This window comes from Arthrobacter sp. NPDC097144, from assembly GCF_044762205.1.
In the GTDB taxonomy this organism is placed as follows: Bacteria; Actinomycetota; Actinomycetes; order Actinomycetales; family Micrococcaceae; genus Arthrobacter_B.
Genome location: NZ_JBIWDW010000010.1, coordinates 1 through 52,156, shown reverse-complemented (window position 1 = coordinate 52,156; position 52,156 = coordinate 1). Strand labels below are relative to the sequence as shown.

Annotated in this window: 49 protein-coding genes and 2 pseudogenes; 27 read left to right on the top strand and 24 right to left on the bottom strand. The window is 59.3% G+C overall.

Annotation, left to right across the window (positions count from 1 at the left end; genetic code table 11):
- The first annotated feature begins 1,894 nt into the window (after positions 1-1,894).
- Complete coding sequence (locus ACIQXM_RS18045; protein WP_400934129.1) at positions 1,895-3,133, top strand: ScyD/ScyE family protein; 1,239 nt, start codon at positions 1,895-1,897, stop codon at positions 3,131-3,133.
- Here ACIQXM_RS18045 and ACIQXM_RS18040 read toward each other — a convergent pair.
- Positions 3,130-3,336 (bottom strand): annotated as a pseudogene (locus tag ACIQXM_RS18040) (DUF192 domain-containing protein); the annotation flags it as partial. The gene ACIQXM_RS18045 and the pseudogene ACIQXM_RS18040 sit on opposite strands and share 4 nt — an antisense overlap.
- Positions 3,337-3,773: 437 nt before the next feature.
- Between ACIQXM_RS18040 and ACIQXM_RS18035 the strand changes: the two are divergent.
- On the top strand, positions 3,774-5,156 hold the full coding sequence (locus tag ACIQXM_RS18035) for a ParB/RepB/Spo0J family partition protein (RefSeq protein WP_400934126.1): 1,383 nt from the start codon (positions 3,774-3,776) through the stop codon (positions 5,154-5,156).
- 785 nt (positions 5,157-5,941) lie between these two features.
- Here the strand turns inward: ACIQXM_RS18035 and ACIQXM_RS18030 are convergent.
- Entirely contained in the window at positions 5,942-9,205 is a 3,264-nt protein-coding gene (locus ACIQXM_RS18030) for an RHS repeat domain-containing protein (protein ID WP_400934123.1), read from the bottom strand.
- 1,401 nt (positions 9,206-10,606) lie between these two features.
- Between ACIQXM_RS18030 and ACIQXM_RS18025 the strand changes: the two genes are divergently transcribed.
- Both ACIQXM_RS18025 and ACIQXM_RS18020 read left to right on the top strand, forming a co-directional pair.
- Positions 10,607-11,662, top strand: coding sequence for a DUF4192 domain-containing protein (locus ACIQXM_RS18025; RefSeq protein ID WP_400934120.1), 1,056 nt, complete (start codon positions 10,607-10,609; stop codon positions 11,660-11,662).
- A gap of 215 nt (positions 11,663-11,877) precedes the next feature.
- The gene (locus ACIQXM_RS18020) at positions 11,878-12,066 is read left to right on the top strand and encodes a hypothetical protein (RefSeq protein ID WP_400934115.1); all 189 of its coding nucleotides are present in this window, start codon (positions 11,878-11,880) and stop codon (positions 12,064-12,066) included.
- A gap of 72 nt (positions 12,067-12,138) precedes the next feature.
- Here ACIQXM_RS18020 and ACIQXM_RS18015 read toward each other — a convergent pair whose 3' ends face one another.
- Positions 12,139-12,543, bottom strand: coding sequence for a hypothetical protein (locus tag ACIQXM_RS18015; RefSeq protein WP_400934112.1), 405 nt, complete (start codon positions 12,541-12,543; stop codon positions 12,139-12,141).
- A 503-nt stretch (positions 12,544-13,046) separates the two neighbouring features.
- Between ACIQXM_RS18015 and ACIQXM_RS18010 the strand changes: the two genes are divergently transcribed.
- The 7 genes from ACIQXM_RS18010 (at position 13,047) to ACIQXM_RS17980 (ending at position 16,981) form a co-directional block, all read left to right on the top strand.
- Complete coding sequence (locus ACIQXM_RS18010; protein ID WP_400934109.1) at positions 13,047-13,481, top strand: hypothetical protein; 435 nt, start codon at positions 13,047-13,049, stop codon at positions 13,479-13,481.
- Positions 13,482-13,942: 461 nt separating this feature from the next.
- Positions 13,943-14,206, top strand: coding sequence for a glutaredoxin family protein (locus ACIQXM_RS18005; protein WP_400934107.1), 264 nt, complete (start codon positions 13,943-13,945; stop codon positions 14,204-14,206).
- A 44-nt stretch (positions 14,207-14,250) separates the two neighbouring features.
- Positions 14,251-14,718 (top strand): single-stranded DNA-binding protein, encoded by a 468-nt coding sequence (locus tag ACIQXM_RS18000; protein WP_400934104.1) that lies wholly within the window; start codon positions 14,251-14,253, stop codon positions 14,716-14,718.
- 1 nt (position 14,719) lies between these two features.
- The gene (locus tag ACIQXM_RS17995; RefSeq protein WP_400934102.1) at positions 14,720-14,908 is read left to right on the top strand and encodes a hypothetical protein; all 189 of its coding nucleotides are present in this window, start codon (positions 14,720-14,722) and stop codon (positions 14,906-14,908) included.
- Positions 14,909-14,969: 61 nt separating this feature from the next.
- Complete coding sequence (locus ACIQXM_RS17990; RefSeq protein WP_400934097.1) at positions 14,970-15,227, top strand: hypothetical protein; 258 nt, start codon at positions 14,970-14,972, stop codon at positions 15,225-15,227.
- Between the two features lie 232 nt (positions 15,228-15,459).
- Positions 15,460-16,062, top strand: a complete 603-nt coding sequence (locus ACIQXM_RS17985) for a helicase associated domain-containing protein (protein ID WP_400934094.1) — start codon at positions 15,460-15,462, stop codon at positions 16,060-16,062.
- 88 nt (positions 16,063-16,150) lie between these two features.
- Positions 16,151-16,981: a hypothetical protein gene (locus ACIQXM_RS17980; protein ID WP_400934092.1), complete on the top strand. Its 831-nt coding sequence runs from the start codon at positions 16,151-16,153 to the stop codon at positions 16,979-16,981.
- Positions 16,982-17,433: 452 nt separating this feature from the next.
- Here ACIQXM_RS17980 and ACIQXM_RS17975 read toward each other — a convergent pair whose 3' ends face one another.
- From ACIQXM_RS17975 to ACIQXM_RS17965, 3 genes are all read right to left on the bottom strand, one after another.
- The gene (locus ACIQXM_RS17975; RefSeq protein ID WP_400934090.1) at positions 17,434-18,066 is read right to left on the bottom strand and encodes a Type 1 glutamine amidotransferase-like domain-containing protein; all 633 of its coding nucleotides are present in this window, start codon (positions 18,064-18,066) and stop codon (positions 17,434-17,436) included.
- A 76-nt stretch (positions 18,067-18,142) separates the two neighbouring features.
- Entirely contained in the window at positions 18,143-18,988 is an 846-nt protein-coding gene (locus ACIQXM_RS17970) for a DUF4062 domain-containing protein (protein WP_400934089.1), read from the bottom strand.
- A gap of 362 nt (positions 18,989-19,350) precedes the next feature.
- Entirely contained in the window at positions 19,351-19,614 is a 264-nt protein-coding gene (locus ACIQXM_RS17965) for a hypothetical protein (protein WP_400934086.1), read from the bottom strand.
- A gap of 456 nt (positions 19,615-20,070) precedes the next feature.
- On the opposite strand from ACIQXM_RS17965, the gene ACIQXM_RS17960 reads away from it, so the two are divergent.
- Positions 20,071-20,397: an Lsr2 family protein gene (locus ACIQXM_RS17960; protein WP_400934084.1), complete on the top strand. Its 327-nt coding sequence runs from the start codon at positions 20,071-20,073 to the stop codon at positions 20,395-20,397.
- 276 nt (positions 20,398-20,673) lie between these two features.
- Here the strand turns inward: ACIQXM_RS17960 and ACIQXM_RS17955 are convergent, their stop codons facing one another.
- The 3 genes and pseudogenes from ACIQXM_RS17955 to ACIQXM_RS17945 form a co-directional block, all read right to left on the bottom strand.
- Positions 20,674-21,384 carry an RES domain-containing protein gene (locus ACIQXM_RS17955; protein WP_400934081.1) on the bottom strand — a complete coding sequence of 237 codons (711 nt, stop codon included), beginning with the start codon at positions 21,382-21,384 and terminating at the stop codon, positions 20,674-20,676.
- On the bottom strand, positions 21,381-21,767 hold the full coding sequence (locus tag ACIQXM_RS17950; protein WP_290168972.1) for a hypothetical protein: 387 nt from the start codon (positions 21,765-21,767) through the stop codon (positions 21,381-21,383). The genes ACIQXM_RS17955 and ACIQXM_RS17950 overlap by 4 nt, the downstream gene beginning before the upstream one ends.
- A gap of 253 nt (positions 21,768-22,020) precedes the next feature.
- Positions 22,021-22,190, bottom strand: a pseudogene (locus ACIQXM_RS17945) (S-layer protein); the annotation flags it as partial.
- On the opposite strand from ACIQXM_RS17945, the gene ACIQXM_RS17940 reads away from it, so the two are divergent.
- A complete protein-coding gene (locus ACIQXM_RS17940; protein ID WP_400934078.1) occupies positions 22,168-22,593 on the top strand; it encodes a hypothetical protein in 426 nt (141 codons plus the stop codon). The pseudogene ACIQXM_RS17945 and the gene ACIQXM_RS17940 sit on opposite strands and share 23 nt — an antisense overlap.
- Before the next feature lie 76 nt (positions 22,594-22,669).
- On the opposite strand, the gene ACIQXM_RS17935 is transcribed toward ACIQXM_RS17940, so the two are convergent.
- Entirely contained in the window at positions 22,670-24,013 is a 1,344-nt protein-coding gene (locus ACIQXM_RS17935; RefSeq protein ID WP_400934075.1) for a hypothetical protein, read from the bottom strand.
- Positions 24,010-24,585: a hypothetical protein gene (locus tag ACIQXM_RS17930; RefSeq protein WP_400934073.1), complete on the bottom strand. Its 576-nt coding sequence runs from the start codon at positions 24,583-24,585 to the stop codon at positions 24,010-24,012. The genes ACIQXM_RS17935 and ACIQXM_RS17930 overlap by 4 nt, the downstream gene beginning before the upstream one ends.
- Positions 24,586-25,085: 500 nt before the next feature.
- Here ACIQXM_RS17930 and ACIQXM_RS17925 point away from each other — a divergent pair, with 500 nt between their 5' ends.
- The 4 genes from ACIQXM_RS17925 (at position 25,086) to ACIQXM_RS17910 (ending at position 27,883) form a co-directional block, all read left to right on the top strand.
- The gene (locus ACIQXM_RS17925) at positions 25,086-25,688 is read left to right on the top strand and encodes a recombinase family protein (protein ID WP_400934071.1); all 603 of its coding nucleotides are present in this window, start codon (positions 25,086-25,088) and stop codon (positions 25,686-25,688) included.
- A 494-nt stretch (positions 25,689-26,182) separates the two neighbouring features.
- Positions 26,183-26,797, top strand: coding sequence for a DUF2975 domain-containing protein (locus ACIQXM_RS17920; protein ID WP_400934069.1), 615 nt, complete (start codon positions 26,183-26,185; stop codon positions 26,795-26,797).
- Entirely contained in the window at positions 26,784-27,023 is a 240-nt protein-coding gene (locus tag ACIQXM_RS17915; protein ID WP_400934068.1) for a helix-turn-helix domain-containing protein, read from the top strand. Before ACIQXM_RS17920 ends, ACIQXM_RS17915 begins: the two co-directional genes overlap by 14 nt.
- 164 nt (positions 27,024-27,187) lie before the next feature.
- Entirely contained in the window at positions 27,188-27,883 is a 696-nt protein-coding gene (locus ACIQXM_RS17910; RefSeq protein WP_400934067.1) for a hypothetical protein, read from the top strand.
- A 549-nt stretch (positions 27,884-28,432) separates the two neighbouring features.
- On the opposite strand, the gene ACIQXM_RS17905 is transcribed toward ACIQXM_RS17910, so the two are convergent.
- The 3 genes from ACIQXM_RS17905 to ACIQXM_RS17895 all read right to left on the bottom strand — a co-directional run bounded on the left by ACIQXM_RS17905 (position 28,433) and on the right by ACIQXM_RS17895 (position 31,524).
- Positions 28,433-29,644, bottom strand: a complete 1,212-nt coding sequence (locus ACIQXM_RS17905) for an IS110 family transposase (protein ID WP_400934065.1) — start codon at positions 29,642-29,644, stop codon at positions 28,433-28,435.
- 771 nt (positions 29,645-30,415) lie between these two features.
- On the bottom strand, positions 30,416-31,099 hold the full coding sequence (locus tag ACIQXM_RS17900; protein ID WP_400934064.1) for a hypothetical protein: 684 nt from the start codon (positions 31,097-31,099) through the stop codon (positions 30,416-30,418).
- Between the two features lie 113 nt (positions 31,100-31,212).
- Positions 31,213-31,524 (bottom strand): hypothetical protein, encoded by a 312-nt coding sequence (locus tag ACIQXM_RS17895; protein ID WP_400934063.1) that lies wholly within the window; start codon positions 31,522-31,524, stop codon positions 31,213-31,215.
- Between the two features lie 690 nt (positions 31,525-32,214).
- Here ACIQXM_RS17895 and mobC point away from each other — a divergent pair.
- From mobC to ACIQXM_RS17875, 4 genes are read left to right on the top strand one after another with little or no spacing between them, the layout of a single operon-like run.
- Complete coding sequence (gene mobC, locus ACIQXM_RS17890; protein WP_400934060.1) at positions 32,215-32,610, top strand: plasmid mobilization relaxosome protein MobC; 396 nt, start codon at positions 32,215-32,217, stop codon at positions 32,608-32,610.
- 4 nt (positions 32,611-32,614) lie between these two features.
- Entirely contained in the window at positions 32,615-34,210 is a 1,596-nt protein-coding gene (locus ACIQXM_RS17885; protein WP_400934056.1) for a relaxase/mobilization nuclease domain-containing protein, read from the top strand.
- Between the two features lie 10 nt (positions 34,211-34,220).
- Positions 34,221-35,000 (top strand): hypothetical protein, encoded by a 780-nt coding sequence (locus tag ACIQXM_RS17880; RefSeq protein ID WP_400934051.1) that lies wholly within the window; start codon positions 34,221-34,223, stop codon positions 34,998-35,000.
- A gap of 11 nt (positions 35,001-35,011) precedes the next feature.
- On the top strand, positions 35,012-35,767 hold the full coding sequence (locus tag ACIQXM_RS17875; protein WP_400934047.1) for a hypothetical protein: 756 nt from the start codon (positions 35,012-35,014) through the stop codon (positions 35,765-35,767).
- Positions 35,768-35,838: 71 nt separating this feature from the next.
- Here ACIQXM_RS17875 and ACIQXM_RS17870 read toward each other — a convergent pair whose 3' ends face one another.
- The 8 genes from ACIQXM_RS17870 to ACIQXM_RS17835 form a co-directional block, all read right to left on the bottom strand.
- Complete coding sequence (locus ACIQXM_RS17870; RefSeq protein WP_400934043.1) at positions 35,839-36,300, bottom strand: DUF4913 domain-containing protein; 462 nt, start codon at positions 36,298-36,300, stop codon at positions 35,839-35,841.
- A gap of 6 nt (positions 36,301-36,306) precedes the next feature.
- Positions 36,307-38,055 carry a type IV secretory system conjugative DNA transfer family protein gene (locus ACIQXM_RS17865; protein WP_400934039.1) on the bottom strand — a complete coding sequence of 583 codons (1,749 nt, stop codon included), beginning with the start codon at positions 38,053-38,055 and terminating at the stop codon, positions 36,307-36,309.
- Positions 38,052-39,644: an ATP/GTP-binding protein gene (locus ACIQXM_RS17860; protein WP_400934037.1), complete on the bottom strand. Its 1,593-nt coding sequence runs from the start codon at positions 39,642-39,644 to the stop codon at positions 38,052-38,054. Before ACIQXM_RS17860 ends, ACIQXM_RS17865 begins: the two co-directional genes overlap by 4 nt.
- On the bottom strand, positions 39,645-41,162 hold the full coding sequence (locus ACIQXM_RS17855; RefSeq protein WP_400934033.1) for an SCO6880 family protein: 1,518 nt from the start codon (positions 41,160-41,162) through the stop codon (positions 39,645-39,647). It lies immediately after the preceding gene.
- The gene (locus ACIQXM_RS17850) at positions 41,137-42,336 is read right to left on the bottom strand and encodes a hypothetical protein (protein WP_400934030.1); all 1,200 of its coding nucleotides are present in this window, start codon (positions 42,334-42,336) and stop codon (positions 41,137-41,139) included. The genes ACIQXM_RS17855 and ACIQXM_RS17850 overlap by 26 nt, the downstream gene beginning before the upstream one ends.
- A gap of 130 nt (positions 42,337-42,466) precedes the next feature.
- Positions 42,467-43,204, bottom strand: coding sequence for a hypothetical protein (locus tag ACIQXM_RS17845; protein ID WP_400934027.1), 738 nt, complete (start codon positions 43,202-43,204; stop codon positions 42,467-42,469).
- 16 nt (positions 43,205-43,220) lie between these two features.
- Positions 43,221-43,517 (bottom strand): hypothetical protein, encoded by a 297-nt coding sequence (locus ACIQXM_RS17840; RefSeq protein ID WP_400934024.1) that lies wholly within the window; start codon positions 43,515-43,517, stop codon positions 43,221-43,223.
- Positions 43,518-43,547: 30 nt separating this feature from the next.
- Complete coding sequence (locus ACIQXM_RS17835; protein ID WP_400934135.1) at positions 43,548-44,153, bottom strand: DUF6668 family protein; 606 nt, start codon at positions 44,151-44,153, stop codon at positions 43,548-43,550.
- A 161-nt stretch (positions 44,154-44,314) separates the two neighbouring features.
- Between ACIQXM_RS17835 and ACIQXM_RS17830 the strand changes: the two genes are divergently transcribed.
- The 6 genes from ACIQXM_RS17830 (at position 44,315) to ACIQXM_RS17805 (ending at position 50,527) form a co-directional block, all read left to right on the top strand.
- Positions 44,315-44,524 carry a helix-turn-helix domain-containing protein gene (locus ACIQXM_RS17830; RefSeq protein ID WP_400934021.1) on the top strand — a complete coding sequence of 70 codons (210 nt, stop codon included), beginning with the start codon at positions 44,315-44,317 and terminating at the stop codon, positions 44,522-44,524.
- A 4-nt stretch (positions 44,525-44,528) separates the two neighbouring features.
- Positions 44,529-45,617 carry a CHAP domain-containing protein gene (locus tag ACIQXM_RS17825; RefSeq protein WP_400934018.1) on the top strand — a complete coding sequence of 363 codons (1,089 nt, stop codon included), beginning with the start codon at positions 44,529-44,531 and terminating at the stop codon, positions 45,615-45,617.
- Positions 45,618-45,628: 11 nt separating this feature from the next.
- Entirely contained in the window at positions 45,629-46,198 is a 570-nt protein-coding gene (locus ACIQXM_RS17820) for a hypothetical protein (protein WP_400934015.1), read from the top strand.
- A 65-nt stretch (positions 46,199-46,263) separates the two neighbouring features.
- Positions 46,264-47,673, top strand: coding sequence for a chromosome partitioning protein ParA (locus tag ACIQXM_RS17815; RefSeq protein ID WP_400934013.1), 1,410 nt, complete (start codon positions 46,264-46,266; stop codon positions 47,671-47,673).
- A gap of 575 nt (positions 47,674-48,248) precedes the next feature.
- Positions 48,249-48,482: a hypothetical protein gene (locus ACIQXM_RS17810; RefSeq protein WP_400934011.1), complete on the top strand. Its 234-nt coding sequence runs from the start codon at positions 48,249-48,251 to the stop codon at positions 48,480-48,482.
- Positions 48,483-48,694: 212 nt separating this feature from the next.
- Complete coding sequence (locus tag ACIQXM_RS17805; protein ID WP_400934131.1) at positions 48,695-50,527, top strand: MarR family transcriptional regulator; 1,833 nt, start codon at positions 48,695-48,697, stop codon at positions 50,525-50,527.
- 69 nt (positions 50,528-50,596) lie between these two features.
- Here the strand turns inward: ACIQXM_RS17805 and ACIQXM_RS17800 are convergent, their stop codons facing one another.
- Positions 50,597-50,851 carry a hypothetical protein gene (locus ACIQXM_RS17800; protein WP_400934008.1) on the bottom strand — a complete coding sequence of 85 codons (255 nt, stop codon included), beginning with the start codon at positions 50,849-50,851 and terminating at the stop codon, positions 50,597-50,599.
- Between the two features lie 239 nt (positions 50,852-51,090).
- A complete protein-coding gene (locus tag ACIQXM_RS17795; protein WP_400934005.1) occupies positions 51,091-51,750 on the bottom strand; it encodes a ParA family protein in 660 nt (219 codons plus the stop codon).
- Between the last annotated feature and the right edge of the window lie 406 nt (positions 51,751-52,156).

The window sequence follows — 52,156 nt, the reverse complement described above, 5'->3', positions numbered from 1 at the left end:
AAGAACTCACTGAGTCAGGAACTCACAGAGTCCGAGACTCTGGGAGCCGGGGATCAACAGATATGGCGCCGAATCACGGGCAGACTCCGAACTCCCCCCAGGGGTGCATTGGTGCACCCAGATGTACGGCGAATGTCACGTCACCACCGCGTCCGGGTCGGCGCTGACAGCGTGTGATGGGGTTGAGTCCTGACCTGGGGAGGGTGAATTGCGGACCATTCGATGCGGTAGGTCGGAATGGCCCGTCCAGATGAATGCCCCATGCCGGTTCGGCCGATAAGTACAGACTCAAAGAACTCACTGAGTCAGGAACTCACAGAGTCCGAGACTCTGGGAGCCGGGGATCAACAGATATGGCGCCGAATCACGGGCAGACTCCGAACTCCCCCCAGGGGTGCATTGGTACACCCAGATGTACGGCGAATGTCACGTCACCACCGCGTCCGGGTCGGCGCTGACAGCGTGTGATGGGGTTGAGTCCTGACCTGGGGAGGGTGAATTGCGGACCATTCGATGCGGTAGGTCGGAATGGCCCGTTCAGATGAATGCCCCATGCCGGTTCGGCCGATAAGTACAGACTCAAAGAACTCACTGAGTCAGGAACTCACAGAGTCCGAGACTCTGGGAGCCGGGGATCAACAGATATGGCGCCGAATCACGGGCAGACTCCGAACTCAGACTCTGTAAGTTTGGGACTCTGTGAGTCAGGGGTCGCCGCCAGCTATTCTGAAAACGTTGCTTCAGAGTCGCGGAGTGCCAGAGTCTATCGGTCAAGATCGCCGTTTGATTCCCACCCTCAGGGGTGCATTGGTGCACCCAGATTTACGGCGAATGTCACGTCACCACCGCGTCCGGGTCGGCGCTGACAGCGTGTGATGGGGTTGAGTCCTGACCTGGGGAGGGTGAATTGCGGACCATTCGATGCGGTAGGTCGGAATGGCCCGTTCAGATGAATGCCCCATGCCGGTTCGGCCGATAGGTACAGACTCAAGAACTCACTGAGTCTGTGATTCCGTGGCCAGCGGACACGCCAGACCAGGCCAACCCCGTGCTCACGATGGGGATGCCCGAGGCTAAGACGAATATGGCTGGCAGACTCCGAAGCCAGACTCCGTGAGTATGGGACTCAGTGAGTGACAGAGTGGACGGCTGTGTGTAGCTGGCGTCCGGAGTAAGGCATACCACTTCGAAGACGCCAGGCCACTGCCAGTCAGCTGCAAACTGCCCGCTCCGCCATAATCAACAGCGGAGCTCAGGATACGGCGTCCGCGGGGAACCCTAGGGCCAGGTTCGAGGGCGGGCAGAGCTGCTGCTGCCACCTGTTCCGCTTCCGCGGCCAGCTCGGCGGGTTCTGTTCCGCGTGACGTTTGGCAACGGCGGTTGCATATGATCGCAGTCCGCGAATTCGGCATGCTCCTACGCTCGCCCTGTCCCTCACTCTAGAGATTGTTCTGGTTTCCGCCCGGGGGCTCCAACCAGGAATCGGGCGTCCGCTGCGCGGCCGGCTCTTTGGCCCGGGGCGCGCCGTCGCAGAGCTCCGGACCCCCCGGGCCTGATGTGTCTACGACGTTTTTTTGCCGTAGCCTCCCCACCGAAGCCACCCCGGCGGACGTTCCGCAAATCTGGCACTGCTCGCTGGTACCTCCGGCGCCATGGTATTCCCCCCATTGGTTACGTGCGGTGTCCCGGACGTCTATCCGCAGAATACCTAGTTTCAGGTCCCGCCGACTACGTGGTTTTTCTGGACGATGAACCGGGCCACCTTCGGGAACTATGTGTCCGCGAAACGGTGCCACCCCTAGGCTTTCACTGCCTCGGCGGGGGCGTGGAGGGGAAACCACTGGAGGCCCGAGGCAAGTCTCGTATTGCACACCCCAATGCTGAGGAGAACACCGTGAAGAAATCATCACCTGCACTCGCCGCCCTCGCCGCAGCCGCAGTTCTGGGGCTCGCGGCCTCACCTGCGTCCGCCGGAGGCCGGCAACACCCACCGGCACCGCCGCCCGCTCCCGTTGCCGGAGAAATAACCACCGTCGCCGGCGGGCTGGCCGGCCCCCTGAGCTTCGCCGTTGGCCGGGGTGGCACCATCGACATAGCTCAATCGTTCGTCGGGATCGTGAGCCGTGTCAGCAACGGCGGCGCAACAACTGAGCTCCTTGCTGCGGCACCACAGGAAACGCCGGGTCAGTATGGCACCTCCTCCATCTCCCGCGCACGCGGCACCACCTACTTCTCGGTGAGTACCGGGCAGGGCTCGCGGGATTCGGCAACAAACATCGGGCTGCTGCAGTCGGTTGACCGCAACGGCAACGTGCGGACCGTCGCCGATATTGCCGGCTATGAATATGCTGCAAACCCGGACGGCATCAATACCTACGGGTTTGAAGAAGCACTGCCCGCCGACTGTGCCGCCCAGCTGCCGCCAGGCGTTGCACCAGCGCCTTACACCGGCCTGAAGGAGTCCAGCCCGGTTGCCTCCCTGCCCGGCCGGAACGGAATAGTCGTGGCTGACGCCGGGATGAATGCCCTGGTGCTGGCCGGTTACGACGGCAGTGTCTCCACGGTTGCCGTGCTGCCGCCGATCACGTTCACCCTCCCTGCCACCTTCCCTCCCGGCTTCGGGTACCCGGAGTGCATAGCGGGCCTCACCTACCGGGCGGAACCCGTCCCGACCGACGTCGAACGCGGCCCCGACGGTGCCCTGTATGTGACCTCGCTGCCGGCGTTTTTTGATGCCGGGGCTCCCGGATCGGTCTTCCGAATCAATCCGGTTACGGGCGTGCCGGAGCTGGTGGCCTTAGGCTCCATCAGGGCAACCGAACTGGCGGTGAACGACAACGGGGACATCTTCGTGGCAGAACTGGACGAAAACCGGATTTCCGTGGTGCCCGCCGGATCTGACACCCCCGAACTGTTCCTGGAAGTCAACCAGCCGTATGCCCTGGAACTGCGCGGAGACGGCCTGTACGCGTCCGTGGATGTACTGGTCGAAGGCCCTCCGCAGGAGCAGGCCAGCGGCAGAATCATCCGGGTTGAACTGGATGACACCTGCCGCGGCCAACACCATCACCACGGCGGCGGACATCACGGGCACGCTGACAGCGGTGTCTTCAGCGACGGGTCGGAGGACTAGCTATGCCGGTAGAGGAAAGTTCTTTCCTCTACCGGCCTGCCCGTGTCGATGCGCAACACTTTGTTGTCGCGAATCCACACCACGTCCAGAGGGATGAGGACGTTGCTCATCCAGAACTCTGTTTGTTTGGGTTCCCCCAGATCAAAAACCATTCCTTGTCCGCCGAGCAGATAAACCCGGCCGCTGAGGCCCTTCTGCTGCCTTTCTGCGCTGTGACCGGCCCACGCTGCACCGTTGCGGCTCTATTGCTCCTGTTTTCCGCTGGCGCTCCAACCAGGAATCGGGCGTCCGCTACGCGGCCGGCTCTTTGGCCCGGGGTGCACCGTCGCAGAGCTCCGGACCCCCCCCGGACCTGATGTGTCTACGACGTTTTTTGCTGCTGTCCTTCGGATCATACGTGCCGGCTCCGGCCTGTCTAGCCCCTCCTTCGTCGGGGCCTGCAGCCCGCAAATTTTCATCCGGCGCTCCTTCGTCGCTGATTCCCTCCGGAAATTTTCCGACCCTTGCCCTGCGGGTAGACAGGCCTGCGTCGGGCACAGCTCGCAAGCTTCGCCAGCAGGCAAAAAACAACGGGGGAGGGGCCAACTGCTGGACCACCACAGGCCGCGAACCCCGCCCGCAACCACAGGAGCACAAGACCATGACTGTTCTGGAACAGATAGACCCGGCCCAGCTGACCATCGACGCGAATGTCCGCGCCGATGTCCAGCTCGACAAGGCTTTTCTTGCCTCAATCAAGGAGCATGGAGTTATTCAGCCTGTCGTCGCCCACCGCACCGAGGACGGCACCGTGCACGTGCTCTACGGCCAGCGCCGCACCCTCGCCGCCGTGGAGAACAAACTGACCGAAATGCCCGTCTACATCGTGGACAGCCTCACCGAAGCCGACCGGCTGGCCAAGCAGGTAGTGGAGAACGACCACAGGCAGGCACTGACTGAGGTGGACCGGGCCGATGCCTTCCACCAGCTCTCACTGCTGGGAGTCTCCGCTACCCAGATCGCCCGCAAAACCGGAGCCAGGAAAACCGTGGTGGACGCGGCCCTGAAAGTCCGCTCCAATGACACGGCCACCGCCGCCCTTGCAGGCGGGATGACGCTGGAAATGGCGGCAGTCATCGAGGAATTCAGCGACGATGCCGCCGCCGTGGAACAGCTCGAACACACCGCAGCGAAGGACCCGCAGTGGTTCAACCACGCCGCCCAGCGGATCAGGGATGACCGCAAACGTGCCGCCGAATTCGCCAGCATGAGCGCCGAACTTGAAGCGCAGAATCTGACCGTCGTCACGGAAAACGTCCTGTACTACGACTACAAGGGACCGATGGCCCCGATTGGTGACCTGCGTACCGCTGACGGGGAACCGCTCACCATTGCAGACGCCAACGCCGCCTACATCGTGCACAAGTACAACGGGGAGATGAACGTGGTTTTCCTGCACACCGATTGGAAAGCCGCGGGATTCATCAAGCCCGGAGCGCCACGGACCGGTGCCATGACAGAGGAAGAGAAAGCCGAACGGCGGACCGTGATCGAGAACAACCGGGCATGGGACGCCGCTCAAAGCGTGCGGGTCGAGTTCATCAAGACCCTGCTTCAGTCCAAGAAGACACCCAAGGATGCTCTGCGGTTCATCTCCGATTCCATGGGAGGGCACTCCTACAGCGTCGCGGACGGCCTGGCCAAGCACCACGGGTTCGCCGCTGAACTGCTCGGAGGAAGCGACAACTACGGCGAGCTGGCACGCATCACGGCAAAGCCCTCCACCCGGCCCGAAACGAACATGCTGGCCATGGTCCTGTCCGGATTCGAGAAAGGCCTTTCCCGCCAGTCATGGCGCAACCCCTCACCCACAGCCAAGCACTACCTGACCCGGCTCGAAACGTGGGGATATACCCTCAGCGACGTCGAGCGGATCATTACCGACCACGGCCAGGAGATCGAGGAAACAGCGCCCGGCCACCGCCTGGCTGAGGTACAGGCCGAGGAAGAGGGAATGATCGCAGAAGAAGCTACCACCGAATAAACAGGACGGGGGAGCGGGGCCGGAACCCAGAGCCGAGGATTCCGGCCCCGGCCCCGGGTTCCCGGAAATCCCTGAGTGCGCGTGCGGCGGCCTCCGCCGCACGCTCCCCCGGCCGCCGCCATGACACGCTCCGCGTTCACTCCACCCAGCACCGACCAAGCCCGGCACGGGCCGGCCTTCGCCCGGGCCAGCGTACCCAGGGCCGCCAGGCACCATAGATTTACTTCATTGGGTGCGGAGGACAATAAGCGAAGCGGGAGCCGTATGGTACGGCTCCCGCTTTCATCTTTTTTGGCGGGCCCAATCCAGCAGGCCCGATAGTTGCATAAGTCCAAGCCCAGAATGAATCCGGTCTGGCTCTTTCCCGCGCTAGTTTTCGTTCTGGCGGGGGGATCTGTTGGGCGATTCCCGCTTAACCAGCAGCTGGATCACTAGTCCGGTCAGCATAAGGAATAGACCGAACGGGCCCCAGAAATCGGATATGGCGACCATCGTAACAGTGCAGACGACCGCCCCGGCGAAGAGTAGCGCGGTGCTCACAGCCATCTGACCCTTGGTTATTCGGACGACCCTGATTATCTCTTTGTTCCGCGTAGCTCTCCGCCCATTCATGATCATGCCCAGCAGCGATAGAGCCCCTAGGAATATTGGGCCCCTGCCTCCGAAGGGAAGTGCACTAGGCGCCAACGCGATGCCAAGAGCCGCGAACGCGAGTACCCCGGCGCTCACGTCGCACTGACGCACTGTAGGCCTGCGATTCAGCAGCCTTTCACCAGTAACTTTGCTCACCACCAATCAAACCCGCAGTCAGTGGACATCGATACAGGCCCATAAACGAAAGCAGCGAAGGTCAGGACCGTTTGTGTCGAAGGACCCGCGTATATGGTCAGGGGGCCCATTGCCCAGCTCAGCGTTTGTAAGCGGCACAGGAAGGAGTCGTTTGAATCATCAACCGATGGTACAGACACGCCTCCGCCCAAACACCCTGGCGAGTTCATGGGAGCGCACCCTGTCATCAGTCCGAGGGGATCTGCGTTGTTGATGGGGTCGTTGGCGGCATAAGCGTAGCGGTTGGCGTTGGCGGGGTCTAGCGGTGCGTCGAGGGTGTCCATTTGCGTCCAGCGGCCAATACCCGGGCTGTACCAGCGCTGCCCGTACTTGACCCACCCGGTAGCCCGGTCCTGCAACCCGACCTTGAACGTGTATGGATTCTGCGGGACGCCTGCTCCTCCTGAGTTTTCGGTGAGGGTGGGCTGGCCGTAAGGGTCGTAGGTGTAGGCGAAGGCCACATATTCCCCGCTGGTGAGCAGGGCAGCCGGGTTACCGGTCCCGTCATACACATACAGGGACTGCATTCCGGTGTTGGTGCGCAGCATCAACGGTTCCCCGGTGACCGGGTCGTGCTCAATATAGGCGGTGAGATTGTCCTTCTTCAGCTGCTCGATGATCGGCATTCCCAAGGCATCGGTGCGCCCGTAGGTGAGCTGATAGGTGCCCTGAGGTGTGGTCTGGGACAGCAGCTCATTCTGGGCTGCACCGGCGTACTTATAGGTGTAGGTCTTCCCGCCGAGGGTGGCGGTGGTCATCTGCTGGGCGCCGTTGTAGGTGTAGGCGCCGGACGGATCGGCGGTGAGGTTGCCCGTGCCGTCGAAGGTGTAGCCGGCGGTGGTGATCTGGTTTGCGGCGTTCACGGCCAGAGTCTGGGTTCCGGAGGGTCCGCCGGAGGTGAGTCGGTTGCCGCGGGCATCGTAGGTGTAGGTGTAGGTCGCCGGTGAGGGACCCCCGGTCACGACGGCTTTCGTGAGCCGGCCTGCCTTGTCGTAGGTGTAAGCCGATACGGCGCCGGAGAGGTTGTCCTTGATCCACTGGACCTTAGACCTGTCCGAGGCGGCATTTGCTGTGCAATTCGGTGCGGCAGTGCCGGCTGTGTAGCAGTAGGACAGGTCCATCACCGGAGTGTTGTCGGTACTGTTTGGTCCGGTTTGCGCGGTGACGCGGACGACCTTGCCGGACGTGTCATATTCAGTGCTTGAATGAGCGGCCCATACCGTGTGGTCTTTGTTGGACTGCATCCAGGAATCGGTTCGCCGTCCCTTGTCGTCAACGCCGAAGGCCAGAGTCTTCAGCACACCATTGAGCGTGTATTTCAGGGCCGTGGGAACACCGGCATCGTCGAATTCATAACCGGTGGTACCGCGGCTGTCAGTCTTGGAGACCAGGTTGGACGCTTTGTCGTAGCCGTAGCTGATGGTTCCGCCACCCGCTGTGTTGGTGCGGGAGGTCAGCCGCCCGAGCTGGTCATACCCGTAGGTGGTGGTCCCTGATCCGTCCACCCGCGCGGTGGTGCGTCCGTCGGCGTCGTAGGTGTAGGAAACAGCGGCGGTACCGTCTGAGAAGGCCTGGGTGAGGACCCGCCCGGCGGTGTCATAAGTGTAGGTAGTGGTGTTCCCGCGGCCGTCCGTGGTGGTTTTGGTGCGGCCCCACTCGTCGTAGGTGAAGTCCTTGGCGGCAAGGGAGGAACCTGTAACGGGGGTCGTTCGGGTCAGCTGCTTGTCCGTGTTGTAGGTGTACTTGGTGGTATTGGTGCCATTACCCGGTGCCTGCGCGGTGGCTACGGTGCCGTCAGCGTTGTAGGTCAGAGCAGCGGTTGCGGCCAAGGCATCGGAGGAGGAAAGCATGTTCCCGGAACCGTTGAAGGTGTACGTGCTTTTGTTGCCCGCATCATCCGTACCGGAGGTAGCCAGGTATTTGGTGTTGGCGGCCGTGTTGGCATACTCAGCCTGGCCGGTCGCCCCGGTGGAGGACTGCGAGGCGGTCATCGACTGTCCCGTGTTGGCGCCGTAGGTGTTCGACGTTGTTCCCGCGGTGGTACCGGTGCCTTGGGTCGCGGTGAGCGTATCGAAGTCAGCGGTGTACGTCTTGGCCTGGGTACGGCCGGCGGCGTCCACGACGGTAGTCACCCGCCCGGTGCCGTCCAGAGTGTAGGTGGTGCGGGGGACTGTGTTCACCGCAGCAGCCTGGTCCGTGTTCGGTCCGGCAAGCAGGACCTGCGTGGCCGACACATAGGACAGCCGCGTCGCGGAGTTGCCGGGGGAACCAGCGGCGTCAGCCACCTTCTCAATCTTGGTGACGCGTGCCTGGTTGTCATAGCTGAACCTGACGGTCGAGCCGGCAGCTGAGGTAATGCGAATGAGCAGGGATCCGCTGTACTCGAAGCGGGTGGATTTTCCGTTCACGTCCTTGTAGCTGACCATGTTGTTGCTGTACTGGTCCTTGGTGAAAGAGGCAGCGCGGGTGCTGGTGCCCGCGGTCTGGCTGATCTTCTCCACCAGGCCTGTCTCGGCACCGTAACTGACCGTGGCGGTGCGGGCCGCCTCACTCGCCCTGGTGCCCACGATCTTCGTTGGCTTATTCCCGGTATAAGTGAGGGCGGTCTTATTGCCGTTGCGGTCCGCAATGGACACGGCTTTGCCGTCCGCGTCGAAGGTCTGCACCTCGGCGGTGGTACGGGATGTCAGCGTGTAGCCGGTGCTGGTTTTGACCAGGTCGGCCTTCACCCCGGCCGGAGGGACGAAAGCAGTGGTGGATCCGGTGACCGGAGTGAAGAGGGCGGAGTATCCGTCTCCGGAGGTGAACAGAACGCCCTTGGAAGTGGTGGACAAGGTTCCGGCGGCAGCAAGGGCCATGCTCCAGCGGGGGGCTGTGTACGAGGAGGCCGCATCAGTGGAACGCGAGTTATAGACCATGCCCAGGCTGGCATCTGAGTTGACGCCCGGCAGGCTGAGAGCGCCAATGGACACGGAGAGGTTGCCGGTCCCAACATCGACCGAGGCACTAACGGAGTCGCTGACCGGGACAGGGAGTCTGGTCGCACCGGGGCGGGACCCCAGAAGGCCAACGGTGTTCTGAGCACCTGCTGAGGCCCCGGGAACTGCTAGGGGAACGGTGGCCTGGACTGGGGTGGCTAACCCCAGCACCAGGGCTGCTGCCGTGGCGGCGGCAGCGAGAGAGCCGGCTTTTTGGGCACGGCGGGATGGCATTAGCAGCATGAAAACCCCCGGAGAATACGAGACTATGCGGGAGTCTGATTGCTCCAGCTGCTCGAACCCTAGGTCTCGCCCAGAGACGGTGTCACCGGACCCGCATACCCGTCTTTGAAACGGAACCACCTGGTTGACAAACCCACCAAAACTGCAGGCAGCCACAACACAACAGGGGCTAGCCGATATGGCGGGGTCTTCGGAATGAGAGCCGAATGCTGACCTTCTAGAACAGGACCACCAGTCAGGGGTCCGAGCCAACCGAAAGGGCAGTCACTCAGGCATCCAACGATCTAGAGCGGCCCTGCGCTGCGCTCCGGACTGAAAGCCTCTTTTTGCCTTGTGCGTGGCTGGGTATCTCCGTCATACAAGGCCATCGATCGTAGCCGTCCGGGGGCCCGTCCAGTCAATCCACGCGCCCAAACGCCGGCACGCGGTCGCTGGCGCTCCCTATTTCGCGCCGTCGTCCGGCCACTCTTCGGGATTGACAGTCCACCCTCGACCGGCTGAATCGGTGGGGGCCTCGCATGGCGGGGCAGAAAGGAGGTGTGGCTAATGAGCATCGACCAGGCGCTGCAGATCACTACCGCGGTAGTGAATCTGGCAACCGCAGTCGTGGCTCTACTCACCGCACGACGCGTGCTCTTAACGAGCAAACGCTCCCGAGGGGCAACTCGGAAGCGTAAGCGACGTGCAAGGAGGTAGTCACACAACCCCCGGTGGTCGTGACCGCAAAGGTTGCGGCCACCGGGCTCCTTTCTCACTCTAATCAGCTCACTACCGAAAGGAAACAGTCATGGTCCTGGTCAATCTGCTGCTCTCGCTCCTGGCACTGGGCGCCGTCACGACAGCCTGGACAGCCATCCGAAAGCACCACAGCTAAGCCGTCAGGACCGGGTGGTGCGCACTAACAGGCTCACCGCCCGGTCCGGCTGTCCGGCTCACCCACTCGGACATTGCAGTGGCGGCCGGCCCGCGATGCCGTGGCGCGGTTTTACGGCCCTGGTTTCCGCCGGGGGGGCTCCAACCAGGAATCGGGCGTCCGCTGCGCGGCCGGCTCTTTGGCCCGGGGGCGCCGTCGCAGAGCTCCGGACCCCCCGGGCCTGATGTGTCTACGACGTTTTTTGCTGCTGTCCTTCGGATCATACGTGCCCGCTCCGGCCTGTCTAGCCCCTCGTTCCTCGGGGCCTGCGGCCCAGGAATTTTTCGGCGGAATGAGCCGGGAATACACCGTCAGAAGGCGCTCATTCCGCCGAAAATTCCCTGTTCCTTGCCCTGCGGGTAGACAGGCCTGCGTCGGGCACAGCTCGCAAGCTTCGCCAGCAGGCAAAAAACAACGGGGGAGGGGCAACCAACTGCCGGCATCACCACAGGCCCCGAACCCCACCCGCAACCACAGGAGCAAAAACCATGAGCAAGCACATCACCGCCACGACCGCCGCCGATATTCTGGCGTTCTTCCCGCACTCACTGGGTTTTGACCCCCGCGAATCGTTCGGCTTTATCACCCTGAACGGCACCCGCACCGGGGCATCCCTTCGGATGGATATCCCCGACGAGTCGGTTAGCCCGTCCGATTTCGCCCAGATGATCGCTCACCACCTGCTGTCGGACACCAACGCAGACGGGACCCTGTTCCTCGTTTACACCAACGAACCGGCCGCAGACCCCTTCGACTTCGACGCCAAACCCTACAAGGACTACGCCCAAGCAATTGAGATCGAGCTTGAAAGCGCAGGCATCCCCATCCGTGACGGCTGGCTCATCACTGACCACGGATGGACAACCTACTTTTGCGAGGATGCAGACTGCTGCACCATGAACCCGCTCAGCGACATTGAAGACAGCGTCCTGAGTGCACACATGGTCTTCGCTGGATCCGCCAAGTGCACCGAACTGGCGGAGAACCCGGCATTTATCGGACGCGAGGACACAGGCCGGAGAATCCACGAGGCAGCGGCCCGGCTTGAAGTCCGCAACCCGGTGGATTTCACCGAACCGGCCATGTGCGAGGCCCGCTCCGCTTGGTACGAGGCTGTAGGCACCCAGCCGGACGAAGAAGCAACAATCCAGCTGGTTTCCTACCTGCAGGTTAAAGCGCTTCGGGACCGCATCATGGCCGACATGATCAATCCCGCCGAGGACGAAGGCATCTACCGGGCTGTTTTCATGGGACAGCATCCCGAACGCCCGGACTGGTCACGGGTGGACGCGTGCGAGGTCCTGCTGGTCCAGCTGCTGGCCTGCACGCCCACCGCGGACCGCGCCCCGCTCTTTAGCGCTCTTGGCTGGCTGGCTTGGTACAAGGGACAAGGGTCCTTGGCCGCGGACTATCTGGCTAAGGCCATGGAATCCGAACCGGGTTACAGGCTTGCGGAACTGCTGGACGAAATGCTTCGAACAGGCCTGCTGGCCAAAACGTCCACCAACCCCAACACCGCCTACAAGAGAGGAACCCACAGCTAGGAGACAGAAGAGGGGCCGGAATCCCATGAACGGGGTTCCGACCCTATTTCTATGCAGGCCGGTCCGCCCAGGTGCGCGGGCGGCGTCCTCCGCCGCACGCTCCCCCGGCCGCCGCCATGACACGCTGCGCGTCCACACCACCCAGCCCAGGAACAACCCCACGGATCCCGGTACAGTGGGCCGCACCAAAACCACTACCTCCAGGACTACAGTCAATGCGCACACCGGACTTCATTCATGCCAACGGCCTGAGCATCCCAAAGGCACCGGCAACGCGGCGCCCCTCTGACACCGCCGCCGAGGCCGGCATCGCCCACATCCTGGACGTCCAGAGGAATGCAGCTCCAGGTCCAACGGATCTGTCATGGATACCGGAGGGCGACAGCCGGCTCTTGGAAGGCTGACATTACGGAAGACGGAAGGACCGCCCAGCCGGGCGATCCTTAAAATGCGACGTTCTCCGCTATTGGTCCCTCTTAGGTGGGCTCTCCCCATGCTTCACGTATCTGGTCTCCGATGATTTTGTTCTGATCAGGATCGACCAGAGGCATGGTGGTTGATCCTGAACCTTGCCCTGTGCCGATGTTGCCGAGCCTGCGAGAAATTCGCCCCACGTCGGTCTTGGGGATACCTGTGCGGTCGGCAATGGCTCGCACGCTGAGCCCCTCAACAAGCAAGGCATAAACAGCCTGTTCCTTGACCTGGGCGAGTACCTGGTCGGCTAATTCTGACCGCTGCCGAGCTGAAGCTACTGCAGCAGCGGCCCTCTCACCACGACCGACCCCGAAGAAAGACTGAAAAGGCCCGCGTTCAATACGGTCTTTCCTGGAGAGAGACTTATCCCAGTTGTCTACGTAAAGGTAATCCTCATGTTGTCCCATGCTGGGACAGTAACAGGTGTCCCAGCATGGGACAAGGGTTCTCTGCCACTGTTCTGCCGGATGCCCAGATGAGCCTTTCTGGCGTAGACACATTACGGCCCTGGTTTCCGCCTGGGGGCTCCAACCAGGAATCGGGCGTCCGCTGCGCGGCCGGCTCTTTGGCCCGGGGCGTGCCGTCGCAGAGCTCCGGACCCCCCGGGCCTGATGTGTCTACGACGTTTTTTGCTGCTGTCCTTCGGATCATACGTGCCCGCTCCGGCCTGTCTAGCCCCTCGTTCCTCGGGGCCTGCGGCCCAGGAATTTTTCGGCGGAATGAGCCGGGAATACACCGTCAGAAGGCGCTCATTCCGCCGAAAATTTCCTGAACCTTGCCCAAGGGTAGACAGGCCTGCGTCGGGCACAGCTCGCAAGCTTCGCCAGCAGGCAAAAACAACGGGGGAGGGGCCAACTGCCGGCATCACCACAGGCCCCGAACCCCACCCGCAACCACAGGAGCAAAAACCATGAACCACCAATTCACCACGCAGGACACCTGCGAGACCGTGCAGGCCCCGCAGCTGCCCGCCGACGACCGCACCGGCGACGGCTACGACTGGATGGACACCCTCACGGGAACTCCGTGGGCTGTCCTGCCCAACTGGGGCAGTGAAGGATGGGACGCCGGAGCATGGCCCTACATCATCTTCGCGGCCGCCAAGCACACCGATGCAGAAGGGCCCCTGTACGGGTACGGCCTCTACATCGAAGGCGACACCCACACCCACTGGTTCCGCACCCAGAGCGCCTACCACGACGCGATCACGGCGGCAGTGTTCGACTTCTGGAAGCTCGGCCACTCATCCGGGCCGGAGGACCTGCCCGGCACCGCCGCCGAACTGCCCAGCCGCTACCGCAAGCCCTACCTTGGCTGGATTCCCGGACGGGAAACCGCAGATTAACTGATCGGCCGGGCCGCGCACCTTCCCCAGATGCGCGGCCCGGCCCTCGCAGAGCTCGGGCCGGGCGCCGGGTCCGCTGCTTCCTGGACCCAGCCCCGCCCGTCAACCGACACTGCCGACGGGATCAAGCAGAAACGACAGGGGAGGGGCCGGCTGCCGGTCCCGCTGCCTGCCGACCCGGCTCCCAGGGGAATCGAACCTCCCAGCACAGCAAGCTCGGAGAAAAGGCATTCTTTGGACGAATCCGGGAACGGCGCGGAAGGGCTTCGTTCTAAGCCGGCGGTTTCCGCTTGAAAGGCTGAGCGACGCCATCAAAATCGGCCTTTGACGAGTACAGAATAAGGCCGGAAAACCCCTAGAATAAGCGGCAAAACCCTTGTTTATTCATCTGAATAAAAGGATAATAGAAGTAGCAGCAAAGCCAAGGAATCTTTATCCAGCCGGACCACGAAACCTGAGGAATGAGTGCCATGACCATCACCGTCTACACCAAACCCGGTTGCGGACCCTGCAAGCTCACCGTCCGTAAGTTTGAATCTGCCGGCCTCAATCCTCAGATCGTGGACATCACCACCAATTCGGAAGCCCTGGACTACATCAGCGACGAACTCGGATACGCCCAGGCACCGGTCGTCGTGTACGAAAAAGACGGATCCGAAGACCACTGGTCAGGGCTGCAGCCCGACAAGATCAACAAAGTCATCGAGCTGGAAAAAACGCACTAACCCATAAAAAGCAGCACCACCCTATCCAAAGGAAGCTGATCACCATGGCAGGCGAAACCACCATCACCGTTATCGGAAACCTCACCACCGACCCCGAACTGCGCTTCACCCCCAACGGCGCAGCAGTCGCAAACTTCACCATTGCCTCCACCCCCAGCACCTTTGACCGGAAGACCAACGACTGGAAAGACGGCGACACCCTGTACCTGCGCGGCAGCGTCTGGCGGGAAGCGGCTGAAAACGCGGCCGAATCCCTCACCAAGGGAACCCGTGTCGTCGCCCACGGCGTGCTGAAGCCCCGCAGCTACGAAACCAAAGAAGGGGAGAAGCGCACCGTCATCGAATTCGAGGTCGAGGAAATCGGTGCATCGCTGCGCTACGCAACCGTCAAAATCACCCGATCCGGCAAGCAGGCACCCGCAGCGGCCGCCGCCAACCATCCCGCCAACCAACCGGCCGGCGAACCCGCACAGACCCCGGACAACTCCTGGGAAAGCTGGGCAAACTCCTAACATGGCCGAAAGACTCATCGAACTCGACGTCAGTGGAGAGCACGACCTCTACGTGCTCTCCACTGCACTCGAATACATCAGGGAAGAATTCCTGGCCCGCAGCGAGGATCCCACCGAAGCCACCGGAGCACCTTTCCTGCAGTGGGCAGCTGCAGCCGAGAACCTAAGAATCCAGGTACAGGAACATTGAATCTGTATGCGCATTCACTGACGTCCAAACAGCCGGCGAAGACAGCAGGAGAACAAGGCCGATGAGTAAGAAAAAACCGGCACAATTCACCCCCTACTTCACCACCGAGGACGCCGAACAGATCCGGGCAGCGTTCCTGGCCGCAGGTGCGGCCGAAGGTTACGGGTCTGTGTCAGACTTGATCGAAGCAGCAGCCCTGCGCGAGGTGCGCAGGCTGCAGCGCAAATACAATCAGGGCAGAAAATGGGAACCGGTACAGGCCGGCGCCCTGCGCCCGGGCAGACGGACACTCGAAGAAGAGAAGCACCGCGCCCCATAGATTTCCTTCGTTGGTTGCGGAGGGCAGTAAGGGAAGCGGGAACCATGTGGTGTGGTTCCCGCTTCCACCCTTTAACGCCCAGCCACGAGCCCGGACCAAAGCAACACGCGCCACCGTGGCGGAATCCTCTGTTTCTTGCTTAGCTGCGTCCATGACCGGATCGACAGACCTGGAACCCTCAGAGACGGAGCCCTGGACTCCCCAGCACTGGTCCCGCCAAGAGTGGTTTTACATGTGGACCAAAGGGCTCGACCCATGGCGGATCGCCGTTCTCTGCAGAGTGCCGTACCGCAAGGTCTACGAACACATCCGAAACAGAATCGCCTATCACCCCGAGCTGTTCGGTCAGCGGCTCATGGTCCACGACCAGCCGACCCTTCCACCGGGCGGATTCAAGAAACTGAAACCCAGCTGGGAGGAACGGGCCGCCCAACTGGCCGACTTCCGCCAGGCGCACGGCAGGTTCCCCCGCGGGTACATCGAGGGCGAGCAGCAGCTGTACACGTTCATGCAGTACCAGCGGCAGCAATACCGGGCCGGCAAACTCCCCGAACCGCGGAAGTCTTTCCTGGACGAGCATTTGCCCGGCTGGTTAACGCCACCAAAGAAAGAACGTGAAGAAGCGCTGTGGGAGCAGCGGGCACAGGAGCTGGAGAAATTTATCGCTGAAAACGGCCGGTATCCGCGGTATAAAACTGCGGTTGAACCGCTGGAGAAGGTCCTGGCTGTCTGGATGCAGCGGCAGCGAGATTGCCTGCGGAGAGGAACATTGCGACAGGGCAGGAGAACACGGCTGGAACAACAGAATCCAAACTGGCACCGGTCCAGCTGCTGAACGCCGCTGCGCAGGGTTGGGCCAGCCCCTAACGTGCCTGCGGTGATTACATAATGTCGGCATGTGCAATTATCAGATCATGGGAACAGTGCAATATCTCGCATATAGAGAGCATCAGCGCCAACGTGTACAGACAAACGACACGATGATGGGCCTCTTAGCGGGCTCAAAACTCGCATCTCAAACTCTGATGCTCACCGAAGGCTCGAAACTCCTCATGAGCGAGATATTTCCCGGCGTCGAGCACATCCGCCGGTTCAACCTGACAACAGAGAAGGCGAGGGAAGTCCTTGAGGACGCTGAAGAACTACTGGGCGTTCTGGCCGTTCCGCAGGTGATGGCACTGCAAGAGCATCTCTTGGTGGGAATGCTTGAGATCCTCCAGGGGAATGTCCCCGGAGTGGGAAACCTCGTGTCCGGAGCGAAGGCCGCGAACGTCCATGAAAAATTTGAGTCTGCGACCGGGAGTAGTTTCACTCCAGAGACGCTGAGCCTATTTCATTTGATTCGGACGGCAAGGAATACCCATATTCATAGTGGCGGCAAAGCAAACAAAGCGCTTGTGGATGCAGCTAGTACGGCTGAGCCGCCCACCCGCGAAGTTTGGACCTTGGTCACGAAGACGGCATTTCCAACCTACGGCTTGGGCGATAAAGTAGCCCTTAACCTCCCTGAGCTGATTGGAATCTTAGCCATCACCAAACGTTTGGCGGAAGAAGCTAATTCCATACTCCAACAGACTCTTCCGAGGAGCACGTGGGCAGACATCGCCGTTGCCGATTGGCTTGAGACACGGGGTCTTGGCAACAAGGACCAGCAAAACAAGCAACTGTACGGGCAGACAAGAATGTACTACGGACCTCTGAAACTCACAGTCCAAGATCTAGAGGCAGCTAAGGCGAGAGCCGGTATACCTTAAAACGACGGAGGAGTTGGATCCTTAGACCCAACTCCTCCGTCAACAACAGCCGGTTGCTTTACCCGTTAAGCTACAACCTCCATAGGAGACCGCCGGGACTCGAACCCGGAACAACCCGGTTCTGTGAAGTGCTCAGTCGCGAACCAACGTGGCCCAAAGCCATGCACTCCTATGAACATCTATGACTATACACTACCCAACAGACCTGCGCTTTGGGCGGTTTTTCGGTGACCAGCCCCGGACTGATATCCCCGTTGTCGCCGACAGAGAAGGGTAGGTCCGGTCCCATTGGCAGATCATGGCCAGCGACCGTAAACGATGGAATTGGAGACACCGGGGACTGAGATGGGACACGCCAGGAGAACCTGTCTCGTTATCCGTGTCCGATTGCCAAGGGGAAGCTCGGAAGGCGTCCCGGTCAGGATCGGCCTATCAGACGTCGTTCACACCCCTTATCGAAGCGAAACACTGCTGCCGTCGACCACTAACGCTTGACCATCGCGCAGACCCCAGTAGGGCTCGTCCGCCCGGGAGTAAGCAGCAGCCACCCGTGTTAAGGCCTCGCGCTCGGGATGTTCCGGAGAATCGAGGTGGGGGACGAAGGGCCGATCCAGGATGCCGAGACCGTCAAATTGAACGGCTCCGTACGTGGACAGGGCATCCTCGGTTGAGTCGCACTCTTCGAGGCCCAACAGGCTCGGGGCGAGGACGCAGCCTCCGGCGCTGAAGCCGGCATAGACCAGGGCGTCTGCCTCGAGGCGATCCGTAATGAGATTGTCGGCCCCCGATTGCGCTAGAGCCGCCCGGAGCGTGAAGACGTTGCCGCCCCGGACCCAAAGGAAGTCCGGTTGGCCAATCTTGGCTGCCAGACTCACAGAGTCGTGCCCCCGAAGATCGAGCTCACGCGCTGCCAGCCCGACGTCCGCGAGATTCTTAATCTGGCGTTCAGTCTCTAGCCGCCGCGTCCCAAGATCGGCCCCGTCGAAGGCGTTCATGATGACCCACCCACGCCCTCTTCCACCGACCAGTCCTGTAAACACTTCAGGATGGTCGCCGAGCTGGTAGGACGACAGATAAAGACGCATCCAGGCATTATCCCGACTTTCGCGCGTGGAGGTCGGTCAGACTCGCGTGTTCGGTAAGGGATCGTCCACGACACATCTATCCGACGTGCAAGATTCGCTCCATGGGCTTACCAGCTTCTGTCCAGGTCACCCTGATGACGGGATCATTGGAACTCATAGTCAATATGAGCGGAATTCTCCTGGACTGGCCGGCATGGATGATGGTCGGTGAACTCGGGCCACCCAAGAAGATGCCTTCGGCCGCGGGCTCAATCACCACGTTCTCTGCGTCTGAACCACCCCTATTCATAAGGTCGATCCATCGCTTGGTTTCGTGCTTAAGGCGACCTTTCGAGTCCGTTTTAGGCAAACGTTCTTCGCCCGGTTGCGCTAGGAAGTCGACGCCGGGTGCCTGCTTCGTGCTTTCCTCGGCCGTTAGTTCAAGCCGTTGAAGGTCGTGTTCGATCGCTTGCCACACGTGTGCAGTGAGCTCCTGGGGACTGTTGAAAGTGCCGTAGAGTCCTCGCGTTTCAACTTCCCTTTGGAAGTCGCGAAGCGCCTGCAGCTGTTCTGGATCTACATCATTTGCGTGGGGTGCTGTTGAAAAATAGAGGTGGACGGGCTTGCCCGCAGCTTCGGCCTCAGAAATTTCCTCGGCTGATCCGGAAACTGCCGACGGCGTGGCTTGCCCCATACGGCTACCGAAGAGCGCGATTACGATATCAGCCTTGGAAACCAGTTGCTTATTGATAAGTGCCTGCGGGTGGTCGCCCAGCATCGGTACCGCACCCGTTTCCCACCGACTGGCAATCAAAGCGACTTTACGGTTCGCGGTATTCGCTTCGTTCCAGCGGGCCAGTGCCGTGTACACGGCCTCACGCGCCTCCGAAACATCCGACGGTGAAGCAATCATTACTTGGAGTGCAGTGACGATGGTAGGCATGCCATGACTTTAGTGGATACGTCCGACAGTTTTGGACATACAGATAGTCCAGTTCCGTAAGCCGGTCCTTCAGCGGGACGCGCGTCCACCGCTTCCCCTACGCGGACATAGCTATGTCGATGTTGCGCCGCAGATTTGCGTATGCCTCGCCAGCAAGGATGCGCGGTGAGGTGGCCCGAACGCTACAGCTGGGTGCATGCAACTACACGTCAGCGCTGATGCCTGGGCGGGCACGAATACGAGAGGTGCCCGCTGGAGAAAGGTCCTGCTGGGAACCCAAGCCGCCGGCCTCTTGGACGGGAACTCAGCTGCTGTACCCAGCAGCTACTTTTTGTGCGGAGTCGCTGGCGGTTGCAGATCAATCAGTCCAAGCCAATGCTCAGGAACTCCAACCCTATGGAGACGCCAATCAGCACGAAAAGCAGGGTTAGACGCTTTCCCTCAATAAAGTGGTGCTGACCCAGTCCAAATCGGTGCATGGACTGATAGAGGATGAAGAATATGCCGGCCAGACAGGCTATCGCTCCAACAAGAGCAATATCCGAAGGCCCGGTATGCCCTGCGGCGAGAACCGCGATAAGACCAAACAGCATCAGCCCCCAGCACACAAAGATGAGGACTTTCATGGCCTTCGCATAGCGTAAGCGTGCGGGGTTAGGAGGATTGCTTGTCGTGCCCATGGGCTAAGCGTATGACGGGTATCTCGTTGAAGTCACCGACACGAGCTGAGCAGTAGCGCGTGCACGAATACGATCGTATTCGTGCACGCGACAGTATGGATCTAAGTATCGGAGTAGCGCAGAAGAGCGGTGTTTGTGACTCAACTTAAGGGGGGACTTTCTGCGCGCTGAGATGAACGGAAGGCGGAACGAATCATGTGTGAACGAATAGTGCACGCAGGGTGAGTTTCGTGCACCCTCCCGACCAAGGACAATCGCTGGACGAATGGTCGGCGGCCGAGCCCACTAGCCCCCGGGAGCATAGCCGAATGCCGGTGACAGACTAGAATGAGTGGTTGGCCTCGCTGGGGGAGCGAAATTCCAGGTCCGACGTTTATTCCCTCAAATACTTAGGTGATCAATATGGCACAGCGTGTACAGGTACAGCTTCTTGATGACATCACCGGCGAAGAAGCCGCAGAGACCATCACCTTCGGTCTGGATGGTGTCATGTACGAAATAGACCTCACAGCACAGAACGCCCGTCAGCTGCGCGACGAGTTGGGTTTCTATGTGGAAAAGGGACGAAAAGTCCGCGGACGGTCAGCCGCTCAGCGGCGGCCCAAGACCTCCGCACGGGACGAAACGCATCGGATCCGTGAATGGGCTGAAAAGAACGGTTACGGTCCCAGCAGTCGCGGACGAATCAGCAAGAACATCATGGAGGCGTACCAGGCGGCCAACGCGTAAACAGGCAGGGCTTGGTAAACGGGTGGGCGCGACTTCTTCAGTCCGGAATGATGTGCGGGCCCGGCTGCTGCCGGGGCATAAATAGCAGACAGCCAGGCCCGCACAGCGGGCTGCGAGCAGTTCCAGCTGTTCCACAACCCGCTGCGAAGTGCACACCTCTGGGAGAGGGCGACAATCACTTCGCATTTCAGAGCGTATCCCTGATATTGCCGGTGAACATGGTTCGCCGGCAACACGCCGTCATTCGTCTCTCTTACCTTGCATCAGGCCGGGCGTTTAGCGGGAGGAGAGCCCCAGCAAGGACAGGGCAGCACGGAGTTCGGGGGTGTCGGAATTGAGATCTGCGAGTTCAATGCCGGTAATGTGTGCGCTGGTCTGCCCGTCGGTGTCGCGCTCATAGACGGCCCAGAGCAGCAGATCATCACCGTGCCGGGACCGGAACTGGATTCCGTCGCAGAAATCGGCGCCGTCAGCGTTTTTCCGGGTCCACAGGAACTGGGAAACCTCCTGGGTGAGCAGCCGGTTTTCCGCGTTCTTCAGCGCAGCGGCGTCGAAGTCCTTCAGGTTGTAGGCCAAAGCTTTGCCTTTAAACAGCGGATGAAGGGCTGCGACTGTTTCTGCGGCGGTGATATCAACGAAGCGGCCCGTCAGACGAGCTGTGCCGGCAACCCGGTTCACCAGCCACTGGTCAATGTCCAGTTCCCCGGGACGCGCGCTGGGGAACTGTTCGGCATCAGCGTCATCTTCAACGATGTCATCGATCTCGGCCACCAGGTAAGGATCGGGCCGGTGCGGTGCCAGAAGCTCCACCAGACACGCCAGGAGCGAGTCCGCGGCGTACACCGTACGGTAGAGGCCATGGTCAAGGGGGTCCCAGCGGCCGTTGAACCGTCCGTCCGGGCCGGCCCACCGCCAGTCCGACCATTCCCAGGGCTGGGGAAGGAAGCCCACACGCCAGACACGCTGATCCAGGTCTGAGAACTTCATCCCAGGCGGGCGAACGCGCGGGCCGCAGCCAGAACTTCAGGGCCGCTTTGATCCGGGTTGGTTTCCCGGATCAGACGCGCGGGGGAGCGGTCCTCCAACTGAGGGTTCATGCCCTGAAACCAGGTCTGGGCGATCCGGGGGCCGTTGGACTCCAGGATGATGCCGGCCACGTGGTACGCCAGCCGTAGCCGGGCCTCGGTTTCGGAAGGCATCCTGCGGGTGCCTTCAGCCCACTGGCGGACCGCCCGGGTTTCTCCGACTCCTGCCAGGTAGGCAACAAGTTTGGCGCCGAGCATGTCGCGGAGCTCAGCGACCAGGGGGGCAACCTCGAGGTTGATGGAGTCGCGGTAGGCGCGGATGCCCGGAGATGCTGTCTGGCTCATAGCCTGATCATCTCCCGGATCCCACGCGATCGCAAGCTGATACCAAGGCTGATCCCACCCTGAATCCCATACCGAAACGCTTGGGTGACACTGCCTAGCTGTGCCGGAGTGAAACCAAAGACCTAGCTGTGTCGGAGTGAAAACCAAAGACGCGGAGTGCTGGTGACCCCGTAGTCAGCGGGTTTTGCCTTGGGTGGCCTAGGGTATCCAAGAGCTCGGCGCCCTTGGATACCCTAGGCTCTTATACGCCCTAGCCTGCTGCGCGGTAGAGGAAGGCTGCCATCGCGTCCCGGTTGATCGACTGCAGCGGGCGGTAGGTACGGGTGCCGTTGCGTTCGGTCCAGCCGGTAGAAATGCCCTGATCTGCCATCCAAGCCATTTCTTGTAGAACTGCTGCCCGGTGGACACATCTGCGAACGGTGATTATTTGGAGATGCTTCAGATAGCGGCGGCGCGAGCTGCTGGATCGCTTCTTCTCAACGGGGACTGCGGCGGCCCGCGGCCCTTTCCGTCATTTCAGCTGCTCCTGTGGGACGAAGCTCCGCAGGTGATGGGTGCCGCCGGAGATGCTGCTAAATTCCACCTGGCGCCGGTGAAGAACCGCGCAAAGGTTGAGGCAGCCATTGAACGTGCGATGGGCATCACTCCGGATGAATTCTACGAGGGATACGAACGCGACCTGCTCCAGACAATGGACCTTTCCCATGACTCTCCCTCCTGCGGATCGCCGGCCGGCGCGGTGTGCCGTACCAATGCCAATTCGCTGACTCTGCCGCATAATCCGTCCAAAAACCACGCCAAGAGGCCACGCAGCACGGAACAGTGACAAGGAGCTGATGTTTGGCGGATCAGGACCTAAGGTCCCTGAACTCCCTGGGCGGTCTACATGGCGGTCGGATCGGTTAAATACTCCGAATCAGGAGGTCTTGAACGGCCTTGGTGAGGTCCTCAAGCACAGCATCGCCGGTGCTGACAGCGAGAGACTTACCGAAGTCGATCTGAGTATCAACGCTTTCCTCGCTTATGGAGTCAGTCCTCACGGTAACTGACTGAACGTAATACGTGTCTTCCAGGGAGCTGGCTATCTCTGAGATGTCTTGTCTGATGTCGTCTGATTCTTCAGCGTTCACTGTGATTGAACGACGAAGCCCTTTAAGTTCTACTCGGACGAGTCTGTACGGCATGAGGGCAGGCTCGAGATGGTCCCAAGTCGTTGAAGTTGCGGATTGCCGTCCGTGCAACTTATTTCCTTGATAGGCAACATGGATGCGTGACCCAACTTCAGGCATAGCGCGTCCGAGAACACGGCCAAAGAATGACCAGCTGCCCTCCGTGACCTGATCACTGTGTTCGTAGTCATCAGGGATATGTAAACCGGCATAGGCTCTCGTTGCAGCCCAATTATTCTTGTTTGCTTCTACGAGGGCGGTAAGGTCATATCCACTTAGCTCAGAGTAGAGCTTTTCGAGGTCACGAAGTGTGAACATTGATCCAAGTTTTTTCCAGAACTGCGGGTCGGGCAGAACTTCCGATTTTAGAACCCATGGAAGAAGCGTCCGGAGTTCACCTTCGTCTAAAGAACCGTTGAATAATTCGTTCTCTTCCATGTCTTCGGTCCAAATAGGGCTTGAAGCCATCCCTAGAAGTTGAGCGGCTCGCCCAATTCGGTGTGCAGCGTCGGAACGGAAATGTTTTGTCACTGCAGCTTCAATGGTCGCCGCATCTGTGGATCCGTCCCGTGTCCCAGCACCGAGCAGCACCTTAGCATCTGATGAATCGACCCATCCCTTGGCGCCCTTTATAAATTGGGATCTAACTAGCTCAGCAACCGGTGATTCGCGATCGTCTGTGTCATCCAGGACGTCGAAGGTCGACGCTGATGTGACGAGAGCGTCGGGGCGTGACTCCATCTGTACGTTGAGCTGCTGCTTGTAGGTGCTCTGCAGCGGCTCATCGTCCAGAGTCAGCACCGCAGGGGCTTCTTCAGGTATGAACTCTGTGTCGCGAGCTGCTACTACGTTCATCAAATTGTCACGAAGGAATATGGATCGCTGGTTCTTCTCGCGTCGCCAAGTGACAACGAAGTCTGGAATAGCGCTATGGCCGAAATACTTGGTGTCTTCAACAACAGCATCGGGGTCAATGAGTGAGATCTCAGTATGGACCACACTCTTGACCCTCTTGACGTAGTCTTCAGGATCTCGTGTGTCTCTCGCTGCTGCGAGGGCAGCCCTAAAATCGTTCATGACTGATCCTGCTTCCTTTTCAGTACTTTCCAGACCTTCAGTACTTCCTTCGGAGTGAGCATTATCTGTTCTTGTTTCTCACTCAAGACCAAGAGCCAAATTCTCTGGGAGAGGGATTCTGCCAGACTGGAGTCAAATGGATCATCTCCGGCATACCGACTATGTTTCCCAACGGCTGCTTCGATGTTCGACGCTGTGGTGAGCTGTGACCAGTTGCTCTGCCCGAACGGGTGCGTTGTCGCCCAAATAAAGTTTCTGTTTTTTTCCCGCATGCCATTTGTCCGATCCCAAACGGAGCTACCGTAGGCGATCGCTAGGAACTCCTCGAACTCGGCAGCCTGGCCCCCCACGTATTTGTACCGCTTACACTCCACCACGACGGGGGGCATGCCGTCGGTTAGGAACATCCCAGCCAAATCGTATTCCTTGACGCCGTCCATGTGTTTGATCTCGCAGAGAGCTCCGGATCCGTAGGCATTCCATGGAAGGTCTAGGTATGTGGTGGCTTCAAGCCATCGCTTAAAGAGGAACACTCCATCGCGACCCAGTTCATGGTTTTCTTCTGCGGGCATGATCTAGATCATACGGTCGGCTAGGACCGGCATGCCTCATTGACAGGCGACCCACAGTCTTAGCCGCACGCAAAGTTCGGCTTTGTCGCTGCGGGCCGGCCGCTATGAGCCAATGGCTCTATCGCTCGGTAACCCGGTGGCGAGGGGGGCTGGACGGTCCGAGCCATCGACATTGGCTGTGATGCCGGTTCCTATATCCGCTCCCCTTTGCGGCAGGGCGCCCAACGTAGGAACCAGCGGTACGTTGCCGCCAGCTTATAAATCTCCCATGTCACCAACCTAACGTGGTGACAGCACGCCCCATCCTTCATTTGAGAAGGATAGGAAGAGTATTGCCTCACTGAAGCGCGTCTTGTAACCCATGAGTTGGAAGACATGGGACTGAGACAGTAATGCAGCCGCAGAGATTCAGTGTGGCGGATGTCTTGTCACCGTGTGTCGCAAGTACCTGCTAGCTTTTCTGACATGAAGACTGCTTGCGAGACACTTACGGGACTTACATGGGAAAACTGATCGGTTATGCCCGGGTCTCCACCAAAGCTCAGGATGCGGACCGCCAGATCGGGGACCTGCTCGCCGCGGGTGTCCGCCGGGACGACCTGTATACCGACCATGGAGTCAGTGGTGCACGGGCGTCAAGGCCTGCATTTAATCGGGCACTGGATGCACTGCATGGGGGTGACACCCTAGTCATCACGACTCTGGATCGTCTGGGCCGGTCGACCGTTAACATGCTGGGACTCTCCGAGGAACTGCGGGGGAGGGGCATCAACCTGCTGGTGCTGAATCTGGGCGGCGGGAATGTGGACACGGGTACGCCGATGGGCTCCATGGTCTTTACCGTGATGGCTGCTTTGGCGCAGATGGAGCTGGAGATCAAACGTGAACGAATTAACGACAGTGTCTCCAAACGTCGTGCAGCGGGAAAGGATCTCGGTGGGCGGCGCCGGCAGTTCAGCGACTCCCAGATCCGCAACGCCCGCCGTCTCATCGAGGCTGGGGAACCGGCCACCCACGTGGCCAGGGATCTGGGCATGTCCCGGGCCACCCTGTACCGGAGAATGGCGGAACTCGACGCCAGCGAGTGGATGGCAAAGCTCTGAAGCGTCGGCCCGGCTTATCCCGACAAAACTTCGAGATCAGCGGCGCCGGTCGCTGTTGTGCGGGGAGAGGGTGTTTACTCCTGAAAGCATCGGCCTCTTGAAAAGCGCGCTCTCGGGTCTTGGCCGGAGGGGGCCAGTTGTGTGAATCGCCAGATGGCTGGGTTGTAGTAACGCGCGCCGAACTTTGTGTAGCCGGTAGCCGCATCCTTGTGTCCGGAGACGTACTGGTAGGGGTTGTTGCCGGCTTGAGCTCCTGCCTTGGGTGGTGTTGCCCCAGGCGTCGTAACTGTAGGTTGCTGCCTTTGCCTGGTTGGGCTCGTAGAGGAAAGTTCACCTCGCGACACACCTAGGGGTACCTCGGCCGTGCTCCTTCAAATTTGGGCTAAGTGAAGCAGAACGGAATACTCCGAAAATGTTGAAGCATTGTCGATGGCCAGAAGGGACTGGTGTGTGTATATTGAGATTACGCATCGGTAATCGATAAGGAGCTGATTGTGAAATCTGATTCACTTACTACATCTACGGTCAACGTCAGAAGCCGACCTGTAACGCTGTTGATCTTAGTCGCATTTATATCTGCAGTAGGAGTGTTCCTCTGGAACTCATGGTTCATAATTGGTGGTAAATACCTCTATAATTCGCCGGATCTTTCACCGTTGGTTCCGCTAAGCCGGATTCCGCAGATAACGTCAATTGATCCGACCCCTGGAGAAGTCCCTGTGGTTTTGGACCTACCCCTCAGTCTACGGCTTCTATCTCTTGTGCCAGATTTCGTCTTGATCGTAGTATTCGCCATAGTGATTTTTTATACAGGGCGCATTCTTCGCGGCATTGTATCTGGAGAAGTATTCAGTAAATCGAGTGTCGAAGCTTGGGTGAGAATTGGGGTCAGCTTAATTTTGGGGGCGGTTCTATTTTTTCTTTTCGATGCCTTGGCGATCGTAACTTTCGCGAACACGATAATGGGTGAAGCGCCAGTTCGGGTTTTGAATCTAGAGGCTCCGCGTGTTGATCTCCGGCTGCTGTGCGTAGGAGCAGTATGCCTAACAATTTCACACGCTTTTCGTCAGGGAAAGAGGAACAGCGAGGAACTCGATGGCCTTGTCTAGCCTTCAAGAAGGGAAAGAATCCAGAGTTCGTTGTCATCTTGACGAAGTTCTAGATCTCCACGGCATGACTCTTACGGAGCTCTCCCGTATCACCGGCATCACACTAGCAAATCTGTCGATTCTAAAAACGAACAAGGCGCGAGCGGTCAGATTCACTACGCTCACAGCAGTTTGCGACGCAATCAGTGTCACACCTGGAGAGCTTTTCTCGATTCTGCCCAAATGAACCTCGTGCATTCCGAAAATCACAGTAAGGTAACGAAATCTGCAGGATGCCCTCGTAGGTCTGGACGCTGATGCACGATCCACTCAGATTTTCATAGTCGTGCTATAGCACGATATTGGGTTCTTTGGCCGTCACTCGCGGCCCAAAAATTGGGGGAATATATCATGAGACGAAAAAATAGGTTGCTTGTTGCTCTGGGAGCCTTGGCACTATTGCTGCCGGCAGCGGCACCAGCGAATGCAGTCACATCTACGCCCACACCAGCTCCTATCACGGAAGAGACCAAGGATCAGTTGGGTGAATACATGGATAAGTATGGAGTCGCAGACTCCGTGCAGATTCAGCTTTGGAAAAAAATAGAAGATGGAGTTCTGTGGGACTCATTCGGGGGAGCAGAGCCCGTGTCTTCAAGGGAAATTGAAACTGATAAATCTATTAGCACAGTATCGACATTTGAAGATGGTTCGATCCGTGTCGCAGAGGTTATGACTGGTACTCCTGGGATTAATGCGCGTGGAATCACGATGTGCAGTACATCTTCGTTCCCCGGAGGAGCGCAGTACAATAACTGCAATGCCACTGACGGCAATGGGTGGGCCACTGCAGGATTCACTACGACCTTCATTCGTTCTGCAAATTACGGCAAAATAGTGGATGTGTGGGCCCCTACGGTCCAGTGCATGAAGCCGTTCTCCTGTTCGTACGCTTGGCACGGGATTGTCCGATCGACTGGCACAGATGCCGTGCCAGCGTTGGCCCAGATGAACTACGGACTAACTTGGGGCGGCACGGTTACAAATAATGTGCAGCTCAAGATTTCAGGGGCTTCAGCAACGATTTACAATAGCGTTAACAACTAAGACCTGTATTAGAGGAGGTACGGCCAGTGATGGTCGTACCTCCTCTTCGTCTGCGGGTTCGCCAGGCAAGGACAACGATTCAACGATTGCGTGGTTGTGATTTTCTTCCCCTCTGAGGGTAGTACGGTGAGGATGCTCGCCGCCGGCATCGCCGGCCCGGCCTCTTGCATATCAAGTTATTCTTCACCGCTGCGGGTTGCCTGTGTGGTTGGGTTTTGTGCCGTCCCCTCAGCGCGGGGGTGGCGGGGACTCCGGATCCATAAGCTGTTGTCCCTAGATGCCGTGGGGCTGATCAGCGTACTTTGCCTCGATTGTTTTTGGGAGGTGGCGTTCGGGATAGCGATGGTTGCCACTAATGGCCGCCGTGATCGGCGGGCAGCGTTCTTCTGTACGAAGTAGCTGCGTCTGTCTCTGGATGTCATGGGGTTGGGCGTCAGATTGTGGCGTGAAGGGACAATCGGGTTTTTCCTGTGGGCGGGCACGGACGGATGCGTAGACAGTGGCCCGCTGCCGTTATCGTTTCGGCGGAGGGGGCCTTTATGGTTTTCGTCAAGCCGCTGAGGGCAGGTTCTTTGGTGCCGGGTCCTCGTAAAGGGTTCCGTCGCGGAGCATGGCGAAGAGAACGTCGGAACGACGCCGAGCCAGAGCAATGATCGCTTGGCTGTGCCGTTTACCTTCCGCGCGTTTGCGGTCGTAATACGCTCTGGACGGTGGATGATGCAGGGCGGCGAAGGCCGAGAGGAACAAGGCTCGCTTGAGTTTCTTGTTGCCCCGCCGGCTCGGATGTTCACCCCAGATCGAAGTTCCCGAGCGACGGGTGACCGGGGCGATCCCGGCGTATGAGGTCAGATGGGCGGCGGAGGCAAAGTGTTTGCCGGTGACTTCGGTGAGGATTCGCGCGCAGGTCCAGACGCCGATGCCGGGCATCGAGGTCAGGACCTCGTAAAGAGGGTGGGCCTCCACCAGGGCTTCGACCTGGGCCGCGATCTCATCGCGTTGCCGGCTCAACGCCAGGAGCTGCTCAGCCAGTTTCGGCAACACGATCCCGGCAGCGCCGGTGCCTACCACCACGACGGTTTGCTGGCTCAGGGCGGTGAAGATGGCGTCGGTGAGCCGCTCAGCGGCCCGCGGCGCATGCTTCTTCAATCGTGCTTTCACATGTCCGCGGCCGGCGGTCTTCAACGCCTGCGGTGTGGGATAACGGGTGAGGAGGTCCGCCACCGCCGGGTGGTCCAGGTGCGGGCCCAGAGCCCGTTCCAGGGCGGGATGGATTTGGGTGAGGAGCCCGCGGATCCGGTTCGACGTTGCGGTGATCTGACCGGTGAGGTCATCATCGAACCCGCAGAGCACCCCCAGCTCGGCCAGGGTTTCATCGTCCAGTTCCACGGAGCGCAGGGTATGCGGCATGGAACGGGCGGCTTCGGCGATGATGGCCGCGTCCCGGGCATCGGTTTTCGCCTGGCCCGGGTGCAGGTCCGCGATCCTGCGCATCGCCAAACCGGGCAGGTAGCCCACCGTTGCTCCTGCTGCGCGGGCCACCGCGACGGGCAGCGCTCCGATGGTCGCGGGCTGGTCCACGACGACCAGTACCTTCCCGTGAGAAGAGAGCGCGCTGATGATGTCGCGGATTTTGGTTTCGTCCTGAGGCAGGGCTTTGTCGTAGAGCTTCTTCCCTGCCCGGTTCAGAGCCACGGCGTGGTGGCCGGTCTTGCCGACGTCCAGGCCAAGGAAAACGTCGATGCCCTCTTGCTCCAAGATCATGATTACCCCCGGTAGCTCGTGCTGAGACTGACGTGTTGGCTGGTCAGGGCGGCAGGAAGTCGCATCCACGTTACGAATGGCTTCGTTGGTCGTGCCTCTATTAGCGATCCACCGGCCGCCAAGTCGGTTCCGGTGGCAACACCCCCCCCGGATCATGGATGACTGGGGGCAAAAACCATGCCGGAACCGACCGGCCAACACACCCATATCCTGCATCAGAAACGGACTACGAAAAAGGTAACGGGGATGCTAGGCGCACCCAGATGTATTCTGCGGGGTATCTGCAGCTGTGAGGCGATCCGTTACGCCTCGGAGTCGGTACATGTCGCGGCGGCGTTTCTGTTCGAAAGTAGAGCCTCCCTAGGCAGGGGGGCAGGGGGACGCTCAACCTCACAAGCTGTGGGGAGACTCGGAAGCTGCAGACCCATGATGCTCTCTAGCCGGTCGCCCAGTAATTCCGTAATAAATGCTTGTGTGTCTTCTCCTGGCTCAGGGGTGCCAGGCGGAAGGAAGGCCCCGGGTTGGGCCCCCAACCACCCCTACCCCTCGTACCTCGTCGTCGACCAACACGAGTCCGTGGCACAGAGCATGCTTCAAGTAGAGGGACTGCAGTTCCTCTAGCCGCGCCTCGTAATGATCCGCCGGGATGGACCACCCGGTCCAGGGGTAGGAATCGAATGCGAGAGCAAGTGTGCGGGATGCTTGGGGAAGATCCCCTGCAGTCGCAGGACGAACAGTATGGTTCATACCACCGACCATATCCCTGATGATTTATGTTCGCTTTACGATCGTTAACCGGCTACCAGGATGGCCGGTGTCTACTGGTAACCGTTCGGTGCTGCGAGGCCTCTTTGCATGGTTTTTGGTGGGGTTATGCGGCGGTGCCGGGGATTTAGCGTTGGTGCGACATACCTCGCCGGCCGATGACCCGCATGAGGGACAGTCATGGGACAAATCCATTGTCACCAGCAGATCGCGCTCATACCCCTCGTAGAACTCGTCCGGCAGGATAACGATTGCCCGTTGAATAGCCGCCTCAACCTTTCTGCGGTTCTTTGCCAGGGCCCGATGGAATTTAGCAGCATCTCTGATGTCACCCATTACCTGTGGTGCTTCTTCCCACAGGAGTACCTGAAACGAGGGGAAGGGACGCGGACCGCCCAGGTCGCCGTTGAGAAGAACCGATCCAGCGGCCCGTGCCTCCGCTATCTGAAGCATTTCAAGATAATGCAGTTCCAACTCGCTCGCCGCTGTTGCCAGAACTGTTTTTCTAAGCCCTATCGGACCACTTTGGGCAAGGGCTTCCTGAATGTTGACACCGCTGCCGTAGTAGCCGTTGACATGTTCTGGATCTAGGCGGGTGCTCTGGCCGATATACGACCAGCCGTCGTGATCGTTGTCAGTCCGGAAGATATATCCGATCGCTCCCGGTTCAATAACAGCCTGGTCATTCATCGTTTCCCCATCCCCACAGTGTCAGAAGACATCAGTGTACGGAAGGCATGCCGTATCAGGAGACACTGGATGATCCTCCATCCGACTCTGGAAACGTGCTCATCCGTTGGGGATCATCCCTCGCTGGTCTTAGGGACCTCCGTGGGCGGTATCGCTGTGTCTTGGTTGGCATGCTTTCGAGCTGCCGATCTGCGACGGGTGGCCGCAGAGCTTTCGAGTCCGAGCTTCTTGAGTTCGTCAGGGCTCCAGCCGTCTTTGGTGGCGCGGATGTAAGCGCGTTTGTCCTCCTTTTCTGCTTCGGCAAGTTGGGTTTTGAGGTCAGCGACCCGCTGCCGTGCCCTGACGAGGTTCGTCACGGATTCGATGCGTGAATCCAGCAGGGCGCGTGCCTGTTCCTGTGTCTTTTCGATGCTGATGTTGGCCATGCGGTCAGCCTAGCTTTCGCGGCCGATTTGGGGACGAGTACAACACGGATCAGCCGCTGGTCTGGAGGGGAAGCCGTGTAGGTGTTCGTTGGCCGGGTCGTGGAACCAGGTGTCCAAGTCGTCTGTGCCGTAACGGACAACGCGGGGTGAGATCCGGTAGAAGTCCGGTCCCTGTCCCTTCTTCCGCCAGCGGCCCAGGTCAGCTGTGCTGACGCCGTATTGCTGTTCGACCTTTTTGGGGGAGATAAGAGCCATGGTGAGTCCTCCTGTTTTTGATCCCTGCCACCGTTCCTTTCGGCACAGCCGTTGACACTTGGCCGCGAAGTGAATTGGCAGGTTGGAGTCGGCGGAGCGTGGAATACCGGAGCGAGCGAAGCGAGTGAGGATATGCCGCGAAAGCCGCCGGCGGAGACTTGCCAAGAGAAGGGCGGACAGTACACTCACAGGCCGAAACGGAACGGCGCAGCCGGTCTTTCAAATGCAGGCGCGAAGCGGCGGGTTGTTTTCAAGATCGGAACTACTCGAGAAGCATGGGGGCAAGCGATTCGGAGCCCCGGCGGAGCAAGCTGGGAACTTAGGTGCCCTAAGTTGAAACTACCCTCGACTTGTCGTGTCGGGTGCTGCACACTGTGCAGTGTGGTCCCCGGATTCCCGGGTTCGCTGCGCTGGCTTTGAAAGGCGGTAGGACACATGAGCGAAGACACCGGTATAGCCGGATGGAAGTCGCGCCGCCGCCGCGCCAACGTTGAGGGCGGCAGAGTGCATCGCCACATCGTGAAAGTCTCACCCGAGGAAGAAGCTCGGCTGGTGCAGCTCGCGGAGAAGCACCGTGTAACGGTTGCCAGGCTACTGGTGGAGGCGGCACTGAGTGAGGCGGGGGAGACCCCCTCCGAGCGACGGAACCAGTTCATGGAACTGTCCAATCTTGCCCGTCTTGTCGGAACTGTGGCGAACAACGTCAACCAGGTTGCACGGCACGCCAACAGCAAGGGAGAGATCCCGGCTGATGCGGCGGCATCCATTACCCATGCCAAGAACATTATTCACCGGGTGGACCGTTTACTTGCCGTTATGGCGGGACGGTAGAACCATGATTCCGAACATCGTCCAGGGTGACCGGATGAGCGGACTCATGGTGTATCTTGCCGGCCCGGGGCGGGCAAACGAGCATGAAGATCCGCACCTCGTAGCGGGGGACGCAGCGCTGATGGCGTGGCACGACGACAGCGAGCTTAACCGTGATTCAGCCCTGGACATTGCCAACAGCCTTGACCGTGCCAGGCAGTTCTACGGAACGGAGGTTCCCGGCGGCCACGTCTTCCATTGCTCACTCAGTTTGAGTGCGGAAGAGGGCAAGCTTACAGACCAGCAGTGGGGCGATATAGCCAACGACTATGTGACCGCGATGGGGTTCACCGGTGACGGGGGCAAAGCACCGGCACAGTGGGCTGCAGTGCGGCACGGCGTTAGTAAGAACGGCAACGATCACATCCACATTGTTGCCTCGATGGTTAGAGACGATGGAACGAAATGGAACGACTGGAAGTCCAAGTACAAGTCCCAGCAGGTCTCGCGTGAGCTGGAGAAGAAGTACGGACTGAACGAGATTGGTTCCGTTCGTGCCGAGCGCGGCGTCAAGCCCGCTGAGCTGGAGAAAGCACGACGACAAGGGAATCCGGAACCGGAACGGCACACCGTAGCCAGAACAGTCCGTGTCTGCGCTACGGCATCCGTCACCGAAGCGGAGTTTGTACGTCGGGCACGTCAGGAAGGGCTGCTGGTTCGCCCTCGTTTCGCAGCGGGGCGTTCGGATGTAGTGACCGGATACTCCGTTGCCAAACGCCCTCCCAAGGGGGAACGGGCCATCTGGTACGGAGGCAATTCGATGGGCAGAGACCTGAGTTTGCCCAAGCTACGCGAGGGTTGGGATAGCACACCGCAGAACGCAACTGAAGCAGTTAGCGAGTGGACGGCAGCAGCACGGAACAAGCGTGTTGTCGCCCCGGGCAGAGAGACCACAACTCCCAGTGCTGAGCTGTGGGAGAAGCACGCGAATGAAGTTGGAGAGCTGCGTCAGAAATTGGCTTCAACTCTGTACAACGATCACCAGGCCTGGGCCCTTGCAGCCCGGGAAACGTCGGCAGCGTTTGGTGCGTGGTCTAAACGAATTGAAACCACACCGGGACCGTTGGCCGCCGCATCGCGGGAGCTGGCAAAGTCCGCCCAGCTGCGCCGGTACCCGCCGGCCACGCCAAAAGCCGGGAAGGTTTCAGCCCGGGGAGCGACCATGATCATTTTGGCTGCTACTTCCAAGAGTGACCGGGCAGCTTATGCCCTGATGTTCCGCCAGCTCGCAGCCACGGCCAAAGCTATCCACGATATGCACAAAGCCACGGGAGACCTGAACCGGGTAAGAGGCTTGTCGGCGTCGGTAATCGCTGCCACTAAGGCCGTCGAAGCCAGCGCATCAGCACACACGGTGAAGCGTGAACCGATGACCCTGGAGAAGCTCCGGGCACAGAATCCGGGCCTGGATGAGGAAACACTGAGAGCACGTCTGGTTGCCGGCCGCTCCCGTGAAGGCTCTGCTGTGCCGACAAAGCTCACACGGGGCGAGGGACCAACTGTTCATAGCGGACAGGTGCATGGATCAGAGCAACAGACCCAGCGAGGGCTAGAGCGATAGGGGATAGGTCATGAGCGAACTGAGTGGAGTGGACTATGTAGCCGGCGGGGAAAGGGCCGCCTTTGATGAGGGAGTGCACCGAGGAGAGGATTACCTGGCCATCGTCAGATGGGCCAATTATGAGCAGAAGTCTGCCGTCTATGTCACTGCGCCCTTCAGAACGGAGGCTCTGATTGAGGAAGTGATGAAAGAGGGTAAAGGCTATATCCAAGAAATTTATGACCTTCACCTTGATCGCGACTCCCAGCTAAACTCCCCGTTCCGACAAATGAACACTGAAGTCGGATTGGCTAGCAGCGGGACGTACTATACGCAGCGACAGCTACAAGAGTTGGAAATTCCCCCGAGGCCTAGGGAATTCTCTGCCCGTCCAAACGATCCCGTAGAGATACTCTCCGCCAGCTTCCAGCGCATCGACGCGAAAGCACTGGCCGATTCTATGAGTGCCGCTGCAACATACTTGGAATCAGCGCAGCGCACTCTGGAAACCATCCGCGCACAGCATCCGGCCTTCGCGCATGGGTACCCCGAGCACTTCCCCCTGCAAAGTAACCGGGATCCCTGGATACCCGGTTCCGGCAGAGTGGCCGTCGATCCTATGGCCTTTGAGAATCTGCGCACAGAGCATCCGGGCCTAGACGACGAAACCCTGAGAGCACGGTTGATTGTTGGACAAAGCCGTGAAGGGTTGCCGGAGTCCACACCGCCGACACGAGGTTCGTCACCGACCATTTACCCAGCACCGGAGGATGGACCAGCACAAGAGACCCAACGAGGAATTGAGAGGTAAGGGGATAACTCATGAGTGAATCGGATGGAATTGAAGATGCCGTTGGAGGCGGGTTTCGTGCCGGCCTCATGGCAGCAGCCAGGATTGGAGAACAGCTGGCAAGGATGCGCGAACAGCAACAGCGCCATATCCAGCAGGCAGAAGAATTAAGGGCCAGAGAGCTGCAGGACCGGTTCGATGCCTCCCAGGCAGCAGCCCGCGCCCAGCTGGACCCGACAAGCCGGAATGATTGGTGGGACAAGGCAACACCAGAAATGATTGAACGTGCCCACGAAACAGCAGAAGCGTGGAAAGGATATGACCCGGTTGCAGCCGAGCACGCGGAAACGATCAAGGCTCAGATACAGGACCGCTATGGAATAGACGTTCACAACCCGGGAGCCACAGAGCAGGGCATTTCATCAGCTCTCGCCCAAGCCCAAACGGCACGCCATGAGGCCGACAACGAACGGTCCAAAGCAGCCGCTGCGCGGAATGACGAAGTGTTGGCCGGCGCCGCGGTGGCCGGCGCCAACCGGGAGGACCGCACACGCCACAGCTCTCCATCAGAGCCAGCCTACGACTCTCCGGAACGAAGGGAACAGCTCGCAAGGAGCCTCGACGGCCATCCCGACAGGGAAGCCGTGAATGCCCGCCTGGCGGCAGACCAGCACCAGGGAACACCCCCGAGCGCGGCTGTGAGCTCCAAGCCGACGGTAGGAAAGACATCCCTGATGAAGAAACCACCGGCAGTGAGCAGACCCTTTGAAAGAGGTTTGAAACGCTGAACCGTGTCCTCCCGGTGCAACGAAGTGAGGCCCCGCCGTCGGCGGGGCCTCACTTCGTTGCACCGATGACCTTAGGGATACAACGATTCCTCAGGTTCAACATGGGGCAGCGAAGGCAGTTCCGGACGCGCAGCGTGACCGTTATATGTGCACTTCTTAAAAGCCCCGTTAGGAGCCATCAGCATTCTCATATGGGGGTCAGCGTGGTGGATCCACCAGATACTCATTCCTAAGGCACCCTCGCTGCGCAGGTACTCCCAGGCACGCCACAGCGAGTCCACACGGGAGAGCGCTTCAACATGTTTGTACCACTGGGGGCACCACACGAACTCAGAACCTCCGTTGACCTCCCGGACATAAGAGGGACCGAGCACATTGACGAAGAAATCCAGAGGATTTGAATAGAGAGGTTCCCTCACCGGCCGGATCGCTTCCGCCGGCTCTCCCGGGGCCTCATTGGAAGGTGGAACTCTTTCTTCCGGACCGGACTCATCGCCGAAGCTATGATCAAATTCTTTGGTGAAGTCACTCATGACGGTCTACCTCCGCTCAACGCTCAAAGGCTGATCGAGAGGTCCGCGCTCGACCTGGCCATGAGACACCAACGAATCGTTGACCTTCTGTGCATGGGGACCTTTCATCCAAGGAACGGTTTCGACCATTGTGGCGGGTGCTCCCGAAGCCAGCAGGATCGCCCGGAAACGCGGCAGTGAGGTCAGGTCGGAGACGGAAAGAATGTCGTCCTTGTTTTCTTGCCGTGAGCTGGACCGGCCGGATTTCCCAGAGCTGCGGGAAACGTTGATGTAGCTGTATTGGCCGATCAATCGGGCCAGTTCATCGAGGTACTGAACTTCAGATACACCGCCGCCATAGATTTTGGCGTTCGCCGCTGACCAAAGTTTGCGCATCCCTTCCACGCCCCAGACCTCAACGCCCTGGGACCACGACTGCAAAATGGTCATGAGGATAATTCCACGCGAACCGTAGTGGCTGTACTGATCGGGAAGGCTCTTCCATCGGCAGACGTTCGCCGCCTCGTCCAGGACCCCAAGGAGAGGACGTTTTAGTCTCCCTCCGGGCTGAGAGTTTGCATACTGTTCGGCGGCTTCCACTACAGCAACCGTGAGGGCTGTGACCAAAGGCCCGGCGGTCCCTTCCCCCTCGCGGGAAAGGCTGTACAGGGTGCCACGACCACGAACAAACATGTCGGGCTCAAACTCAGGTCGGCGAGACCCTGGACCTGGGGTGACCCATTTGCCGACGTTGCGGTCGGTGAGAGAGGACACCATTTCCAGCGCAGTGCCGAACACTCCGGCTTTCTGCTTTTCCGGCTCCCGCAATCGGGCTACAACGGTGTCGGACAGCATTTCATAGTCGTGCTCTCTTAGAATATGAGCCGGGCGGTCATCAGCTGGCTTGGTGAGCCATGTGTAGACCTGTGTAATGGGCTTTTGATCTAGCGCGGCAGCCAGCAGATACGCCTTGAGCAGGTTCCGTCCGGCGGTGTCGAAGTAGGCATCTGTTCTGGCACCTGGATCCCGAGAGCCAACGGAGAAATGCGTGGCCAACTTTGCGGCGGTCGCTTCATCCGTCACATAGCTCAGCGGATTCCACCACCAGGTGGGTTCTTCCTCGGCTACGCCCTGAGGATCGAAGACCCACACTTCTCCCACCTCGCTGCGGACCGAACGTGTTACATCCACAATGTCGCGTTTGTTGGAGGTGGCTATGACCGCACCCGGTGCTTCCAAGATCGCAGGCACAGCGTAGGAGGTGGTTTTCATCGTTCGGGGACCGGCAATCAGAATCAGCATGTCTTCCCAGGACGCCCACAGGGGCCGTTTTCCATTCACAGTCCGTCCAAGCGGAAGACCTACTGAATCCACAACGCCCAGCCGCTCAGCAGTAGCTTTCGCGCCCTTGGTGGACAGATGGTCAAGGTCCCGGCCCCGGCCCATGTGGACTGCGGCCTTGTCAACCCGAGTACGTTTCTTTCCGGCACGGATTATCAGCACCTCGACAAGCACCGCCAGCACAAGCAGGATGGACCCGAAGCCAGCGGCAATAACTGTTGCCTGTACCGGCCAGGGAATCTCCTGCTTGAGAAGTCCTGCCACCAGTTCTATCGGATGAGTCGGAGGCGCAGATACCCCGGCCAACGACGAACCCCAGTGCGCGGATATCCATACCCCGCCCAGCAGCGCGGCAGCCAAGCCCATGACCGAGAACAAAAGGATGCCCTCGGTATAACTCCCCGATGAGGCCCGTTTACGATTCGGTGCGCTCATGCCGGATCTCCTGTCAGCGTCGGAACCGCTGCGGTTTCCGCCAGGAGAGGTGCGTCCGCAGGCATATCGTGCCAGCGCTTGTTCGTGTCATTGAGCGCTGCCTCAACGCGAGTTAGTCCAATTTGCACAGGAATGCCGGGCCGTCCTCCGACCTTAATAAGGAACTTCCCTCGCCCGGGTGGCTCCATATCCAGGCCGCGTGAGTCCCATGCGGGAGGGGATTGCCAATCAATGAGCTTTCTCTGTTCCTGCCGCGACAGAGGAACAGCTTGGGCCAGCAACTTCATCTCGGAGGCAGGGAGACCACCGCAGATGACCATGCCGGAGCGTTCCACGAAACCGCGCGCTTTCATCCGATCCTCTTCGGCCGGCAAAGCCAGCAGATCACTCATCGTGTGGGAAATCATTACCTGGCCGACACCGACTGAGCGGTTCAACCGTGTTAGAGCGTCCACCCGGTCAACCATGCCTTTGCCTGCCCGAAGAGCCCTCCAGAGTTCGTCCAACACTACAAAGTAGTGGCGGCGTGGCTCCAAACTAGCATCGGCCAGGGCATTCGCTACGTTGACCGTGCCGAACCCGTAGGACCAGCAGGCCAACAACACTGCAGCCTGGAGATCGGTTTCTGTCTCATCAATGCTGGAAACGTCAAAGACAACGGCGCGGTCCCGTTGCATCGGGTTGGTGGTGTGCCGGGAGAAAATTTCGCCGAGTTTTCCGCCGCCGGTCAGCCCGAGCAGGGTTGCTTCCAATGCTCTTGTCTCAGCCTGATACAGGGCCCAGTCTCCACGGTTCAGGGCTACTTGCTGTAGTTCGTCAGGGCCGGATTGAATCACTTTCAACAGATCCCCAAGTACCGGGATACCTTCGAAATGTTCATCGAGCCAGCGCAGGCCCCTGTCTACAATTGTTTGTTCCTGGTCGGTTGGTGGCTGATTCCTGCTGATCGTAATGAGCGCTATCACCATATTGAGGCGGCGTCCGTGGGCATCGGCACGCACCCGCGTTGCAGCGTCCTCATGCCCTTTGGCCTCGAGCAGTTGAGCGACTTCAATGGCCTGTCCAGGATCCAGAATGTTCAAATATCCGCGTCCTCGGCCGAGGGCGATGACTTGGCCCTTGGCAGCTCTTACCAAGTCAACGTGTTCACCTTTCAGATCTCCAAGGACCAGCGGGTTAGTGCCCTGTCCTGCCAGGCCGAGCATCATGCGGCGGACCAGAGTGGACTTTCCCAGCCCCGGCTTACCGAGGATGAATGCCGATGGGTTCGAAATGAGCCGTGCACGCTGAAACCAACTGATGGGATCACAGCAAACTGTTGCTTGAGTTTCCTCATGCCGACCAATCGGCACACCGATCATGGGCGAGGATGTACCGGAGGAGAACGGCCAGAGCCCGCACACCTGCACTGTCGTCCCTCTGTACTCACGCACGGAAGGAATCAAGGCTACGGCTCCGCCACCACGGCCACGCCATCCACGGGCTCCGGGAACCTTTTCCCGGATAACAGGCTCGTTCTTTTGCTTGTTTCTTTCCGGTTCAGTCGGTTCCGCATGGTGCCGCTTGGACAGCACTTTCATACGAGCCATTTAGAGTGCCTCCCGAACTTCTGAGGGCAAGAGGGCGTGTTTGGGAAGGACCAATCCAATCGGCAGCGAAGCAGCAAAAGCGGTGTCTTGTGCTCCGTAGGCCCGGCGTAGCAATAGTCTGGCGGCACCGGAGGTGAGCTCAATCGCGGCGACCGCCTCGGGTAAGCGCTCCAGACCGTTGACTGTCGCGGTGACGATTAGTCCGAAGTTAACCAGACCCGCTCCCCGAGCTTCCTCTTCGGCGGTTTGGACTGCCGCACGGGCATCGACCAGGGCTCGAGCCGATGGGCGGTTGCCTGACGTGATACGGACGTTCGAATTATTTTGATCTCGCTCTACAACTTGAGCGGCCCGCGCCGCATCCATAGGCCGGTACAGCATCGTTACGCGCTTACGATCCACATCAGCGTGGGGAGCGAGAAGGTTGGAAAGCACATTAGCGTGCACTGAGCCCCGAGGTGCACCGCTCATTGTCCAGGAAACAGACCAGGCGCCTTCATGGCGGTAGTTATCCCAGTTGGTTTGAGCAGCTGACGGGCCGACTTCTCCCCACGTCAGTTCCACGGGGTGTCCGGCTGCATGGGCTTCATCAATCACCAGTGCCGCGGGCGGATCATATGCCACACGGACAACCTCGCACAGCTCCTGAGCGCTCATAGGACGGGCGACTCCGGCGCCGGTAGTCTGCAACCGCTGGGACAAGTGAGTTAGCCGTGAGGCTATATCCTTGGCTACTTCTTCCGGCTCACGCTTCCGGGAACCTGCGCGCATCGTGGCGTTGAAAGTAAGGGTGATCCATGCCCGAACTGTTGCGGAGCCTTCTGGGTACGTGTGGATGACCTCACGCAGCATTTCTTTGGCAACATCAGGGGCATCATCGTCAATATTCATTTCGACTTCGTTGCGGAGCCGATAGCCAGAGTCCGGGGCCGTTTCCACCGTTACTGAAGCGGCCTCTATTCCTGGCTCGTTACCCAGCGCGGAGATCCAGCCGCCCCAATTCGATACCCAGTCGTCAACCTGCTCTGGATCAACTAGTGAGGCACCGTCGGGTTCGGTAGAGAACATGACAGTGAAATGGCCGGTGGTTGGCATGTGGAGCATGGCGAATGGCCGCTTATAGGAATCCTGAAACTCATACAACCGGGACTTGGACGAGATTCCCGGTAATTGATACATACCCCATGCAGTGACGCCAAGAGGGCCTGAACGGTAGAGATTTGTTCCCTTACGGCGGGAACGGCTGAAGGCAGCTCGTACACCTAATCGATCAATAACTGTTTGACCGTGTTTGTCTTTGATGGTGAGCAAAACAACCCCGATGCCGAAAGCGCCCATTACCCCAAGGCCGACGAAGAGGTTCCAGATGGCAAAGGAGAGGATTCCGAACACCAGGCCAACAAGGATCAGTCCTGTCCCGATAGCCCCAAAATTCCCTAGTCCTGCTGAGCGGGGAACCCTCCAGTTTCCATAGGTAGGTTCCCTGTAATCACTAATTGTTGCTGCCACTAGGACCATCCCCTGCCGCTTCGTCTGAAACCTGCTTAACTGCTTCTTGTCCCTTTGCTGCAACGGAAACAGCTGCGCCCGCTGCGGCTCCAACAGGGCCGGCCACAGCTCCGGCCTTGGCGCCTGCGGTCGCGCCGGAAGCTGCACCACCACCGGCAGCAACACGACCGGAGGAAGAGCCGCTGGACACGGAACCGCTGCCAACTACTGCACCAGTTCCCTTGCTGCCTCCTGTTGAGCGGGCAGCCGCTGCTACTCCTCCACTGCTACTAGTGGGGGAACTGCCTGAAGGAGAAGATTTGCTGCTGCTTCCTTCACCCGAGCTGCTGGACGGAGTAGGCGACATGCTGCCCCTGCCCCTCCCCGCGGAACCGAGTGACCTGGCGCCGGACGGCATGGCAGCTGCAGCTGCGGCGCCCATAGCCGCTGCGCCTCCCCCGCCGCCACCGCTTGCCACAGCTCCCACCATGGGGGTCACAAACCGCAGCAGGGCGGGCAAGGCCAAGAGGGCAACAACCATTAGGGCCAGTCCCGTAATTGAGTTCAGAAGGGCGGATGATGCCAGCCCACCGCCGTCTATGAGGCGGAAAGCCGCCGCATAGACGATCGCGGCAGCAGGTTTATAGAGGATGAAAGCGAGAGTCCAGCCGATAGCCTTCTGAAACCACTGCTTACCCATCTCGGTGTTGGTGAACGCCGCCGTGGTTGGCAAAATCCCTGCCAAGATAACCAACATCCCGCTTCGGATAACCATGAGCACAATCTGAACTATCGACGTGACTATTCCGAGCAGGCCCATGATGATGACCATGAAAACTGCAGTATCCGCCTGTCCGGTGATGATCATGTTCTGGATTGCGCTGGCAAACCCTTTGCCATTGGTGGATTCATTAATAATCCAAGTAGAGAAACCGTCCGCAGCGGTGATGAGGAAAGCGATTACGGCCAACCCCATCCCTGAAACTAGGGTCAGTGTCAGGAGGGAACGGACCAGATGCTTGATGGGATCTCCACGCTGTTCCCAAGCCATACGGGCGCCACCGATGATCACTGCAAGAACGGCCAGGGCTGCTGTCCAGTACCAAAGCCCACTTTGCAGGAAAGAGACTGTAGGGCTCGGGTTAACGCCATCGGACGTGAGGTTGCTAGTTGGCAACTTAACCCAGAAGGTAGCGAGGCTCACAACAATCTGTCCTAACGCCTCGGAGATGACACGGGCCAGACTCTCGATTCCATCTGCTAAAACGTTGCCAGCCCAGTTACCGACCCAGCACTTTTCACCCAGTAGTCCGCAGTCTTTCCCCCCTTCCACCTCAAACCCCGGACCAGGGAATGTAGGCACTCAGATCAATAAGTTGCTGAGAGCCTGTCACTCCACCTTGAGTAACGTTGAGTTTCCAATCCCCGTTTTCCCAGATCAGAGGAACGGGCACGGAACCAACCGCACCACTATCAAGTTCGATTCCAAGATCCACCGTCGCTGAAGAACCGGTGTAGTTCTGGATTTTGAAGCCCCCTATCTGAGCTGATACCGGCTCCGGTGTGCTGTTTTTCAGATCAACCAGCTGCTGGTCCCTGGCAGCGCTGTCCCCGGCGAGTTCTTCAAGAACCACCTGCTGGTTGCCGGCAGTTACCAACCCAAAAATATTTGCTGCGGCATACAGAGCTCCTACCGGGGAATTAGCGAAGCAGGACCGTACTCCGTCACTGTTGACGACGCCCGGCCCTGCAGTTTTAGGTGCGGTTGGCACCGCTGTTTTTCCTATAAGTTCCCAGTCGCTCTGCGGAGCAGCACCGAGCGCAGTATCCATGCTCCCTGGGAGACCGCAGATACTATCCCCTAACCCATCCCCTGTGGGGGTCGCCGACGCCGAAACTGTTGCCTTACCGGTTGGCCCCGCTTCCCCTATCCCCTGGTTATTGTTTCCGTTTGGCAGGAACGCAATCACGATTACTGCCGCCATCAGAACGAGGACCAGAGACGCGGAGAGAATGAAGCCGGGGCGGGTAAATGGACTCCTTTTGGAGCCTTCTGGAGCTACATCACTCACGGTGTTCTCCTGACTGTTAGACGAAAGCGGTAACGAGTCCGGATGCACCAGCGACCACGACGCAGCCGGCGAGGGTCCAACCCAACTTCGCCAGTCCTTCACCACCTTCCCCGCGCCGTACCTGAATCATCATGGTGATACCGGCGATGATGACGCCAAGTACGCCCAGTGCGAGGGCAATCCAGGCGGCCCACTGCAAAATCTTGAGCAGTCCCTCCGATCCGGGAGGCGCCACACCGCCTCCGGGATTGGGAACCTCTGTGAGGACGCTTAGACCAAGAATCTGAAGGTTAAGAGCTGCGGTGTGAAGCATGATGGCGCCTTTCATTTAGATGCGGCACTGTTACCGGTTGTCAGGTAGCAGTGACCTTATATCTGTGATGAACTTCCTGATTTCTCGCGGCAGGTGTTCTGCTTGCACGTTGCCTGTCCTCCACGTTTCCACCCATGGCAACCGCCACAGGCGGGGCGCACCCCCGCCAACGATGGTTTCCAGATCGCGGAGTAGCTTGGGGAGTTTTCCCGGAGCATCGGCCATCACAGCCAACCCGAGCAGATCGACGTTTAGCTGGTTTGGAGCTGCCCATTCAATGAGTGCCCGCCGTGCTGCTTCCAAGCCGGCCCGATTGGACCGGCAAAGCAACAGGACACGCGGGGCCTCATCCGTGTCCTTAAATACCGGCCAAGCGTGCTGAGTGGAACGCGAACCGTCGATCAAATGCGTCAGCGCGCTCTCTCCTGCTCCTCCATGCACACCCACTATCCACACTGAGGAAGATCCCGAAAAGTACCTACGGACAAGCCGGTCTGCCGCGTCAGGCTCCGGTATCCCCTTCTGCGGTAAAGCGGCACCCGTGATCGGTGGTTGTGAAACTGGTATAGACGCGGTTTCGACCGCTTCCGGCACCGATATTACGGCCGCAATCCATGCGTTTGCCCGCTGATCCATCTTTCCCCCCCATCGATCAGAGATGATTCTAGGTAAAGAGTTGGAGATTTGGGTTTCTTCTACTTGCTTCAAAGTACCACCGAGAGGAACATCATGGAAGATCACTCCAAAATGTGGAAGATGTGCTGTACTGTCGAGCCATGCTATGGAGTGGCAGCACTGTGAGCGATCTTGATGCTCTCTTTGCGCCGTATCCGGAAAAGCTCTCGATTGACGAGACCGCAGCGCTTCTTGGGATCTCGAAGAAGACTGCCTACAAGTACTTGGCAGACGGAACAATACCCGCTTACAAGTTCGGTAGCAGTTGGATCATTCTCCGCGACGACCTTAAAGGGAAGCTAATGGAAGGCTCCAACCAGCAGCAGGACTAACCAATTGATTTTGGGGGATGAGTTGAAGTCCAAGGGCGTCTTTTATACAGCGCTGGCAGCAGTGCCAGCGCTGTTTTTCGGCCTGATCCTTGTCTTCGTTCTCCTCATAGGCGGACAGCAGCCCCCCGCCGCTGGCAGCGAATGCACACCCACAGGTGAGTCAGACGCAGATCTTGGCGATCTTCCACCCGCAGGAGTCGCCGGCTACTCCGGTGACCAGCTGGTTAACGCTTCCCTCATTGTTAGTGCCGGAAAAGCTCTGGACCTCAGCGTTAAAGGACAAACTGTCGGTGTAATGACCGCGATGGGAGAGTCCAGCCTCAAAGTCCTGGACCGCGGCGACGGCCCCGGACCAGACAGCCGTGGTCTCTTCCAGCAGCGAGATAACGGTGCGTGGGGATCTTATGAAGATCGAATGGATGCCACCATCAGTGCAACCAACTTTTTCAAAGCACTTCAAAAAGTCGAAGGCTGGGAGTCCCTTTCCCCCAGCGAAGCAGCGCACCGGGTCCAACGCAACGCGGATCCGTACCACTACACGCGGTACTGGGATGCTGCCATTCAGGTTGTCGAAGCCGTTGCCGACTTTAAGGGACTTGAGGAATGTCTTACAAACGGCCCCCAGGTCCCCGGAGCAGGTGACGACCTGCCCTGGTCGAACGCCGTTTTCTGTCCCATCGGAGGCTTGTGCCCTTCGGGGGCCGTGTCCCCTCTTGGGATGTACAACCGTGAATGCACGGACTTCGCATTATGGAGGCTGAACGTCATGGCCGGGGTAACAAGCGATCCGTGGAAGTTCCATAACTCAAACCTTGTTCTGGGCAACGCCGAAACATGGATCGATGCCTGGAACCGGCAGGGCTGGGCAACCGGAAAACAGCCGCAAGTCGGCGCCGTTGCCTACTACGCTGCGAACGTCGGCGGAGCCGGCTCGGTTGGCCATGTAGCGATAGTGTCGGCCATCAACGACGACGGCACCGTTGCGATCGAGGAATATAACGGCATGATCCCGCCAAATGATCACAAATACAGCACCCGAAATATCCAACCAGATGAGGTAAGTGCCTACCTCTACTTTCCCCGCGACTACTAAGGAGAACACCTATGCAAGCTCCTGCAGCCATGAAGCCCCGGCAAAGGCGGCCGAGGGTTACTCAGCTGGCCGCAACCGCCGCTGCGGTGCTTCTCTGCTCAGCCTGTTTCAGCGGTGACAGCAGTGGGGCCAACGCCGACGAAACAGCCAGCCTGGGACCAATACCCAGCAGTACCTATACGCCGACGCTCAGCGCGGGGGACGGCCCCCAAGCACCTGACTCAGACGTGCCGGACAACCCCGAGTGGCTTCCCCAGGACGAAGAAGCAGCCAAAGAAGTCGCCGTGAATGCCCTCAACGATTTTGCCCGGCCCGGGATGGAGGAAACCCAATGGGCCAATGACTTTGCCCGGTGGCTCACTCCGAAGGCCACAACAGCATACTCAGCGGTAGATCCGGCCAACGTTCCCGTCACAAAGGTGACCGGACCCGCCGTTTTAGACATAGACGAAACCAATGGATTCGGTGTTTTGGCCACTGTTCCCACGGACGTAGGTGACTACAGAGTGCAGCTCCTACGGCAGGGCCAGGAAGAGCCGTGGAAGGTCAACCGCCTCTACCCACCAGAAGGAGTCAACTAACAGACCAACCCACATGCTTGTCGCTCAGCTCTTACCGATTCGGACCAGACGTGAGGAAGACCCCCGTGACTACCAATCAGACCGAAATTTCCAACTTTCCCCATGTGCAGGCAATAGTCCGGGCGAACGGCACCGGAGAAGTCGTTATTTCCGGCAATTCGCGGCCCCTCGATGCGCCCGACGAAACATCCCTGCGGCGTGAGGCTATGAAAATCATTACCGATCTGGCCTGGGTCCTCAGCCGTCCGGTCCGCGTCTACACCGAGGGACCAGAAGGAGACGGGGAGCTGGTGGTATATCCAGAGGGCAACATCATTGAAATCGCTCCGGAGACCAAAGGCCGGCGGCATCGGGGCAGTAAGGTAGGCAAGGCTACTCCTATGACGATGCCGGGTTCCAGCGTCTCAGAACCAGCACCAGCAGCACCTTTAGCAGTTCATGAATCCTCCAGCATCCCCATAGTGCCGAGTGCAGAAAAATCTCCAGCCCCAGCTCTGGCGTCACCCTTGCAAGTGGTTCAACCAACTAAACCGGCACCGGAAGTCCCAACCCGCCGTAGCTTGAAGGAAACCTCATTCCTTACCAGCGCTCCTTTGGTATTGCCAGCAACCCAGGGATTCCGCGGTATGTTCACCCGCCTGGGACTGCGCGTGGGTCCGTCCAAATTGGAAATGGTCGAACGCTCGGATATTCGCGCCGTATCCCAACATTGGCCCGGTCCCCGGACGATTGCCGTGGTTAACCGCAAGGGCGGAGCCAACAAGACCCCGACCGTTGCAGCCCTGTCTGCTGTTTTTGCCCGCTATGGCGGCGGCGGTGTGTTGGCTTGGGACAACAATGAAAATCAAGGCACCCTCGGGTGGCGCACCGAGCAAGGCCCACATGCGTCGAGCGTGCTGGATCTCCTAAGAGACCAAGATCAGTTGCTCTCCCCTTTGGCTCACAACGCCTTGCTTGCCCACTACGTGCACCATCAGACCGAAGACAAATACGACGTTCTGCGCTCTGATGAGAATGACGAAGGGGATCACGAGATTTCTGCCGATGAGGTGGATGCCGTGTACTCCGTGGCAGCGAAGTATTACCGAATGATCATCATGGATTCCGGTAACACGGCCAGGGCTGCGAATTGGCGTGCGATGATCGCTCACACTGATCAGCTGGTCGTACCTACGACAACCATGGAGGACCGTGCAGAGGCTGCGAAACTGACTTTACAAACCCTTGCAGCCAGGGACGAACATTCCGCACAACTGGCAAAGAACGCAGTGGTCATCATTTCCCAGTGGAAACCCGAAGACGGCGATGAAGCGCGCAGAATTGCTGATGGCTTCTTACCGCTCGTCCGGAAAGTCGTTACTGTCCCTTACGACCAGGCTCTCAAAGCAGGGCGCATTCGGCACGCTGCTTTGAAGCCAGCCACACAGCGGGCATGGCTCGCCGCTGCTGCTGCCGTGGCTCAGGGACTGCAATGACCAATCCGGAACACTGCTGCCGGCGGCATTCGGGGCTGCGCTATGCGCCTCATGCCGAGCAACTGTTGCACCAAGGCTCCGGGGCGACGGTAGAGGCGATGGCCAATCAAGGTCCTCATCGAAGAGGAATCAGACAAGCATTTTCCGGAAGAGCAGCAGCAATTCGAGCAGACACATCAGTAGACGGCCTACGGCAGTGCAGAGCATATCTGAACGGCAGCCGATAACTTACCTTATGTCAAGTAGCAGGCGCGGGATCAGAACCGGTGACTCATTCACAGGGATCCGTGCCTCCCCCTGTATTGCTCAGGCTGATGTACTCCCATGTACACATTTGTGGATGTCAGGAGTCAATCCTCAAAGAGGCACGACGTTCGTAAAACCAGTCAGCACTTCTTGCGACACGTTGGAGTTTCTGTTTTCCCTTAATCCGGGAGGTGGCTGGGGCCCGGTGATAGTTTTAGGTATAGGAAACAGTTTTTAGATCATCCTGGGCCACCCGGCCAGCCGATGTTGTTCAGACTGAGATGGACTGAAAGCCCTCCCCCAGGGGCCGGATATGTAAGGACAAGATCATGACCGCTGAAGGACCGAAGCGTGTTGGGCGCCGCTCCAAGGGAGACCGTAAGCTCATTGGCTTCCGCCTGGCGACCGACAAAGCAGAAGTTGTCAGTGAAATCGCTGCCGCCGAAGGCTACAGGTACGTCAGCGACTGGGTGGCCAGTGTTGTAGCCGAGCGTATCGAGAAGACCGATTTGGACAGAATCCACCAGCAGCAGGAGGAACTTCCCATCAGCCGTATCGCTTAAACACAGAAGGCCCGCAGGATAGCGGGCCTTCGAAGTATGTGACTTTCGCCTGACAAGCTTGCCGGCGACGCAGGCCGAAAGTCGATTTTTCTGTAACCGTCATTCCTGTTAGGGGAGAGCCGGTCCTTTTTCATTCCGTAAAGGGGAATAACACCATCGTACATCAGCTTGCCTCCGAACTGCCAGACTCACAGAGTCACAGCGTGTCGAGCGTGTCCACGCTGCGCGATGAACCCTCGCAGCTCTGGTCATCCCTGGCTCCGCTGCTGGCCGGACAGCCGCGCGTGCGCCTGTCCAAGGACGGCGGCCGGTCCTATCCGCAGCGTTTCGAGCGGGACCTGACGCCGGGGCTGCCGTCCTATCCGGCCGCCGTGCGGATCTTCGGCAGGGACGGAACCTGCGCTGCCATCTTCCTTGACTTTGATTCCTCCATCGCCGGAGTGGACTGGGTCGAAGCCGACGTCCGGGCCGCCCAATCGTTGCTGCACAGTGTCGGTGCCCGCTGGATTGAGGACTACTCCCCCAACGGCGGCCGCCACCTCTACATACCCCTGGCTCAGCGTGTGAGCTTCTCCGAGGCCCGTGATCTTGTTGAGGCTCTCGGGGCCCGGTTCAGGACCCTGGATAAGACCCCGCACCAGAACCTGCTGCACGGCTGCATGCGCACCCCCGGCAGCCCCCACAAGCGGGGTGGACACCAAATGCTGGCCATGAGCCTGTCCATGGCCTATGACGTCGCCCGCCGACGGAACAGTGCAGACGTTTGGAGAGCGCTCACAGCCGAGCTGGCCCGGGACATCGCTGCCGCCCGCGCCTACAGGATGGAACAGGCAGCCCCGGCAGCATTGGAAGCTCCTGCTCCGGCCGGAGTCGAACAAACCCTGCGGATGTCCCGTGCCATGCAGCGCATCGCTGTCACCGGCCTGTACGAGGTAAACCGGTACCAATCCGACTCCGAGGCACGCCAGGGTGTTATCGCCGGCGCAGCCGCCGCAGGACTGGCAATTACGGATGTTCAACGCCGGATGAAGCAGGGACTTTGGCCAGGACTAGCCTCTTTCTACGCTCGTTATCCGGCCCGCCACCGGGCCGCGGCACTGCAGCGGGACTGGCGCAAAGCCCTTAGCTTCGTGCAAAGAAACCAGGATCACCCACATGAAAAGAATAATGTCCGTATATCCCCCACAAGCGAGCCCCCCACACAGGCGGGGGGCTTACGTGGTGGTAACTCGGCGGTTCTCACTGACGACAATGAGCATCGTTTTATACGTTCCTGGCGGAATGCCCTGAGCCTGATGGAATCCCGGTACCAGAACCGGGCGGGTATGGCTCGGAGGATGGTACTGCGGGCTCTGGGTGAAGCCGCACACAAGAGTGCGAGCCGGCACATTGAGTTCGGTGACAGGGCCCTGGCCGTGGCCACTGGCATGGACCACACCACTGTTGGTTTCCATTTGCGTGCCTTGCGCGCCGAGACGGATCCCCTGGTGGTCCTTCTCGAAGCCGGCCGCGGCACCAAGGGCGATCTCTACATGCTGACCATTCCAGAAGCCACGTTGAAGGCCGCGCAGGAGCTGCCATGGAAGAAGGGGAAAGTGCATGCCCTGCGCCCGGTCTTTCGGGAACTGGGGTTGCCGGCAGCCTTCGTATACGAGGCACTGGAGAACTCCCCGGTCCCCCTCTCGACTATGGATGTCGTCCGGACCATCGGACTATCCAGAACCGCAGTCACCGAGGCCCTGGACATGCTCGCAGCTTGGAACCTAATCTCCCGGACTACTGGCTGGTCTGTGGTGCCCGGAACCTCCCTGAACACCCTGGCCGAATACTTCGGGGTCCTCGAGGCCGTAGCAGCCCAGATCCACACTTACCGGATTCAGCGTGCCCAGTGGCGGGAATGGCTCTCCCGCCACGCCAACGTTGTTTTACTCCTGCCAGCGCCCGAAGACGACTATCCGTGGGAGAACTTTGAGGGCCCCCCCGATGAGTTGTCCTTGGCTGATTTGGCTTTCCCCGCTAAAGGTAGGGCTGCCAGAGTCTGTTAGTCCGTGAGTCAGGGATTTGTTGAGGCGTTATGGCAGTGAGGAATGGCTTTCTACGGACGCAGCGCGTCCCTAGTACCGCGGCGGCAGGTTCAAGGAGTCACGCAGTTCGCTCTCCGTGGTGCCCGATAGGTCGGCCTTGCGCTCCAGCAGCAGGTCAATGGCCACCCGGACCAGGGTGTTATCCGTGATCCGCTCCCCCATGCCCAGCTTGTTGTTGTTAATCGTCATAGTCAGGATTTTCAGGTCCATCGCCTGGTCCTGAAAAACCCGCAGTTCCTTGCGCACAAGCTGTGTGTAGTGGGGGCGCACCGAGGCTGTAGGCACGCCCTCCTCCCCCCTGGCAGCAGATGCTTGCTGCACCTCAGTCTGCGTGGGAGCAGCAGCCGGAGCCGGTTTGGCCGCGGTCTGGAGTCTGACCTGCTGGCCGTTTGGTTTCACAGACGGCGGGACCGCGGCCGGCGGCGAAACCTGCGGTTCCGGCTGTGCTGGGATCGGTGTTGCCGCCGTTGCGGTGGCAAGGGGTGGCAACATGTCCTTGAAGCTTCTCTTAACGGCCATGGCCCCTATCCCCTGTTCCCGTTCACCCAGATGCTCAGCAGCTCTCTGGCGACGTCCTTGTAATCCCCGGCTGCCTTTTCCGCATTCCGGCTTGTCTCATATGTGGTGACGACGTTGCCCGTCATGGGAGCGCGTTCATGAATCTTGTACGAGCGGACGTAGGACTTGCAGACCTTCAACCCGTACTCCCGGAGGGTCTCCTGCGCCTCGGTCGCGTCGCTAATGGAACGGGAATCCACCTGTGTGACCAAAATCCGATAGTCCAGGCCGCTGGGTTGAACGATGGAGGTAAAAGTGTTGATCAGAGGAAGCATGGCCAAGGCAGTGGGCTCACTGGGCAGCAGGACAAAGTCCGAGTTGTCTACGACGGCTTTCAGGACTTCTGCGTTGTCTAGATTCCCCGGAGTATCAACGTAGATCGTGTCGTAGTCGAGATCACGCATCTGTTTAAGCAGAGTGGGATCAGTTTCACTTACGACGTCGAAGGGCAGCTGCTTACTCTCTGGAAGCTGGTCTGCGGTTTCAGCCCAGGTAGTCACGGACTTTTGTGGGTCCACATCAACGACGAGGACTTTGGAATGCTCCGCCGCAACGGCGCCCAGATTCATCACCGTGGTGGACTTACCCGCACCACCTTTTTGGTTGATGACGGCGACGACCCTCATTGATGCTTCCTTCTGTCATTGAGCTGCTGGGCACCGACAACGAAGGATAGGTTCACGCTCGAACTGAGCGGGGTTCACAAAAGATGGGAACTGCTAATCCCGTGGTCGCCGGCATGCGATTGAACCAAGCTATCAGCCGTTTACTGATTTTGATGGGATTTCAGTCCGTGACACGCAGAGTCTGTAAGTCGGTTCTCCAAGTGCCAGAGTCACGAATACTCGGAGTCACAGACTCTGTGAGCTGACTTGTCGGTTCGTGACCACTAAATCCGGGCCGGCGCTTACAGTGTGCTGCGATAAGTACAGACTCCAAGAACTCACTGAGTCAGGAACTCACAGAGTCCGAGACTCTGGGAGCCGGGGATCAACAGATATGGCGCCGAATCACGGGCAGACTCCGAACTCC

Bases quoted from the DNA above. Each gene is read 5' to 3' on its own strand.
- ACIQXM_RS17950 (WP_290168972.1), bottom strand. From the start codon at position 21,767: ATGAGCCAGACAGCATCTCCGGGCATCCGCGCCTACCGCGACTCCATC.
- ACIQXM_RS17970 (WP_400934089.1), bottom strand. From the start codon at position 18,988: ATGCCTACCATCGTCACTGCACTCCAAGTAATGATTGCTTCACCGTCG.
- ACIQXM_RS17905 (WP_400934065.1), bottom strand. From the start codon at position 29,644: ATGATCTTGGAGCAAGAGGGCATCGACGTTTTCCTTGGCCTGGACGTC.
- ACIQXM_RS17860 (WP_400934037.1), bottom strand. From the start codon at position 39,644: ATGGCTCGTATGAAAGTGCTGTCCAAGCGGCACCATGCGGAACCGACT.
- ACIQXM_RS17960 (WP_400934084.1), top strand. From the start codon at position 20,071: ATGGCACAGCGTGTACAGGTACAGCTTCTTGATGACATCACCGGCGAA.
- ACIQXM_RS17930 (WP_400934073.1), bottom strand. From the start codon at position 24,585: ATGCCCGCAGAAGAAAACCATGAACTGGGTCGCGATGGAGTGTTCCTC.
- ACIQXM_RS17935 (WP_400934075.1), bottom strand. From the start codon at position 24,013: ATGAACGATTTTAGGGCTGCCCTCGCAGCAGCGAGAGACACACGAGAT.
- ACIQXM_RS17900 (WP_400934064.1), bottom strand. From the start codon at position 31,099: ATGAATGACCAGGCTGTTATTGAACCGGGAGCGATCGGATATATCTTC.
- ACIQXM_RS17810 (WP_400934011.1), top strand. From the start codon at position 48,249: ATGACCGCTGAAGGACCGAAGCGTGTTGGGCGCCGCTCCAAGGGAGAC.
- ACIQXM_RS17820 (WP_400934015.1), top strand. From the start codon at position 45,629: ATGCAAGCTCCTGCAGCCATGAAGCCCCGGCAAAGGCGGCCGAGGGTT.
- ACIQXM_RS17925 (WP_400934071.1), top strand. From the start codon at position 25,086: ATGGGAAAACTGATCGGTTATGCCCGGGTCTCCACCAAAGCTCAGGAT.
- ACIQXM_RS17990 (WP_400934097.1), top strand. From the start codon at position 14,970: ATGAGTAAGAAAAAACCGGCACAATTCACCCCCTACTTCACCACCGAG.
- ACIQXM_RS18025 (WP_400934120.1), top strand. From the start codon at position 10,607: ATGAGCAAGCACATCACCGCCACGACCGCCGCCGATATTCTGGCGTTC.
- ACIQXM_RS17975 (WP_400934090.1), bottom strand. From the start codon at position 18,066: ATGCGTCTTTATCTGTCGTCCTACCAGCTCGGCGACCATCCTGAAGTG.
- ACIQXM_RS18035 (WP_400934126.1), top strand. From the start codon at position 3,774: ATGACTGTTCTGGAACAGATAGACCCGGCCCAGCTGACCATCGACGCG.
- ACIQXM_RS17910 (WP_400934067.1), top strand. From the start codon at position 27,188: ATGAGACGAAAAAATAGGTTGCTTGTTGCTCTGGGAGCCTTGGCACTA.
- ACIQXM_RS17895 (WP_400934063.1), bottom strand. From the start codon at position 31,524: ATGGCCAACATCAGCATCGAAAAGACACAGGAACAGGCACGCGCCCTG.
- ACIQXM_RS18015 (WP_400934112.1), bottom strand. From the start codon at position 12,543: ATGGGACAACATGAGGATTACCTTTACGTAGACAACTGGGATAAGTCT.
- ACIQXM_RS17870 (WP_400934043.1), bottom strand. From the start codon at position 36,300: ATGAGTGACTTCACCAAAGAATTTGATCATAGCTTCGGCGATGAGTCC.
- ACIQXM_RS18020 (WP_400934115.1), top strand. From the start codon at position 11,878: ATGCGCACACCGGACTTCATTCATGCCAACGGCCTGAGCATCCCAAAG.
- ACIQXM_RS18005 (WP_400934107.1), top strand. From the start codon at position 13,943: ATGAGTGCCATGACCATCACCGTCTACACCAAACCCGGTTGCGGACCC.
- ACIQXM_RS17865 (WP_400934039.1), bottom strand. From the start codon at position 38,055: ATGAGCGCACCGAATCGTAAACGGGCCTCATCGGGGAGTTATACCGAG.
- ACIQXM_RS17875 (WP_400934047.1), top strand. From the start codon at position 35,012: ATGAGTGAATCGGATGGAATTGAAGATGCCGTTGGAGGCGGGTTTCGT.
- ACIQXM_RS17995 (WP_400934102.1), top strand. From the start codon at position 14,720: ATGGCCGAAAGACTCATCGAACTCGACGTCAGTGGAGAGCACGACCTC.
- mobC (WP_400934060.1), top strand. From the start codon at position 32,215: ATGAGCGAAGACACCGGTATAGCCGGATGGAAGTCGCGCCGCCGCCGC.
- ACIQXM_RS17835 (WP_400934135.1), bottom strand. From the start codon at position 44,153: ATGGATCAGCGGGCAAACGCATGGATTGCGGCCGTAATATCGGTGCCG.
- ACIQXM_RS17885 (WP_400934056.1), top strand. From the start codon at position 32,615: ATGATTCCGAACATCGTCCAGGGTGACCGGATGAGCGGACTCATGGTG.
- ACIQXM_RS17840 (WP_400934024.1), bottom strand. From the start codon at position 43,517: ATGCTTCACACCGCAGCTCTTAACCTTCAGATTCTTGGTCTAAGCGTC.
- ACIQXM_RS18010 (WP_400934109.1), top strand. From the start codon at position 13,047: ATGAACCACCAATTCACCACGCAGGACACCTGCGAGACCGTGCAGGCC.
- ACIQXM_RS18000 (WP_400934104.1), top strand. From the start codon at position 14,251: ATGGCAGGCGAAACCACCATCACCGTTATCGGAAACCTCACCACCGAC.
- ACIQXM_RS18030 (WP_400934123.1), bottom strand. From the start codon at position 9,205: ATGCTGCTAATGCCATCCCGCCGTGCCCAAAAAGCCGGCTCTCTCGCT.
- ACIQXM_RS17880 (WP_400934051.1), top strand. From the start codon at position 34,221: ATGAGCGAACTGAGTGGAGTGGACTATGTAGCCGGCGGGGAAAGGGCC.
- ACIQXM_RS17985 (WP_400934094.1), top strand. From the start codon at position 15,460: ATGTGGACCAAAGGGCTCGACCCATGGCGGATCGCCGTTCTCTGCAGA.
- ACIQXM_RS17855 (WP_400934033.1), bottom strand. From the start codon at position 41,162: ATGGTCCTAGTGGCAGCAACAATTAGTGATTACAGGGAACCTACCTAT.
- ACIQXM_RS17795 (WP_400934005.1), bottom strand. From the start codon at position 51,750: ATGAGGGTCGTCGCCGTCATCAACCAAAAAGGTGGTGCGGGTAAGTCC.
- ACIQXM_RS17955 (WP_400934081.1), bottom strand. From the start codon at position 21,384: ATGAAGTTCTCAGACCTGGATCAGCGTGTCTGGCGTGTGGGCTTCCTT.
- ACIQXM_RS17915 (WP_400934068.1), top strand. From the start codon at position 26,784: ATGGCCTTGTCTAGCCTTCAAGAAGGGAAAGAATCCAGAGTTCGTTGT.
- ACIQXM_RS17965 (WP_400934086.1), bottom strand. From the start codon at position 19,614: ATGAAAGTCCTCATCTTTGTGTGCTGGGGGCTGATGCTGTTTGGTCTT.